Below are 41,240 nucleotides of genomic sequence, written 5' to 3'. Positions count from 1 at the left end.
ACGCCCCCCGTCAGCGGAGGGCGTCGCCGACGGACCGGTGCACGGCCCGCGCCAGGCGGGCGCCCCAGAGCGAGCGGGGCCCCGCGAAGGGTTCGGCGGGTCCTCCGGGCCGGGGCGCGCGGGCGAGGACGCAGACCGCGTCCGTCGGGGTCCCGGAGCAGTCGAGTCCGGCGTCGAGCAGCGCCTGCACCTTCGCCTCGGTGGCGGTCGCCACCGCGTTGACGAGGGCGGCGTCGGTGAGCGGCGCGGGCACGGTGACGACGATGTTGATCGTGCCGGGGGCCTGGGGGCCGGGGAGGCCCGCTCCCGGGGCCGCCGCCCATCCGCGCACCTCCGTCCCGGCGGTGGCCACCGCGTCGACGCCGCCGTCGGAGGCGGTCCCGCGCCCGGCGACCTCGGCGGCGGTCATCAGGCCGACGCCGGGGCCGTGGAGCCCGGCGCGGCGGGCGAGCGCGGCGAGGTGCGCCTCGGGGTCGGTGCGGGTGTAGCCGTGCGCGACCTGGACGTTCATCACCCAGGCCCGCTCCCCGATGCCGCCGCCGAGGACGGCGCTGCTGACGGCCCGCCAGCCGGGCCCGGGCCGCCACAGGAGCGCGCCGAGCCGCTGCCCGTCCTCGTCCCGCTCCAGGAGTTCCGGGGGCGCGGGCAGGGCCGGCAGGGTCGGTTCCACCACGGCGGTCACGGCCATGCGCTCCTCGCTCTCACCCGTACGTCCCGGTGATCCTACGGGCCGGTCAGCGGCGGCTGCGGACCAGGAGGTACAGGAAGTACGGGGTGCCGATGATGGCCGTCATCGTGCCGGCGCCGAGCTGGGCGGGGGCGATGACGGTGCGGCCCACGGTGTCGGCGGCGCAGACGAGGACGGCGCCGAGGAGGACCGCGACCGGGATCACCCGGTGGTGGCGGCGGCCGACGAGGGCGCGGGCGGCGTGCGGGGCGACCAGGCCGACGAAGCCGATGGTGCCGGCGGCGGCGACGGCGGTGGCGCTGAGCACCACGCTCAGGACGAGGAAGCCGAGCCGGCCGGGGCCGAGCGGGAGGCCGAGGAGGCGGGGGGTGTCCTCGTCGAGGGAGACCAGGTCGAGCTCGGTGCGGCGGGCCAGGGCGAGGGCGAGGCCCACGACGACGGCGACGGCCAGGGGCAGGACGTCGGGCAGGGTCCGGCCGTAGGTGGAGCCGGAGAGCCAGGTGAGGGCCTTGGTCGCGTTGAAGGGGTCGGTGAGGATGATGAGCAGGGCGACGACGGCGGCGGTGGCGGTGTGCACGGCGAAGCCGACGAGGACGAGCCGGGTCTGTTTGAACCCGCCGCGGGCGGCGAAGCCGAAGACGACGAGGGCGGCGCCCGCGGCGCCGGTGAACGCGGCGCCGGCCACGCTCCAGGAGCCGGCCATCGGCACGGTGGTGACGAGCAGCACGGCACCGAGGGCGGCGCCGCCGGAGACGCCCATGATGCCGGGTTCGGCGAGCGGGTTGCGGGTGACGGCCTGGACGAGGGTGCCGGCGAGGGCGAGGGCGGCGCCCGCGAGGAGCGCGGCGAGGACCCGGGGCACCCGGGTGTCGAGGACGAAGGAGACGGTCTGGCCGGCCTGTCCGGCCACCCAGTTGGTCACGTCGCCGAGGAGGAGCTTGGCGTCGCCGAGGAGGACGCCGCCGACCGTGACACCGGCCAGCGCGACGACGAGGACGGTGGTGGTGGTGAGGAAGGCGGTGCGGCTGCGGATCCGGAGCCGGTCGACGGCGACGTCGCCGGTGTCGCGGAGCCGGGCGGCCATGACGACGACGAAGACGGCGCCGACGAGGCTGGTGACGACACCGGTCGGGACGGCGACGGCGGTGTCGGCGGGGACGACGGTACGGAGCAGCACGTCGGCGCCGAGGACGAGGGCGGCGCCCGCGAGTCCGGCGGCGGGGACGAAGGTCCGGCTGCGGCCGTAGCCGCGGAAGCGGCGGGCGAGCGGCCGCATGAGGGCCGGGGCGCAGAGGCCGACGAAGCCGACGGGTCCGGCGAGGGTGACGGCGGCGGTGGCGAGCAGCGCGGCGAGCACGACGGCGGTGACGCGGGTGGAGCGGACCGGCACGCCGAGTCCGCGGGCGGCCTCGTCGCCGAGGGCCAGGGCGTCGACGCGGCGGCCGAGGAGGAGCAGTCCGGCGACACCGGCGACGGCGATCGGCAGCATCTGGAGGACGCCGTCGAAGCCGCTCTGGGCGATGCTGCCCTGGTTCCAGTGGTAGACGCCCTCGGTCTGCTGCGGGAAGAGGAGCAGCAGGCCCTCGGTGAGCGCGGTGAGGCCCAGGGTGAGGGCGCTGCCCGCGAGGACGAGCCGGACGGTGCCGGAGCCGAGGCCGGAGAGGCCGAGGACGACGGCGGCGGCGATGAGCCCGCCGACGAACGCGATGCCGGAGGAGGCGAGGAAGGGCAGGGAGACGCCGGTGGCGGCGGCGAGGCCGAGCGCGAAGTAGGAGCCGGCGTTGACGGCGAGGGTGTCGGGCGCGGCGAGGACGTTGCGGCTGACGGCCTGGAGAGCGGCGCCGGCCATGCCGAGCGTGGCGCCGACGAGGAGTCCGGCGACCATGCGGGGCAGCCGGGAGGCGACGACGACGGAGGCGTCGCCGGGGTCGGCGTGGCCGGTGAGCGCCCCGACGATCTCGGCCGCGCCGACGGAGGCGGTGCCCTGGGTGATGTCGACGAGCGCGAGGCAGACGACGAGGAGGACCAGTGCGGCCGTCACCGCGGCCGCGCCCGTGCGGGTGGCTGCGGCCTGGGTGGGGGCGGCGGGGGTGGTCGCGGTGACGGCCATGGTGCGGGGTTTCCTCGTGTCCTACTTCTTGGTGAGCGCGGTGACGACGGAGTCGATGTACTGGTTCATCGACTCGGTGCCGCCGAACATCCAGATGCCGTCGGGGAGGCGGTGGACGTCGCCCTTCTTGACGAAGGGGAGCGAGGTCCAGACCTTGTCCTTGGCGAGGACGCCGGAGAACGGGGTCGCGTTGGGGTCGCCGTCGTTGCCGATGTACGCGAAGTGGACGCCGTCGCCGAGCTTGGTGAGGCCCTCGACGTCGGTGGCACCGAGGCCGTAGGCGGGGTCGCCCTGGACGGTCCAGGCGTTCTCGAGGCCGAGCTTCTCGTTGACGCCGCCGATCAGCGAACCGCTGGTGTACGGGCGGACGGAGACCTGGTTGGAGACGACGTAGCCGTCGGCGAAGGCGTACTTGGCTCCGGCGAGGCCGGCGTCGGCGAGGGCCTTCCCGCCCTCCGCCAGCTTGGTCTCGAAGCCCTTCTTGAGCTCGTCGGCCTTGGCGGTGGTGCCGGTGGCCTTGGCGATGAGGTCGAGGTTCTTCGTCATCCGGCCGATGGGGTCCGCGGCGTCGGCGGCCTTGACCTCCAGGACCGGGGCGACGGCGCGGAGCTGCTTGACGGCGGCCGGCGGCAGGTCGGAGGTGGCGAGGATGAGGTCGGGCTTGAGGGCGGCGATGGTGTCCATGCTGGGCTCGCCGCGGGTGCCGACGTCCTTGGGCTCGTTCTTGAGCGGGACGGCGGTGTTCCAGGTCTTGTAGCCCTTGACGTCGGAGACGCCGACGGGGTCGACGCCGAGCGAGACGAGCTGCTCGACGACGTTCCACTCGGTACCGACGACCTTCGTGGCCGGGCCGTCGAGCTTGACCTCGGTGCCGGTGTCGTCGGTGAGGGTGATCGGCTCGGCCTTCTTGTCCGCCTTGGCGTCGGCGGCGGGCTCGGTGGTGCCGCACGCGGTGAGCGTGGACAGGGCGAGGGCCGCCGTGGTGAGGGCCGCGGCGGTGAGGAGGTTCTTTCTCATGGGGTGGGGCTGAGCCTTTCGGATCGCGCGGGGGTTCGCGTGTGGTGCCGGCCCAGCGCGCGGGTGCGCGGCCGTCCGGTGAGGGGGTCGGTGTCGACCTCGATGCGGATGCCGTACGTCTCGGTGAGGCGGGGTCCGGTGAGGACCTCCTCGGGGGGCCCGTCGGCGACGACGCGTCCGGCGTGGAGCAGGACGATCCGGTCGGCGACGGCGGCGGCCTGGTCGAGGTCGTGGAGGACCGCGCCGACGGCGATGCCGTGGTGGTCCGCCAGGTCGCGCATGAGGTCGAGGAGTTCGACCTGGTAGCGCAGGTCGAGGTAGGTGGTGGGCTCGTCGAGGAGGAGCACGCCGGTCTCCTGGGCGAGGCAGCCGGCGAGCCAGACCCGCTGGAGCTGCCCGCCGGAGAGGTGTTCGGCACCCCGGTCGGCGAGTTCGTCCACGCCGGTGAGGGCGAGCGCCCGCTCCACGGCGGCGGGGCCGTCCGGGTCGGACTTCCCCCAGCGGCCGCGGTAGGGGTAGCGGCCGAACTCGACGAGGTCGCGGACGGTGAGTCCGCCGGGGGTCGGCCGGCCCTGGGTCAGGAGGGCGACCTTGCGGGCGAACTCACGGGTACTCAGGGCGAGCCCGTCGGTGCCGCCGTCGAGGACGAGGCGGGCGCTTCGGGGCCGCTGGAGGCGTGCGACCGTACGGAGCAGCGTGGACTTGCCGCTGCCGTTCGGTCCCACGAGGACGGTCACCTGGCCGGGCCGCAGGGTCAGGGAGGCGTCGTGGACGACGTCGACTCCGTCGTAGGCGACGGTGACGGCGGTGGCCGACAGCTCGTGACCGCGCGGGCGGGGGACCGTGGAGGTCTCTTCACCTGCTTGCACGACGCTTAGGTTAGCCTAACCTCACATCGATGGAACAGGGGGCTCCGTTCGTGCGCTCCGCTCCGGCACGAGCGTGGCGCCGAGGACCAGTCCCACCGCGATCGCGGTGACCACCAGGACGAGCTCCAGCAGGTCGGAGAAGCCGTCCACCACGTACCCGCCGGCCAGCGACGTCAGCCCGCGCATCCCCAGCGAACCGACCGTCAGCGTGAAGAAGCCCGGCAGGACGAGCAGGAGCCGGGGCGGCCGCTCCGGCCCCCGGGACAGCAGCGTCGCCACCGCCGCGAGCACCACCGCCGCCACGAAGGTGCCCCCGGTCTCCCCGATCAGCCCGGTCGCCGCCGACTGCACCGCCACCGTCAGGTAGACCAGGGCCAGCAGTGGCCAGAGGAAGCGGCGCGGGATCGCGAACGCCAGTACGGTCCCCGCGGTGAAGACCGTCCACGAGGCGAAGAGCACCCAGCGGGGCAGGTCGGTCCCGGCGGCCGTGTCGAAGAGCGCCGTGGTGGAGGTGCCGGTGACGTACACCCCCAGCAGGACGCCGACGCAGAGCTGGACCAGCAGGAAGGCCGCGTACACCAGCCGGATCGCGCCCGTCGTGAGGAGCCCCGCGCCGAGTTCGGCGGCGGCCGCGCTGAGGTAGTCGCCGGGCACGAAGAAGAACAGCGCCGGCAGCATCAGCAGCACCGGCCCGCCGTGCGCCGGATCGCCGGCGAACAGCCAGAGCGTCACGACCGACACGGCGAGCGAGGCGACCAGCGGCAGCACCCTGGCGAGCCTCGGAACCCGGTCGGCGGCCACCGCGAGGACCGCGGCGAGCGTCGCCAGGACGGCGGTGGTGCCGAGCTCGTACCAGGTGGGCTGCATCAGCGGGGCGAACCCCAGCGAGAAGAGCACGATCCCGAGCAGTTTCAGCCACCAGGGGTACGGAGCCGGCGCCGCCTCGATCCGCGCCAGCCGGGCGCTCGCCTCCGCGACCCCCGCGCGTCCGGCGACCACGTCGGCCACGAGCGGCTTCAGCGCCGCGATCCGGTCCAGCCGGGCCACCTCCGGGGCGGCGTGCACGATGACGGTCGCGGCCCGCCCGTCCGGGACGGCGACGGTCAGCGTGGCGGTGTCCATCACCAGCAGCACGGACACCTCGGCGCCCAGCGCCCGCCCGGCCGCCGTGACCTCACGCGCGATCAGTTCGGACCCCTCGCCCGAGGTGCGCAGCAGCAGCCCGGTGAGCCGGGTCAGGAACCCGGCCACCTGGTCGGACGCCGCGTCACCCGCCCCCTCACGGCCGAGCCCGCCGGCCCCTCCGAGCCCGCCGGACGCGCCGGACACGCCGGACGTGCCGGCCACCGGCTCCTCCGGCTCCCCCACAGCTCGCGCCACGGCCGCCTCCTCGGGTCCAGGGTGACGAACCATCAGCATCCCCCACCCGGCCGCACCCGGCATCCGGCACCGGCCGCCGCCGCCTCCCCCACACCCGGCATCACCCGAACGGCCCTCCCGCCCTGCGCCCCCTCCCCGTATGCCGCAGCCTGGGGCCGATCACGCCGAAACCCCAGGGAGGGCCCATGGCATCGATGGACGTCCCGGCCGATCTGCCGAAATCCCGTGCCGAGGCACGACCGACCGCGCCGCCCACCATCACCTGGGTGACCCTGGCGCTCATGACCACCGCGTCGGTGGCCAGCCTCCGCGCCGCCCCGACGATGGCCGTGTACGGCCTCGCCTGCGTCTTCCTCTACCTGGTCCCCGCCATCGTCTTCCTGCTGCCGACGGCCCTGGTCTCCGCCGAGCTGGCCTCCGGCTGGTCGGGCGGTGTCTACCGGTGGGTGGCCGAGGGGCTGTCGAAGCCGCTCGGCTTCCTCGCCGTGTGGTGCCAGTTCGCGATGACGATCTTCTACTATCCGAGCCTGCTGGCCTTCGTGGCCTCGACGATCGCCTTCGTGATCGATCCCTCGCTCGCCTCCAACGGCGTCTACACGGCGATCGTCATCATGGTCCTCTACTGGACCGGCGTCTGGGTCTCCTCACGCGGCACCAAGGCCCTCGCCGGCCTCTCCAGCTGGGGCCTGATCATCGGCACCCTGGTGCCCGGCACCATCCTCGTCGTACTCGGCATGATCTTCCTCGGCCAGGGCAACCCCTCGGCCGCGCCGATGGACAGCAGCCACCTCCTCCCCCAGTGGACCGGCCTCGCCAGCCTCGTGCTGATCGTCAACAACTTCCTGTCGTACTCGGGCATGGAGATGAACGCGGTGCACGTCTCCTCGCTGAAGAACCCGGCGAAGGAGTACCCGAAGTCGATGTTCCTGGCGATGGGCCTGGTGCTGCTGATCTTCATCCTCCCGGCCCTCGCGATCAGCTGGGTCGTCCCGGCCGACCAGCTCAGCCTCACCGCCGGCGTCATGCAGGCCTTCGACGCCTTCTTCTCGTACTTCGACATCGGCTGGATGACCCCGATCGCGGCCGTCATGCTCATCTCCGCCTCCCTCGGCGGCATGCTGACCTGGCTGGCCGGCCCCTCCAAGGGCCTCCTGGAGATCTCCCGCAGCGAGGGCTACCTGCCGCCGTTCCTCCAGAAGCTCAACAAGTTCGGCATCCAGCAGAACATCCTCGTCACCCAGGGCATCGTCACCTCGGTCATCGCCCTCGGGTACGCGCTGATCCCGAACGTCTCCAGCGTGTACTGGATCTTCTCGACCATCACCACGCAGGTCTACCTCATCGTCTACCTGCTGATGTTCGTCGCGGCGATGCGGCTGCGGAAGCTCAAGCCGGACCACCCGCGCGGCTACCGGGCGCCCGCCCTCGGCCTGATCTGCTCGGTCGGCCTGCTCGCCTCGCTCGCGGCCATGTTCATCGGCTTCGTCCCGCCCTCGCAGTTCGGCAGCGGCAGCGTCTGGTCGTACGTCCTCATCGTCGGCGGCGGCCTGGTCGTCCTCGGACTGCTCATCCCCTACGCCTTCCTGAAGCTGCGCAAGCCCGGCTGGCGGACGGCCGAGGCCGCCCCCGCGAACGAGGGAGACGCCGCATGAGCCCGACCCGCTTCGCCTCCGAACACAAGTGGATCTACTGGGGCGCGATCGTGATCCTGGTCGGCCTGCTGATCGCCGGGCTCATCCGCTACGGCCACATCAAGCAGACCGCCGCGTCCTCCCGGAAGGCCGAGCAGCTCAGCGAGGAACTGGTGAAGGCGGGCTACCCCGCCCCCGACCAGGACACCACCGAGCGGGTCCTCGGCAGCGACGGCGGCCAGGTCTGCGAAGACCCCGACAACGCCCTGAAGAAGGGGCTGTACCGCCTCCAGCAGCTGTCGAACGGCGCCACCGGCCCCGGCAGCCGCCCGGTCATCGCCGACTCCAAGGCGGTCGAGGTCGAGCGGATCGTCCTCCAGGTCTACTGCCCCGACCAGGTCGCCGCGTTCGACGAGGCGGTCGACGACCTCAAGACCGACGACACCGTCAAGCGCTGACGGGCCGTGCGGCCCCGGACCTCACGGAGTGTCCGGGGCCGTGCGCACCGGGAAGCTGAAGGTGCGGCCCTGCTCCTTCAGCCACGGCAGCACCTGCCGCAGCGCCGTCACGGTCTGCGAGCGGTCGCCCCCTCCGTCGTGGAAGAGGATCGTCGGCCCGTTGGACAGCTCGCCCTTGACGGTCGCCACGATGGCGGCGGCGCCCGGCCGCTCGAAGTCCTTGGTGTCCACGTTCCACCCGAGCGGCCGCATCCCGGCGGCCGCGGCTATCTTCCGGCTGTCCGGCGTGAACGCCCCGCCCGGAGCGCGGTAGTACTGCACCTCCACGCCGCCGGCCGCCTCCTCGATCAGCTTCCGCGCGTCGAGGATCTGCCGCTTCTGGTACGCGACCGGCTTGCGGTCCATGGCCGTGTCGTGGGTCATGGTGTGGTCGCACAGCCGGTGCCCCTCGGCCACCACCCGCCTCACCAGCTCCGGGTGCCGCTTCGCCTGCGGCCCGATCATGCAGAAGACGGCCTTGACGTCGTTCTGCTTGAGGATGTCCAGCATCTGCGGGGTCCAGCGCGGGTCGGGACCGTCGTCGATGGTGATGTTGACGGCCCGTCCGCCCGCCTCGGCCGCGTGCGCGATCCCCTCCGGCACCCCCGCCGTCGGCTTCGCGGGCCGGTTCGCCCCGTCCGTCCGCTGGGCCGGGAGCTTCGGCGCCGCGGCGCCCCCCGCCCCCGGCGTCCCGGCACCCCCGGCGTCCCCGCCCACCAGCGCCGTCGCCCCCCACGCGGCCAGGCTGATGCCGACCGCCGACGCCAACACGGCCACGTGCGCGGTGTACTTGCCCATCCGGCGCATGCGCCCTCCGATCCTCGCGTTCCCGATGCGACCCCGCGCCTTCCGGCGCGCTCCCGGGGGAGAGGACGAACGAGGGCCCGAACAGGTTTCACCCTTTCGGCGGATGTGACAGAGCTACCGTTCGGCTTCGATTCCGCTGCTGTTCGGATGGTGCGCCGGGCGGGGTTCCGGTGCAGACTGTCCACCACACCTGGTCAAGTTCCCGTTGGAGGCCGGAAGAGTGAGCGGCGGCAGCGGCGGACGGCGCCTGACCGGCAGGGTCTCGGCCGTGCGCACCTCGGCGGTGTACCGGGCGGCGGCCCTCCGCGCCCGGCGCGACCGCCCCGTACGCGGGCTTCCGCTCGACCGGGCCGGCACCGAGGAGAGGCTCGCCTGGCTCAACGCCGCGAGCACCCGCATCGGCACCACCCTGGACCTGGAGAGCACCGCCAGGGAGCTGGCCGACTTCACCGTGCCCGGCTTCGCCGACGGCGCCGCCGTCGACATCATGGAGAGCGTCCTGCACGGCGAGGAGGGCTCGCGCTGGACCGGCCGCGGCGTCCCCCCGATGCGGGCGGTCGCGCTGTCCGCCGTCGACACCATGCAGACGCTGGAGGCGACCCCGGTCGGCGAGACCTTCGTCCGCGACCAGAAGCACCACGAGACCCTGCTGCACCAGTACTGCCTGCGGCAGGGCAAGCCGGTGCTCGTGGGCCGGATGCGCGACGAGGACTTCTCCCGCGTCTCCCCGACCGCGAGCGGCGCGGCGAAGATGCGCGCCCTGGGCGTGCACAGCTATCTCGCGGTACCGCTGATCGCCCGGGGGCTGCTCCTCGGCAGCGCCGACTTCGTCCGCGGCCCCGGCAGCCCGCCCTTCTGCCCCACCGACCTGGCGCTCGCCGAGCAGCTGGCCTCCCGCGCCGCCGTCTTCATCGACAACGCCCGGCTGTACGGCCGGGAACGCGAGCGCGTCGTCTCGCTCCAGCGCAGCCTGCTGCCCCGCGCCACGCCCGTCACCCCCGGGCTGCGGGTGCACGGCGAGTACGCGCCCTCCGCGGCCCGTCACCCGGTGGGCGGCGACTGGTACGACGTCATGTCCCTGCCCGGCGGACGTACGGCCCTGATGGCGGGCGACGTCATGGGCCAGGGACTGCCGGCCGCCGCCACCATGGGCCGGCTCCGGGCCGTCGCCCGCACCCTGATGACCCTCGACATGGCACCCGAGCGGGTGCTCGCCCGGCTCGACCTCGCCACCCGCGACCTGGAGGACGACCAGGTCGCCACCTTCCTCTGCGCGGTCTACGATCCGGCGGACTCCCGCTGCACCCTGGCCGGGGCCGGGCTGCTGCCGCCGCTGCTCCTCGACGGACGCGGCGGGGCCGGGTTCGTCCCGCTGCCGGCCGGGGCGCCGCTGGGCGCGGGGGTGATCCCGTACGACCCGGTGACGGTGACCGTGCCCGAGGGCGGCGGGCTCGTGCTGTACACCGACGGCCTGGTGAAGGCCCGGGGCGCCGACCTGGAGGAGCAGCTGGACCGGCTGCGGTCGGCGGCGCTCGCCCTGTCGCCCGGCGCGCTGGAGAACGGCGGGCTGATCGCGGCGGCCCCCGCCGGGCCGGGCCGCTTCGACGAGGCGGTGCTGCTGACGGCGCGGGCCGTCCCGCTCGACCGGGAGACCGGGCTGCGGGTGTGGCCGCTGTCGGGCGACGGCAGGGCCGCCTCCGAGGCGCGGCGCCTGGTCACCCGCCAGCTCGCCGAGTGGGGCCTCGACGACCTCGCCGACGTCTGCGAGCTGGTCGTCTCCGAGCTCGTCGGCAACGCCCTGCGGTACGGCAACGGGCCGGGCGAGCTGCGGCTGCTGCGCGGCGATCGGCTGGTCGTCGAGGTCTCCGACACGGGCCCCGACCTCCCGCAGATCCAGCACGCCGACCTCAGCGACGAAGGCGGTCGCGGCCTCCAGCTCGTCAACATGCTCTGCCGCCGCTGGGGCTCCTGCCGCACCTCCACCGGCAAGGTCGTCTGGGCCGAGCAGGACCTCCCCTCCTGACGTACGTCCCCCGGGCCGTACGTCCCGGGGCCCTGTGACGTCCGGCCCTGCCCCGGGAGCGGAGCGGCGGGCATGCTGGCCCTCGAAGGGCGTCACGGTCCGCCGCGGCGCGGGAGTCCGACGTCGAGGAGAGCCATGCCCGCGGATCCGGCCGCGACCACCCGGCGGGCCCCCGCCACGGGGGCCTCGCGAGGCCCCCGCCCCACCCCCGCCCGGCCCTGGGGCCGCGCGGAGCTGCGCTACGCGGTCGGGCGGACGCTGCCGTTCCTGGTGATCGCGCTCGCCACCCTGGCGGACGTGCTGACCTCACCGGAGGAACGCTTCGACCGCTTCCTGATCGCCGCGCCCGCGCTCGCCGCCGCCACCTGGACGGCTCGTGGCACGGCCGCGATCGGCGCGCTCACCATGGCGGTGAGCGGCGTCCTCGCCGCCGCCCGCGGCGAGGCCCTCTTCCCCGCGCTCCTCGCCAACCAGGTGGTGCTCGCGGTGGTCGCCCTCGCGGCGGCGGTCTCCAGCCACGCCCGGCAGCGCCGCGAGGCCGAGCTGCGCCAGGTCAGCGCCGTCGCGGAGGCCGCGCAGTGGGCCGTCCTGCGCCCGCTGCCGCCCCGCATCGGCCCGGTCGACCTGCGGCTGCTGTACGAGGCCTCCGCCGCCGGCGCGCACGTCGGAGGCGACTTCTACAAGGCGCTCAGGGTCCGTGACGGCGTGCGGATCATGCTGGGCGACGTGCAGGGCAAGGGGCTACCGGCGGTGGAGGCCGCGTCGCTGCTGCTCGGCTCCTTCCGCGAGGCCGCCTACACCGCCCCCGACCTGCCGGCGATCGCCCAGCGGCTGGAGGCCAGCATGGCCCGGTACGCGGAGCGGGCGCCGGAGTCGGAGGCGGCCGACCGCTTCTCGACGGTGCTGCTCGCCGAGATCCCCGACGACCGGCCGGTGATCCGGCTGCTGAGCTGCGGTCACCCGGCGCCGGTGGTGCAGCGGGGCGGGACGGTGGAGACGGTCGAGCTCTCCTCGCCGTCGGTACCGATCCACCTGCCGGTTCCGGTCGACGCGCCGTTCACCGTGGAGGAGGTCCCCTTCGGCCCCGGCGACCGGCTGCTGATGTTCACCGACGGCGTCTCCGAGACCCGCGACGCCACCGGCGCCTTCTACCCGCTGGAGCGGCGGCTGCGGGCGTGGGCCGGCGAGCCCGCGGACCGGATCCCCGAGCTGCTGCGGGAGGACCTGGACCGGTTCGGCGCCCACGGCCTGGAGGACGACACCACGGCCCTCCTGGTGGTCCGGGACGGGAACGGCGGTCCGGCCGTCCCCGTCCCGTCCCGGCCGCTGGCCGTCCCGGCCTGACCGGCGCCCGCCGCGCTCAGCCCGTGGCGGGCGTCCAGCCGCGCAGGACACCGCCGTCGGCGAGCCGTCCGTCCAGAACGGTGGTCCCCGTCCCGGCGGCCCTGGCGGCGAGGACCCGGCCCTGCGCGCGGGCCCGCACGGCGCCGCCCGCGGTGATCCCGACCACGTGCCGGCTGCCCGCCGCGAGCAGATAGCGGGTGCCGGCCGGCGACGTCCAGGGGCTTCCGGCGAGGACGTCCTGCCCGAAGCGTCCGCACGCGGCGGTGTCGGGCACCGAGACCACGGGCCGCCGGGGCTCCGGGGCGCGGGCCGGGGTCTCCAGGACGACGTCGGCCCGGCCGGTGCCCTCCCAGGTCTCGGCACGGGCGCACACCCACAGCGCCCGGCCGGCCCGTTCGGGCAGCTCCTGCGCGGCGAACTCCCAGCGGTTGACGGAGCGGACCCCGGAGTCCCGCAGCCCGCCGAGGAGACAGCCGGACCGGGCCCACGCCGCGAGGCCCAGCGGCCCGGTGGCCTCGCGGGGCTGCCGGGAGGGGATGCCGGGAGCGGGGAGCGGGGTCCAGGTGAGGTGGGCGGGGCCGAGTCCGCCGAGGTCGGCGACGAGGAAGGCGTGGTCCTCGACGATGCGGGCGGAGGAGCGCAGCTGGAGCACGGTGGTCCCGCCGCACCCGGCCATGCCGCCGGGCCCGGCTGCCGGTACGGGCCCGGTGACCCCGTCCGGTGCCACGGGCAGGTCCCGGGCGGCGGTGGCCGGGGCGGCCAGGTCCCGTACGCCCGCCTCGGCGATCCACGGGGCGAGGAGGTAGCGGGTGCCGGCGCCGGTGCGGGCCAGGACGACCGAGGCGGCGGTGGTGACGTCGGCGTCGTCCGCGCGGGCCAGGACGAGGGCGGGCGCCCCGGCCCCGGCGGGCGGTTCGGTGTAGCGGGCGAGCCGGAGCCCGTCGTGGAGGAGCACCACGGCCGCGCCGTCGGTCTCGCCCGCGTAGAGCAGGGCGGGCGGTGCGGCCGGGGGCGTGGCGGCGGTGCGGGGCGTGGTCTCCCTGCGGACCTCTCCCCCGGCCCACGCGGTCAGCGCGCGGCCGAGGAGCGCCGTGTCCCCGGTGCGGGCGCCCCGGGCGGGCCAGGCGGTGAAGTCGACGCGGGAGGTGTCGGCCCAGCGCTCGGGGTCGGCCCTGAGCAGGGCCGCCGGGTCGGCGGCCGGGCCCGCGGCGGGCGCGGCCGGGGCCGGCGGGGGCGCGTCCGGGCGCAGCGCCCCGGCGGCGACGGGGACGCCGGCCAGGAGGAGGGCCGCCACGAGGACCGCGACCCCGCCGCGGCGCCGTCGGCGCAGCAGGTCGGTGGGGCGGAGATGGACGGTGCAGGGGTCGAACTCCGGGCCGCGCAGCAGGGCGGCGGGGTCGCCGGAGACGGTCGCGCGCAGCCGGTCGGCGGCGGCGAGGGCCCGGTCGGGAGCGGTCACCCCGGCCCCGGCCAGCAGCGAGGCGGCCTCTTCGGGGGCGAGTCCTTCCAGGAGGGTGAGCGCGAGGGCCGCGCGGACCTCGGGGGCGACGGCCGCGAGGGCCCGGTCGAGGACGAGTTCGTCGCCGCCGCCGGCGCGGGGGAAGAGCCGCAGTCCGGTGACGCGGGGCAGGGCGAGCGCGGCGGGCCGGAGCTCGCGCGCGGTGAGGGCGCCGGTGACGACCCGGGCCCGGAGCCAGGCGTGGGCCTCCTCGCGGGGGGTGCGGGGGCGGGGCGGGGTTCCGGCGGTGGTCCGGGCGGGCCTGCCGCGGGGCAGGGCCCGCTGGACCACGGCGTGGGCGGTGAGGACGCGGCGCTGCCGGCCGAGCGAGGGCGGCAGGACGAGGTGGGCGAGGCGGACCAGGGCGGGATAGTGCTCGACGAGCGCGGCCTCCGCGGCGTCCCGGGAGGGACGCGGGGCGGATATGGCGGCCGACGGGCCGTTGCGGGGGATGCGGAGCTGCTGCACGCACCGAGAACGAGCGGAGCGGGCGGGGCGTCACTCCCGGGGGCTTGGGGCGGGCCCTCCGGGCCGGGCCTCCGGATCCGGATGATCTTCGCCGTGCTAAGAAGGCCGGATGACGCTCACACAGGGCCTGCGGGTACGCCTCGCGGTCGATCTGAGGGTGGCCGGCGCGGTCACGGTGGCCGGCGACCCGGCCGAGGAACCGGCGGAGGTGGCCGGTGCGCTGCTGCTCGGGGCGGGGACGGAGGGCGTCGTCGAGCGCGTCGACGAGCCGGAGGAGCCCCGGCCCGACCCGGAGGCGGCGGAGTACGAGCGCCTGTCCTCGCTCCTGGACTCCTTCGGGGCCCAGATGCCGGCCGCGAGCCGGGAGCGTCTGGAGGAGCAGGTGCGCGCACTGGAACCGGCGTGGGACGCGTACCGGAACCGGCGGCCCGTCCTCACCGCCCGGGTCCGGCTCGACGGCGGTCTCGTCCTGGAGCGGGTGCGCGGGGACGTGCTGACCGCCGTGTGAGGCGCGCGGCCGGGCACCCTACCAGGAAGGACCCGCCGCGTCGGCGAAGTTCGAACACCCTCCACAGCCGGACGACTCCGTACGGTAGTCATGAGGCCAGGGAGGAAACACCTTGGTCTTCAGTCTGATCCGTCGCCGCGCCTCCGCGCCCGCCGGTGTCGCATGCCCTCATTCGGCCGCCGCCGCGGCCCCCGCCCTCGCCTCGGTGCCGGGCGGGCCGGAGCGGGTGGACCGGCGGCAGGCGGAGGAGTTCGTCCGGCAGTTCCACGACGAGTACCCCGGCGCGGGGGCCGTCGACGCCCGGGTCCGTGAGGTGCGGGCCGAGATCGCCCGCACCGGCACCTACGAGCACACGCCCGAGGAGCTGTCCTTCGGCGCCCGGGTCGCCTGGCGCAACGCGGCCCGCTGCATCGGCCGGCTCTACTGGAACAGCCTCGTCGTGCGGGACCTGCGCGGGGTGTCGTCCGCCGACGGGATCGCCGCCGCCTGCGCCGAGCACCTGGCGCTGGCGGGCAACGGAGGGCGGATCCGCCCGGTCCTCACCGTCTTCGCCCCGGACCGGCCGGGCCGCCCCGCGCCCCGGATCGTCAACGACCAGCTGGTCCGGTACGCCGGTCACCGCACCCCGGCCGGCCGCTGGGTCGGCGATCCGCGCGCGGCGGCGACCACGGCCGTCGCCCGCGAGCTGGGCTGGAAGCGGGAGGAGGAGCCGTTCCAGGTGCTGCCGCTGATGGTGCGGGAGCGGCCCGACGCCCGCCCCGAGTGGTACGAACTGCCGGACGGCGCCGTCCACGAGGTGGCGCTGCGCCATCCCGAGCACGCGTGGTTCGCCGGGCTGGGGCTGCGCTGGTACGCGGTGCCGGCGATCAGCGACATGGTCCTGGAGATCGGCGGGGTGCGGTATCCGGCGGCGCCGTTCAACGGCTGGTACATGGGCACCGAGATAGGCGCCCGGAATCTCGCGGACGCGGACCGGTACGACCTGCTGCCGCTGGTCGCGGAGAAGCTGGGGCTGGACCGCTCGTCGGAGCGGACGCTCTGGCGGGACCGTGCCCTGGTGGAGCTGAACGTGGCGGTCCTGCACTCCTTCCAGGAGGACGGGGTGACGATGGCGGACCACCACACCGAGTCCGAGCGTTTCCTGCGCCACATCGCGCGGGAGCGGCGGCACGGCCGGCCGACCCCGGCCGACTGGAGCTGGATCGTCCCGCCCCTGTCGGGCTCGGCCACGCCGGTCTTCCACCGCTACTACGACCCGGTCGACCCGGCCCTGCGCCCGGCGTTCGTCCCCCGGCAGGGGTAGGCGGACCGGGCGGCAGGAGACCGCGTCGCCCGGTCCGCACCCACCGCCGGGACCCGTGGCGCCGGGACCCGTGGCGCCGGGACCCGTGGCGCCGGGACCCGTGGCGCCGGGGCCCGTGGCGCCGGGGTCAGTACCGTCGGCCGCCCGTGCGGTTCCCGCGCCCGCCCCGGCGGGGCCGCCGGCCCTGGCGGGGGTCGGCGGGGTCCATGGCGCCACCGGCCGCCTCCGGGGAGGAGAACAGCACGGGGACGGCCGGGCCCGAGGCGGCGGGGACGGCGGGGGTCGCCGTGCGCGGCTCCGGCACCCGCTCCGGGCCGCGGGTCTCCGCCGGGCTCGTGGCGCGCGCCACGATCCGGGCGTGGGTGATCAGCGGGGCGCATGCCTCGCAGATCTCGGCGAGGGTCCACACCTCGCCGACGGCGGGGTTGTGGATGAGGACGAGGAGGGTCCGGCCGGAGCAGAGCGCCCGGGCCTGGTGGTGGCGGCAGCCGGCTCCCCCGCAGGCGCACGCGGCGTTCGGGCGCGGGGTCGCCAGGCGGGCGTGCGCCCGCACGTGCTCGGCGGCGAAGGCGCGCAGCGCGCGCACGTCCTTGGAGCGGTCCGGCATACGGCAGCCCGCGGTGGTGCAGCTGACCCGCGCCGAGTGGTCGTGGTGGCCGGTGAGACGAATCGTCCAGGTCCTGCCTGGCACACGGGATCCGAGTGGCATGCTCAACGCGCACAAGTCCGTTCGGGAGAGGAGGCGTTCGGTCTCTGTTTACCCCGAAGTCCGGGCTTCGACGCGTCGCCGGGGGCGTGTCAGCCGGTGTCGTCGTCCTTCTTGTCGCCCGGACGGAGCGCCGCGGCGACGAGGACCGCCGCCCAGATGCCGAGCGGGGTCACCGGCCAGTAGAAGTCGAGTTCGCCGTCGCGCAGGCAGTTCACGCCCCAGATGGCGGACATGACGACGAGACCGCCGAGCCAGTAGCGCCATTCGGCGTACCACTCGGCGAGCTCCTTGCGCTCGCGCTCCTCGGGAGTGGGCCGGGGCGCGGGCAGGTCGGCGGTGAGGACGGCGAGTTCGTCCGCGGTGCGGGCGGCGAGGGCGGCCCCGACGCGCTCGGCGTGCTCGTTCGCGTCGAGCCGTCCCTCGGTCAGGGCGACGGCGAGGAGGGCGACGACGGCGTCGCGCTCCCGGTCGGAGACGCGCACGCCGGGGACGGCGTCCTTCTTCCGGATCGGGTCGGCGGGCTTCCGCATCGGGTCGACGTGGTGGTCGGGCCGTTCTTCCATGTGCTCCCCCATTCGTTAGAATACGAACGTATCCTAAAACCTGGAGCGTGACGATGCCGAGGACGGTCGACCGGTCGGAACAGCGCCGGCGGATCGGCGAGGCCCTGCTGCGCCTCGCGGGCGAGGAGGGTCTCGGCCAGGTGAGCGTGCGGACCGTGGCGGCCGCGAGCGGCCGCTCCCCCGGCGCGGTCCAGAAGTACTTCCGCTCCAAGGAGGACCTGCTGCTCTTCGCCTCGAAACTCTCCGGAGAGCGGATCGAGGCCCGGCTGCGGACGGTCGACCCGGCCCTGCCGCTGCGGCGGGCGCTGCGCGCGCTGGTGTGCGCCACCCTGCCGCTCGACGAGGAACGGCGCGCCGAGGCGACCGCGCAGCTGGCCTTCGCGGTGCACGCGGCCCACCACCCGCGCCTGGCCGAGGTCCGCCACCACGTCGACCGGGAGGTGCGCGACGCGCTCGCCCGGCGCCTCGACGCCGCCGGCACCCCCGCGCCGACGGCCACCGCCGACGCCCTCATCGCCGTCTCCGACGGCCTCGCCCTGCGGATGCTCTACGCCCCCGGGGAGGCGGACGCCCTGCTGACCGCCCTCGACCGGGCCATCGAGGCCCTCACACCCCCGGGCTGACGCCCCGGCACCCCGACGCTCTGTCACGATGGGGCGGTGAGCGAGACGGTGGGCGAAGACGCCGGCGGCACGGCGCGGCGCCGGCGGCGGGACCCGGAGTGGACGTACGCGACGCTGGTGGACGCGCTGCTCCAGCTGGTCGCCGAGAGCGGGCGCGAGCCGACGCGCAAGGCGATCGCGGCGCGGGCCGGGGTGTCCGAGCGGACCGTCTTCGTGCACTTCGCCGATCGCGAGGCGCTCTACGTCGCCGCCGCGCGGCGCCAGGCGGAGCGGTGGCGCGCGCACGCCGAACCGGTGCCGCCGGGGTGGCCGACGGCCCGCAAGGCGGCGGCGCTGCTGGCCCAGCGGGAGCGGATGTACGAGGTGATGACCCCGATCCGCCGGATCGGCCTCGGCCTGGAACCCGACTCCCCCGGGCTGCGCGAGGTGATGACGGCGGGCGACGCGTGGTTCCGCGCGGACCTCGCGGAGGTGTTCGCCCCCGAACTGGCCCCGGTGCCGGACGCCGACGCCCCCGGCGGACTCCTGGACGCCCTCGACGCCGCCGCCTCCTGGGCGGCCTGGGACCACCTGCGCTCCCGCCGCGGCCTCGACGCGACCGCCACCCGCACCGCGCTCACCCGCACGCTGCGCGCGCTGCTCGACGCGCCGGTGCCCGACGGCACGGACTGATCCACCGGACGGAGACCACCCCCGGACGCCCCGCCCGAGGCGCCCGGGCCCTTCGCGTGCCGCCGACCCCTTGACGCGTATTGCAGTCGGACTGCAATAGTGGGCGCCCGACCAGGAAGGGTGCGTACGGCATGACTCCGATCGACCGGCGCGGCTTCGTCGCGGCCACCATGGGCGCCGCGGCAGCCGCCGTCTCCCTCAACCCGCAGACCGCCCAGGCCGTACCGGCCGCCCCCGCCCCCGCCGGAGGGGGCGGGCACCGCCCCGGGACGACGCCGACGCCCACCCGGACCGACGGGTTGCCGTACGACGACGAGGCCGACTTCGCGGACGCCGACCGCGGCTTCGTCGCCGCCTTCACCGGCGGCCCCGTCACCACCGCCGCCGGACGGACCGCCTGGGACCCGGCCGCGTACGACTTCGTGCGCGAGGCCGAGGCGGAGGGCCGGACGCCCGCCACCGTGGACCCCAGCCTGTGGCGCCAGGCCCGGCTCCTGTCCCGGCAGGGGCTGTACCGGGTCACCGAGCGGATCTACCAGGTCAGGGGCCTGGACCTGTCGAACATGACCCTCGTCGAGGGCGACACCGGCGTCATCGTCATCGACCCGCTGATCTCCGCCGAGACCGCCGCCGCCGCGCTCGCGCTCTACCGCGAGCACCGCGGCGACCGCCCGGTCCGGGCCATGATCTACACCCACCCGCACGTCGACCACTTCGGCGGCTGCCGGGGCGTCCTGCCGGACGGCGCCGGCGACGTGCCCGTCCTCGCCCCCCAGGGGTTCATGGAGCACGCCGTCAGCGAGAACGTCCACGTCGGCACCGCGATGGCCCGCCGCGCCTCCTACATGTACGGCTCCACCCTCCCCAGGAACGCCGCCGCCCAGGTCGGCTGCGGGCTCGGCCTGACCGTCTCCCTCGGCACCGTCGGACTGATCCCCCCGACCCGGTCCATCGCGGCGACCGGCGAGGAGGTGACCCTCGACGGCGTGCGGATCCGGTTCCAGATGACGCCGGGCACCGAGGCCCAGGAGGAGATGAACTTCCTCTTCCCCGACCTGCGCGCGGTCTGCATGGCCGAGAACGCCACCCACACCATGCACAACGTCCTCACCCTGCGCGGCGCCCAGGTCCGCGACGCGCACGCCTGGGCCGGCTACCTCACCGAGTCCATCGGGCTCTACACCGGCACCGCCGACGTCGCCTTCGCCTCCCACCACTGGCCCACCTGGGGCAACGACGCCATCGTCGGACTCCTCACCCACCAGCGGGACCTCTACGGCTACCTGCACGACCAGACCGTCCGTCTCATCAACCAGGGCCTCACCGGCACCGAGATCGCCGAGACCTTCCGGCTCCCGCCCGCGCTGGAAGGCGTCTGGGCGAACCGCGGCTACTACGGCTCGCTCAGCCACAACGTCAAGGCCGTGTACCAGCGCTACATGGGCTGGTTCGACGGGAACCCCGCCCACCTGTGGCAGCACCCGCCGGCCGAGGAGGCGCGCCGGTGGGTCGAGACCCTCGGCGGGCAGGCCGCCGTCCGGGCCCGCGCCCGGCACTACGCCGACCGCGGCGACCTCCGCTTCGCCGTCACCCTGCTCAACCACGCGGTCTTCGACGACCCGCGGAACGAACGCTCCCGGCGGCAGCTGGCCGGGCTCTACACCCGCCTGGGCCGGGCCGTCGAGAACGCCGTCTGGCGCAACTTCTACCTGACCGCCGCCCAGGAGCTGCTGCACGGCGTCACCCCGCACGCCACCGCCTCCCTCGGCCCCGACATGTACCTGGCACTCACCGTCGGGCAGATCGTCGACAGCATGGCCGTCCGGGTCGACGGCCCCCGGGCGTGGTCGCTGCGGATCCTCGTCGACTGGCACGTCGACGGCACCTACTGGCACCTGCGGCTCGTCAACGGCCTGCTGACCTGGACGAGCGGCGAGCGGCCCGCGCCGGACGCGGAGCTGACCATGACGATGACCCGGCCCCAGCTCCTGCGGCTCCTCGCCGGCCAGGGCACCACCGGGATCGCCATGACCGGCGACCGCGCCCTGCTGCCCGCGCTCCTCGGGGTGCTGGACACCCCCCGGGGGGACTTCCCGGTCGTCACCCCGTGACCCGGCGCCGTACCGGCCCGGCTCAGAGGGAGGCGAGCAGCCCGTCGAGCGGGGCCGGTACGCGGGCGAGGTCCAGGCCCTCGACGAGGATCCGGCCGTAGCGGATCTTCCGCCCCGAGGTCGTGCCGAGGAAGCGGCGCATCCGCAGCAGGGGGCTCCGGTCGCGCTGGGCGGGCTGGTTCAGGAAGGTGCGCAGGGCCCGCCCCTCGCCCTGGGCGTGGACCAGCTCGCCGACCCGGTCCACGCCGAGGGCGCGGATCAGCTCGTCCTCCAGGTCGGCGACGCAGACGAAGAAGGCGTCCGGGTCGGCGCCCGCGGCGGCCAGACCGCGGGTGTAGTGGGCGCGCTCGGCGTCGTCGCAGAGGCCGGTGAGACGCAGGCCGAGCCCGGGCGGTCCGAGGAGCCGGGCGTGTCGGGCGGCGTTGGTGACGCCGTTCATGGAGAGCGCGCAGACGCCCTCGGCGGCCAGGTCGCGGCCGCGCCGGGCGGCCAGCGCCTCCACGGCCGCGACGTCGCTGCGCCCTTCGAGGAGCACCACGGTGCGGACGGGCAGGCGCGCGGCGAGCTCGCGCGCGGTGTCGCCGGATCCGCCGGCCGCCCACGCGGCGACGGCGGTCCGGAAGGCGTCCATGTCGGTCATGGGAGGAGTCTGGGCGCCGGCCGGCCGGGACGGTACCGGTTTTCCGCCGCCGCGCGCGACCGGGTCAGTAGCGCAGGGCGGAGGCGACCGAGGGGGTCACGGTGCCGGAGAGCTTGTGGGTGCTGCGGGCGGTGCCCTCGCCGGGCTTGCCGGCGGGCACGTCCGAGAGGGTGACGACGACCGCGTCGACCAGCTTGCCGTCACCGTCCTTGAACTGCACCTGGACCGCGAAGGACCGCGTGGAGTCGTCCGTGTTCCGCACGGTGAGCGGGACGGTGGTGCGGCCGTCGGCGTCGGTGGCCGGGTCGCCGAGCGTCACCTCGTCCTTGGCGTCGATCCCGTCCTTGATCTCCGCCATCTGCTGCTCGGCCTTGTCGGCCGCCCGGGAGGCGGCCTCGGAGACGCCCTCGGCGGCGGAGGCGACGGCGGAGGCGGCCTCGCTGACCGCTCCCGACACGGGGTTGTCGCCGTCGTCGGAGCAGCCCGCCGTGCCCATCAGGACGGCTCCCGCCAGCAGGCCGCCGGCGGCGCCCCGTACCCAGCGTGCGGTCATCTCGTGGTCTCCCTCGGCTCACACGTGCGCGTCGGCCCCAGTCAACGGCAGCGCCGGACGCTCCGCATCCCGGGACCGGCGTTCGGCGGGCGCGTCCGGCGGGCGGCTTCGCCGGGGCGTTCAGCGGGGGCCGACGGCGATGACGGCGATGTCGTCGGCGAGGTGGTGGGTCCAGTCGCGGACGTCGTCGTCGAGGTGGCGGACCAGCGCGTCGGGGGTGCGCGGGCCGGCGGCGGAGAGCCGCTCGGCCACGGGGTAGAACTCGCCGGTGGAGTTCCGGGCCTCGCTGAGGCCGTCGGTGTGGGTGAGCAGGGTGGCGCCGGGGTCGAGGGCGACCCGGTGGGACCGTACGGCTCCGGCGGCGTCGAGCAGCCCGAAGCCGAGCGGGAGCACGGCGGGGACGTGCAGCTCGCGGGCGCCCCCGGGGCCGACCTCCAGCGGAGCGAGGTGACCGCAGTTCACGGCGTGCAGGTCCCGGGAGGGGCCGGCGTGCTGGAGGAGGAGGGCGGTGGCGAAGAGCTCCTCGTCGCCGCGGGCCAGGGCGGCCCGCCTGACCTGCCGGTCCAGGCAGGCGGCGACCTCGCCGAGGTCCTCCGTCTCGTGGGCCTGGCTGCGGAAGCAGCCCAGGAGGTCGGTGACGGTCTGGACGGCCTGGAGGCCCTTGCCGCGCACGTCGCCGATGAGGATGCGGGTGCCGTAGGGGGTGTCGAGGGCTTCCAGGAAGTCGCCGCCGATGGCGGTGCCGGCGGTGGCGGGCCGGTACAGCCCGGCGAGCCGGAGGGCTCCCAGCCGGGACGGTATGGGGTGGAGGACGGCGCACTGGAGGGCGGTGGCGGTCTCCCGGGTCCGGGTCAGCCGCTCGGTCTGTTCGCGGCGCGACCAGGCGACGGCTCCGGCGGCGGCGCCGACCGCGAGCGCGACGACCACGCTCATGGGCTGGCTGGTGTCGGCGTCCACCATCACGTACTGGAGGACCGAGGCGGCGGTCACGGCGAGGGCGACGACGGGCCGGCCGAGGGCGAACGCGGCGACCGCGACCACGACCGTGCCGACCCACAGCAGTTCGCGGGCCTCGGTCGGCAGCGGCATGGGGTCGAGGGCCGAGGTGTAGGGCAGGGCCTGGGCGGCGGCCGTGCCGACGAGGATGGCCGAGGGCAGCAGCGCCGCGTTCACGCCCAGGTGCGGGCGGGGGACGGCGGCGAGGAACCGGGCCATCTGCGGGGCGGTGGCCAGCATGGTGCCGAAGCCGATGAGGGTGACGACCGCGAAGCCGCCGGCGAGGGCGTGCGAGCCGTGGTCGAGCAGGGCGTGCAGCAGGGCCATCCCGAGGGCGGCGAGCGGCAGCCCGAGGGAGGCTCCGGCCAGCGGGGAGACGGCCCGGTACCGGATCAGCAGACAGGCGGCCGCGCCGCCGACGCCGAAGGCGGAGAGCACGAGGGCCGCGATCCCGGTGGAAAGGCCGACGGAGGAGACGAGCGACGGTACGGCGATGGTGAGGACGACCTGGGTGAAGCCGAGGGCGAGGCCCGCGACGAGCGCCCCGGTCCACACCGCGCCGGGCACCTGCTCGGAGCGGCCGCGCTCGGGGGCGCGCCGCAGGGCCCGGAGCCGGGCGGCGGCACAGGCGAGCACGGCGGCGGTCAGCAGGGCGCCGACGCGGAGGTCCTGCCAGCCCCAGAGCGGGGCGAGCTGGAGGGCGGCCGCCAGGGCGACGGCGCAGAGGACCCGGCAGGCCGTGCGGACGGCGTCGGGCAGCGCCTCCCGGGTGAGCGCCCCGGTCTCGGGGAGCAGCCGGCGGACGATCACCAGGGCGGCGCCGGCCGCGAGGGCCATGAGGGCGGCGGTGACGCGCCAGCCGGTGAGGACGGCGGCGTGCGGGGCGAGGTTGACCGCGAGCACGAAGCCGGCGGACATGGCGGCGAGCCAGCCGCCCATGATCCGGCGGATCCGGCCGGGCATGGAGACGGTGGTCATGAAGGCCAGGCAGGAGACGAAGACGGCGGCGAGGGACACGGCCACCAGGATCCGGCCGAGGACGTACGTGGCGGGGTCGAAGGAGACGGCGAGCGCGAGCGAGCCGAGGCAGAGCGCCGTCAGGGAGGCGGAGAGGGTGGCCCGACGCCCTCTGACGTCACCGGCCCGCCCGGTGGCCGCGAGGACCCCGATGGCCAGGCAGGCGCCGGCGACCTGGGCGACGGCGTTGTCCTCGGCGCTGACACCGAGATCGGTGTGGACGAGGGGGGCGACGGCCGCGTTCATGGCGGGTGCGACCACGTACAGGGCGGCGACCAGGGCCAGGACCAGCCCGATCACTCGTGGGGAGACGGCGTGACCGCCTCCCGGCGCCGGTGCGGCACCCGCCCCGAGCGGCGTGGTGGTGCCGGTCATCGACAGGACCTCCTCGTGTTCCCCCGTGGACTTCCCCCCACGATGGTCCCAACGAAGAGGTAGGAACATATAGGGACAAAAGACCTTAAAGTCCTATCAATGACCTGCTTCCCTCAGGGCGGGCAGCAGGGTCGTACGGGCCCAGTCGAGGAACGGGCCCTGGTGGGCGCCGCCGATCTGGACGAGCGCGAGCTCGGTGAAGCCGGCCCGCCGGAAGGCGCCGGCGGCCTCGACCACTGCTTCGGGGTCGTCGCCGCAGGGGATCGCCTTCGCCACGTCCTCGGGGCCGACGTGCGCGGTGGCCTGGGCGAAGCCCGCCGGGAGCGGCAGCTCGGGGTTGACCCGCCAGCCGCCCAGGGCCCAGCGGAACTGTTCGTGGGCGCGGGCCACGGCGGCGTCCCGGTCGGTGTCGTAGCAGAGCGCGAGCTGGCCGATCCTCGGCTTCCCGGTGCCGCCGTGCCGGTCGAAGTCCTCGACGAGTTCCCGCCGGGGTTCGACGGCGACGAGGAGGTCGCCGAGGCGGCCGGCGAGCGCGCAGGAGCGCGGCCCCGAGGCGGCGATCCCGATCGGGGGCGGCCGGTCGGGCAGGTCCCAGAGGCGGGCGGCGGTCACGTCGAAGTGGCGCCCGTGGTGGGTCACGTACTCGCCGGTGAAGAGCGCGCGGATGATCCCGACGGCCTCGTCCAGGCGCTCCAGCCGGTCCCGGGCGGTGGGCCAGCCGGCCCCGGTGATGTGTTCGTTGAGGTTCTCGCCGGAGCCGAGGCCCAGCCGGAAGCGGCCCTCGGAGAGGAGCTGGAGGGTCGCCGCCTTCTGCGCGACGACGGCCGGGTGGTAGCGGAAGGTCGGGCAGGTCACGAAGGTCATCAGCGGGATGCGCGCGGTGGCCTGGGCGGCCGCCCCCAGCACGCTCCAGACGTACGGGGAGTGCCCCTGGGCGTCGAGCCAGGGGAAGGAGTGGTCGGAGGCCACGGAGAAGTCGAAGCCGACCCGTTCCGCCTCGACGACGTGGTCGACCAGCTCACGCGGACCGGCCTGCTCGGTCATCATCGTGTAGCCGAAATGTGTCATGCGCGGCGCCTTGCCGGGCTCGTCCCGCGTAAACGGAACGGGAGCGACCGCCCGTGTGCGGGGACGTGCGCACCGGGTGACCGCCGGGCCGTCCCTCCGGTCTCCACCGGAGGGCGCGCGGACGGCCGCCGTCGACCCGTTCGGGTGGCGGCCCGCTACTCCTGGAGGGGCACCGCCGCGGCCGTGACCGGGCCGACGACGGTGAGGGGTATGCGGACGTTCTCGCAGAAGCGGCGGACGCGGGAGAGGACGCTCAGCGAGGCGGGTGAGGGGTCGGCGGTCGACAGCTGGACCCGGACGAGCCGGGGCCGGTGGGCGAGGGCCAGTGCCTCGGCCTCCAGGTCGGCCGCGGACCGGCTGGCGAGGGCGAGGTCGCCCGGGAGCGACAGGTGCAGGACGCCCTCTTCGAAGGCGTGGCCGATGAGCATGGCCGCCTCCTTCCGTCGTACGCCGTCCCACCGCCCGGAGGCGGTGGGACGGACGGTTTCCGTCAAGGCGTTGTGCCGGGCACGCTGGCACCAGGCTGGCAGACGCGGACCGTGTCCGCACCCGCACCGCCCGCAGCCACCGGATCGACGGAGGGGACGAACCCGCTGGTGGGAGCGGTGGAAAGCCCCGCGGTTCAGTGGGACAAGGTGGCCTCCGGCCCGGTCCTGCCGGGGCGGGGGGCGGCGCCGGAACCACTGCCGGTCGCGCCGCCGGAACCGTCACCGGAGCCGTCACCGGACTCGTCGCCGGACTCGTCGAGGAAGCCGCCCGACTGGTGCCGCCACAGCTTCGCGTAGGCCCCCTCCGCGGCGAGCAGTTCGCGGTGACTGCCCTGCTCGACGATCCGCCCCCGGTCGAGGACGACGAGCCGGTCCATCCCGGCGACGGTGGAGAGCCGGTGGGCGACGACGAGCGCCGTCCGGCCCTCCATCAGCCGCCAGAGCGCGTCCTGGACGAGGAGTTCGCTCTCGGAGTCGAGGGCGCTGGTCGCCTCGTCGAGGAGGAGGATCGGCGCGTCGCGCAGGATCGCCCGGGCGAGCGCGACCCGCTGCCGCTGCCCGCCGGACAGCTTCACCCCGCGCTCGCCGACCAGGGTGTCGAAGCCCTCGGGCAGCGCGTCGGCGAACTCCGTGACGTGGGCCGCCTCGGCGGCCCTGCGGACCTCGGCCTCGGTCGCCCCGGGCCGGGCGAAGGCGATGTTCTCCCTGAGCGTGCGGTGGAACATCGCGGGATCCTGCGGCACGGAGGCGATGAGGCCGCGCAGGTCCGACTGGCGCATCCGGCTGATGTCCTGACCGCCGATCAGGATCCGCCCCGCGTCGACGTCGGTCATCCGCAGCAGCAGCCGGGTGAGGGTCGTCTTGCCGCCGCCGGAGCGGCCGACGAAGCCGACCTTGGTGCCGCCGGGCACGTCCAGGTCGAGCCCTTCGAAGAGGGGCTTCGCGCCCTTGTGGGCGAAGTTCACCCGCTCGAAGCGGACCTCGCCCGACCGGCCCCGCAGGGGTTCGGGGGCGGGCGGGTCGACGACGGTCGGCGGGTCCAGGAGGAGCTCGGTGAACTGGGCGGCCTCCGTCATGGAGCTCTCCAGACGCCGGTAGATCTGGTTGAACTCGAACATGATCCGGGTGGCGTTGGCGTAGTACGTGAAGGCCACGATGATCCCCTCCACGCCCCGCTCCCCCGCGCCGAGCGTCAGCGCGAGCACCAGCCCGATCACGTTGGTGACGACCGAGAGGGGCGCGACGAGGGTGTCGATCCGCAGGTTGCCGTAGTCCCAGGAGCGCAGGGTGATCCGGCGCGACTCGGCGACCCGGGCGCGGTGTTCGGCGGCCTCCCGCTCCTCGGCGGCGAAGGAGCGGACGCTGTCCATGTTGGTGAGCACGTCGGCGACGTGCCCCGACACCCGGGCGATGGCCTGCTCGCGGTCGGCGACGATGGCCTGGCGGCGGCGGACGAGCGGGAAGACGCAGCCGCCGGTGAGCGCGATCATCACCAGGAGACCGACGACGAGCAGCGGGTCGTACTGCCAGAGGACCACCGAGGCGAAGAGCAGCGGCACGAGGCTGCCCATGACCTGGAAGGTCAGGGTGTCGACGAAGTCCTCGAAGCGGCCGGCGAAGCTGATGACCCGCTTGGTGAGGGAGCCGGCGAAGTTGTCGTGGAAGAACGCCGCGTCCTTGGCGAGGAGTTCGTCCATGCCGACCACGTAGAGGTGCTCGATGCCCCGGGCGTCGAGCCGGTTGAGGCAGTGGTATCCGACCCGCCAGAGCGCCTCGCCGAGCAGCAGGACGGCGGCGAACCCGAGGGCGTAGGGCAGGACCGAGTCGAGGGTGACGGGGCCGCCGTCGGCGACCCGGCCGACGAGTTTGGCGACCACCAGGGGGGCGAGGTACTGGATTCCGATGTTGCCGAGAGCCGGCAGCAGCAGCGCGGGCACGGCCACCCGCCGGAGCCGCGCCATCTCTCCTCCGTAATGGCGGAGCGCGAGGCGGACCGAGCCCTTGCCCGGTCCGCCGCCGCGTTGTTCTGACGTTCCCATCACGACCTTCCGTCGTCATTCCGACACGTACGGTGACGGAGTGTGGCGGAGGGCGGCCGCGCCGGTCCACGGGTTTTCCCGGCGGCCCGCGCGGCGGCCCGGTCCGGGGGGCGTACGGCTCAGCGGCGCAGCGCGGCGGTGAAGGCGGCGAGTTCGCGCACGACCCGCTCCGGGTCCTCCCAGTACACGACGTGCCCGGCGCCCTCGTGGACGAGGAGGCGGGAGTCGGGGATCGCGTCGAGGATCAGCTGCTGGTCCGAACGGGTGAGCAGCGGGTCCCGGTCGCCCCAGACGACGAGGGTGGGGACGAGGATGCCGGTGAGCGTGGCCGCGAGGTCCGTCTCCAGGAGGCCGCTCAGGACCTCGCGCCAGACGCGGGCCGGCGCCTTCAGGCTCTCGTCGACGACGGTCTCCAGGAAGCCGGGCGCCACCCGGCCCACCACCAGCCCGCGGACGAACTCGGCGGCGAACGCCCGGTCCACGGGGTCCTCCAGCGCCCGCACGGTCTCCCGGACCGCGGCGACCCCGGGCTTGTCGGCGAGCAGGGCCGGGACGCCGAGCAGCACGAGTCCGGCGACCCGGTCGGGCCGCCGGCCGGCGACGATCCGGGCCTGGACGCCGCCGCTCGAACCGCCGACGAGGACGGCCCGCTCGACGCCGAGGTGGTCGAGGAAGGCGACGAGGTCGTCGGCGAAGTCCTCCGGGAGGTAGCCCTCCTCCGGTTTGCCGGCGTCGCCGTGGCCGCGCTGGGTGGGCGCGTAGGCGTGCATCACGTTCGGCATGGCCCGCAGCATCGGCTCGAAGGTCCACCAGGAGTCGGCGTACCCGTGGACGAGGACGAGCGGCGGTCCGCCCCCGGGCCGCCCGGTCTCCGCGTACGGGAGCGTGGGGCGCCCGCCACCGAGGACAGCGTGGTGCACGGCGACGCCGGCCATCGCCACCTCCTGCTCGCTCGCCCTTTCCCGAACCGCGGACTTTCCCAGCGTAGGGAGGCCGATCCGGCGGCTCAACAGGAACGCCCCGGCAGGGAGGCGGCGGCCGTTCCGGTGAATTCCGCGCGACCCGACCCTGCGTGTTCGCGTGGCCACGAGCACCCCGGTGCGCGACCATACGGACGCGCCGTCGTGAGAATCCCGGCCGGCGGCTGGAAAGAACACGCACACAGGAAGAAGGCCGTACGTGACCGGCAGCGAGAGCGAGAACCCGGCAATTCCCGCCCCCAGCCCCAAGGACACCCACCCCCGGACCAATCGGGACTGGTGGCCGAACCAGCTGGACCTCTCCGTGCTCCATCGGAACGATCCGCAGGCCGACCCCCTTGACCAGGGCTTCGACTACGCGAAGGAGTTCGCGTCCCTCGACGTCGAGGAGCTGAGGCGGGACGTCATCGCGCTGATGACGGATTCGCAGGAATGGTGGCCGGCGGACTACGGCCATTACGGTCCGCTCTTCATCCGGATGAGCTGGCACGCGGCCGGCACCTACCGCATCGCCGACGGCCGAGGCGGCGGTGGGAGTGGCGCGCAGCGATTCGCGCCGCTGAACAGCTGGCCGGACAACGCGAGCCTGGACAAGGCACGCCGCCTTCTCTGGCCGGTCAAGCAGAAGTACGGACAGAAGATCTCCTGGGCCGATCTTCTGGTTTTCGCCGGAAACTGCGCGATGGAATCCATGGGATTCGAGACCTTCGGTTTCGGATTCGGCCGCGAGGACATCTGGGAGCCCGAGGAGATCTTCTGGGGACCGGAGGACACCTGGCTCGGCGACGAGCGCTACAGCGGCGACCGGGAGCTGAAGGGCCCGCTCGGCGCCGTCCAGATGGGCCTGATCTACGTCAACCCCGAGGGCCCGAACGGCAACCCCGACCCGCTGGCAGCCGCCCGCGACATCCGCGAGACCTTCGCCCGGATGGCGATGGACGACGAGGAGACCGTCGCGCTCATCGTCGGCGGCCACACCTTCGGCAAGTGCCACGGCGCCGTGGACCCCGAGTACATCGGGCCGGAGCCGGAGGCCGCCCCGGTCGAACAGCAGGGCATCGGCTGGAAGAACACCTACGGCAGCGGCTCCGGCGCCGACTCCCTCACCAGCGGTCTGGAGGGAGCCTGGACCAACCACCCGACCACGTGGGACAACGGCTTCCTCGACAACCTCTTCCGGTACGAGTGGGAGCTGACCACCAGCCCCGCCGGCGCCCGGCAGTGGAAGCCCACCGACCCGGCCGCGCGGGACACCGTCCCGGACGCGCACGACCCGTCGAAGCGGCACGCGCCGATCATGCTGACGACCGACCTGTCGCTGCGCACGGACCCGGTGTACGGCCCGATCGCCCGCCGCTACCACGAGAACCCCGAACTGCTGGCGGAGGCGTACGCCAAGGCCTGGTACAAGCTCCTCCACCGCGACATGGGCCCGCTGTCCCGGTACCTCGGCCCGTGGATCCCGGCGCCGCAGCTCTGGCAGGACCCGGTGCCGCCGGTCGACCACGACCTCGTCTCCGACGAGGACATCGCCGCCCTCAAGGAGCGGATCCTCTCCTCCGGCCTGAGCGTGCCCCAGCTGGCCACCACCGCGTGGGCCTCTGCGGCGAGCTTCCGCGGCACGGACAAGCGCGGCGGCGCCAACGGCGCGCGGCTCCGGCTCGCGCCCCAGAAGGACTGGGAGGTCAACGACCTGCCCGAGATCGCCGAGGCGCTGCGGACCCTGGACACGATCCGGGAGGAGTTCGCCGCCGGGCGGAGCGACGGCACCCGGATCTCCCTGGCCGACCTGATCGTGCTGGGCGGCTGCGCGGCCGTCGAGAAGGCCGCGCGGGACGCCGGACACGCGGTGACCGTGCCGTTCGCCCCCGGCCGCACGGACGCCACCCAGGAGCAGACGGACGTGGAGTCCTTCGCGGTCCTCGAACCGCGCGCCGACGGCTTCCGCAACTACCTGCGCCCGGGCGAGAAGCTCTCCCCCGAGACGCTGCTGCTCGACCGGGCCAGCATGCTCACGCTCACCGCGCCGGAGATGACGGTGCTGGTCGGCGGCATGCGGGCGCTCGGCACCGGACACGGCGGGGTCCGCCACGGCGTCCTCACCGACCGCCCCGGCACCCTGACCAACGACTTCTTCGTCAACCTGCTGGACATGGGGACGGAGTGGAAGGCCTCGGAGCGGGACGAGAACGTCTACGAGGGCCGGGACCGGGCCACCGGTGAGGTCAAGTGGACGGGCACGGCCGTGGACCTGGTCTTCGGCTCCCACGCCCAGCTGCGGGCGCTGTCGGAGGTGTACGCCGCGAAGGACGCGGGCGAGAAGTTCGTCCGCGACTTCACCGCCGCCTGGTCGAAGGTGATGAAGCTGGACCGCTTCGACCTGCGCTGACGGTCCGCACGCGCGAACACGCCGACGCCCGGACGGTCGTGCTGCGGCCGTCCGGGCGCCGGGGTCGTACGGTGCGGGAACGCGCCCGCGGGGTGGCGGGGCGTCAGGTGGAGATCTCGGGGAGCAGGCCGGTGGCGGGCGCGGCCAGGTCGGTGAGCTGGTGGAGCTGGCGGATTTCGCCGACCCGGCTCAGTCCGCCGAGCTGCTCGCCGACGCCGGGGTAGGCGGCACTGGCCTCCTCCGGCATTCCGGTGGTGGCGAGGGCGTCCAGTTCGGCGATCGGGCTGATCGGCGGTCCGAGCGGGCCGGCGGGCGCGGCGACGGCCTGGGAGGCGGCGCCGCCGAGGCAGGTGAACGCGGCGGCGACGGCGAGGACCGAGGAGATGCGTCGGGATGAGGTCACACCCTCACAACGGAACGTCCCGCCGGGGGACACGCGACCGGCCCCCCTCGTCCTCCGAACGGGCCACGTCCGCCCCGGGCGGGCGCTGTAGGCTGTGCGCTCGCGCGTTCGTGGATCACGCGCCCGAACCGGGGCCGACCCGCACCGCAGAGCGGAGGGCAAGTGACCGAGCTCGTCCGCGGGACACCCGGACTCGTGCGGGCGGTGAACGACCGCGCCGCCCTGCACCTCCTGCTCCGTCAGGGACCGCTCACCCGCCCCGAGATCAGCCGCCTCACCGGCCTCTCCAAGCCCACCGCCTCCCAGGTCCTCGCCCGGCTCGAAGGCGCCGGACTCGTGGTCGGCAACGGACTGCGGACCGGCCTGCCGGGCCGGGTCCCGGAGACGTACCGGGTCAACCCGGCGGCGGCCTACGCGACGGCCGTCGACGTGACGCCGGAGCGGATCGCGGTGCGGACCGCGGACGTCACCGGCACGGTGCTCGGCGAGAGCGAGGCACCCGTGCCCGCGGGAGCGGACCGGGAGGCGCTGGTGGCGGCGCTGCGCACGGCGCTCGGCCGGGTCCCGGCGCCGGAGCGGCCGAAGCGGGTCGTGGTCGGCGTGCAGGGCGCGCTGGACCCGACGACCGGCCGGCTCGCCTACGCCAGCGAGGAGGACATGGCGGCCTGGCTCTTCCCCGACGTGGAGCGGACGCTGGGCGAGGCCCTCGGCCTTCCCGTCCGGATCGAGAACGACGTGAACCTCGCCGCCGTCGCCGAGCGCGCCCACGCGGCGGCCGACTGCCCGGACTTCGTCCTGCTCTGGGCGGACGAGGGCCTCGGGGCGGCCCTGGTCATCGGCGGCCGCCTCCACCGGGGCCACTTCGGCGGCGCCGGCGAGGTCGGCTACCTCCCCCTGCCCGGCGCGCCCACCGCCCGGGAGGCCGGCGACCACTACGGCCGCCACGGCTACCAGGAACTGGCGGGCGGCGACGCGGTCAGGGACCTGCTGCACGCCCACGGGGTGCCGGGCGCCGACTTCGCGGAGACGGTGGCCGAGGCGGCACGGCGGGCCGGGGCGACGCCCGGGAACGAGGCGGAGGCGGTACGCCGGGCGGGAGCGACGTCCGGGAACGAGGCGGAGGCGGCGCGGGCGGGGCTCGCGGCGGTGGCGGCGAGGCTCGCCGCCGGACTGGCCTCGATCGTGACCGTCGTCGACCCGGGCCTCGTCGTCCTCGCGGGCCGGCTCTGCGCGGCGGGGGGCGAGCCGCTGCGCGCGCTGGTCGAGCGCGAACTGCGGGTGCTCGCCCACTCCCGGGCCCGGATCCGGCTCTCGGCCGTGACGGGCAACCCGGTGCTCGCCGGGGCGCTGGACCTGGCGCTGGCGGCGGCCCGTGAGGAGGTCTTCGGCGGACCCCCGCCGCTGGGTCCGCCGTCGACACCGGGCTTCTGAAGCGCCCTTGACCTTCCGTCAATTGCCGCGGGAGAACCACCCCTTGCGCTCGGGCGGGGCGGGAACCTGCCAGGGATTCGCCGGGGAGCCGTCCCCGAACAGCGGGCGCGTGCGCGGCTGGACGCGCTTGAGACGGGCGCGCCACGGCCCGTCCGCCATCTCGAACTGGACGACGAGGGGCCCTTCGGTGAGCGGCACGGTCTCGCGCCGCTTGCCGATCTCGTTGACGACGTTCTCGTCCTCCGGAAGGGCGGCGTGGTCGTCGTGGCCGGCCAGCTCGAAGACGTTGACGATGAGGTTGCTGTCGCCCCGGTAGTGGATCGCCAGATCGGCGACCCCACCGGTGTGCAGCAGCACGTCGGGCCCCTGGAACTGCGCCTCCTCCTCGGAGAGGCGCCGGGCGGCCGCCAGCGGCGAGACCTCCACCCTCCAGTGCCCCTCGGCCTCCAGGCGGAGCCGCAGGGTGCCGTGGGAGGGGACGGTGGCGAGGACGCGGCCGAAGTAGTGGTCCTCGGTGCTGTTGACGAGGTTCTCCTTCTCCTTGTTGCGCCGGTCGAGGACCCCGAGCCCGGTGTACCCCGCCTCCGGCACCTCCAGCTGCACGACGACGGGCCCCGGCGGCAGCCCCTCCACCGTGATCACCTCGTTGTCCCGCCCGGTCTGCGTGTACGGCGCGAAGACGGGCCCGTACGCCCACACCTCGTCACCGGCCGGACCGGCGGCCACGGGGACGGGAGCGGCCGGATGCGGCGGGGGTACGGGAGCGGGAACCGCGATCGGTACCGGTGCGGGCGCGGGCGGCGGCGCGAAAGCGGGCGCGGGGGCGAGGGCCGGGGCGGGGGCCGGGGCGGGAACCGGGAAGGCGGGCGGTAGCGGCGCCACCGGCGCCTGCGGCACCGCACCGGCTCCGGTTCCGGCCGCGGCTCCGGATCCGGCTCCGGCGACGTCGACGCCGTGGTCGGTGGCCAGGCCCGCCAGGCCCTCGGCCCAGCCCTGGCCGACGGCCCGGAACTTCCAGCCGCCGGCCCGCCGGTAGAGCTCGGCGAGGACCATCGCGGTCTCCCCCGCCGCGTCCGTGACGTCGTAGTGGGCGACCGGCGTGCCGTCGGGCGCGAAGGCCGCCACGCCGAGTCCGGGCACGTCCCGCAGGGTGCCCCGGTCCGTGGAGCCGACGACGAGGACGCGGGCGACGTCCGGCTCCAGCGTCGGCAGCGCGAGCTCCAGCCAGTCGGTGCCGTCCTCGGCCCGGGCGAGGCGCACGGCGCCGTTCGGGTGCGCGGGCTGCCCGTGGAAGACCACGTCGGCGTCGCCCCGGACGAGCCCCCGCTCGGTGAGGAGGAGCGCCATCGCGTCCATCGCCCGTCCGCGTACGGCGATCCGCAACGGCACCGAGGGCACGAAGCCGTTGCCCCCCTTGGTCAGCACAGTCATCCCGCTCGAACCCTTCCTCGTATCCCCACCCGCTCGAACAGGAAGATCCTCCGCGACGCGGGGCCCGCCGACAAGTGCCGCCCCCGCACCCGCCCGGCGCGTACGCGGAAGGAGCCCGCTCCCATGAGTGCCGCGGCCGGGGCAGGGCACTCGCGGGGGTACGGCGACGGTTCCGTCCGGTCGCCCGAGGAGGTGACGACGTGGTGCACGACACGATCGAGGTCGACGCGCCGCTGCGGCGGGTGTACGACCAGTGGACGCAGTTCGAGGAGTTCCCGCGCTTCATGCACGGCGTGGTGGCGGTGGAGCAGACCGACGAACGGCATGTGCGCTGGCGGACGGGGATCGCAGGGGTCCGGCGGGAGTTCGAGACCGAGATCGTCGACCAGCTGCCGGACGAGCGGATCGCCTGGCGGACCGTGGACGGCGGGATCCGGCATCGGGGTGTCGTCACCTTCGAGCCGGTCGACGACCGCCACACGCGCGTGCGGCTGACGATGGAGATCGAGCCGGAGGGGATGGCGGAGCGCGCGGCCGCCGCGCTGGGCATCGTGTCGAGCCGGGTCTCCGGCGACCTCCGCCGGTTCAAGGACTTCGTGGAGGACCGCCACGCGGCGACCGGAGCCTGGCGCGGACGTCTCCGCCCGGAGGGAGCGCGCCGTTCGCCGGAGCGGCCACCGGGCACCGTACGTCCTTCTCCCCCTTCCCCACTTCCCTCGCCGGACGCGCCGCAGCCGCTGCCGCCCGACACCCGAAAGGACTCGTCATGATCCCCCTCCTGCTCATCCTCCTGCTGATCCTGGTGCTCTTCGGCGCCGGCTTCGCCGTCGAGGTCCTCTGGTACATCGCCCTGGCGGTGCTGATCCTGTGGGTGCTCGGCTTCTTCTTCCGCGGCTCGGGTTCGCGGTGGTACCGCTGGTGACCCGCCCGCCGTCGCCCTCCCCCGAGTGGGTAGTTTGATTTTCAACTACCCTTCGGGGGAAGATGGGTCCCACGCCCGCCGCACGCGCGGGTCCATCGTGAAGGAGCGGACAGTGAGCGACGGCGCCGTGGCGGCATCGGCCGGGCAGCGGATCTTCCTCGACAAGCAGACCCCCGACGCCTACAAGGCGTTCACACGGGCCGCGCAGACGGTCCGGACCGCCGCCGACGACGCCGGGCTCGACCGGATCCTGGTCGAGCTGGTCAACCTCCGCGTCTCGCAGCTCAACGGCTGCGCCTACTGCCTCGACACCCACACCCGCGCCGCCCTCCGCGCCGGCGAGACCCCCCGCAGGCTCGGCGTGCTCGCCGCCTGGCGGGACACCGAGGTCTTCACCCCCCGCGAGCGGGCCGCGCTCGCCCTCGCCGAGGCCACCACCCACCCGGCGGAGGCCGACGCGCAGGACCGGGCCTACGCCGAGGCCCGCGAGGTCCTGGACGACGCCGAACTCTCCGCCGTCGTCTGGGTGGCCATCACCATCAACGCCTTCAACCGCGTGTCCATCCTCAGCAAGCACCCGGTACGACCGGCCTGATCGCCGCACGGACCTCGCGGCACGGGCCGGGAACCCGTCGCCCGCCCCCTGCCGCAGGAGGGCGAGGGCGCGCCCGTCACGCGGCGCGGGCGCCGGAGGAGGGACGCGGCTCCGGCCGGACCGCCGGGACCTCGCGACAGAGGATCCCGGCACCGACGGGCCCGACGCGGGGCGCCTCCCGGCGGCGGTGACGGCGGTGGTGCCGACCCGGATCGGTCGAACGGACGACCGGACGCGGGCGGGTAAAGTCGTGCGGTCACCCCACCCGCCAGGCCGTCGCGGCCGCCCCACGGGTTCCCGCCCGACGTCCTTCCGCGACCTCCCGCCCCCTCGTACGACAGGTCCGCCTTCCTTGCCTACCGCCGTCGCTCCCGACTCCGACTCCGACTCCGCCCCCTCCCCCGCCTCTCCGGCCGCGGCCCGGCTCCGCGCGCTGAGGCCCGACTGGACGCGTGACCCGCGGGTGTGGCGTACCGAGGTGCTGGCGGGGCTCGTCGTCGCGCTGGCGCTGATCCCGGAGGCCATCGCCTTCTCCGTGATCGCCGGCGTCGACCCGGCGCTCGGGCTCTTCGCGTCGTTCACGATGGCCGTCACCACCGCGATCGTCGGCGGCCGGCGGGCGATGATCTCGGCCGCCACCGGGGCCGTGGCGCTCGTCATCGCGCCGGTGAACCGGGAGCACGGCGTCCCGTTCCTGATCGCCACGGTCGTCCTCGCCGGCGTCTTCCAGATCGTGCTGGGGATCGTGGGCGTGGCGAAGCTGATGCGGTACGTCCCGCGTCCGGTGCTGATCGGCTCGGTGAACTCGCTCGCCGCCCTGGTCTTCCTCGCCCAGCTGCCCGAGACCCGGAACGTCCCGGTGAGCGTGTACGGGCTGATCGCGGCCGGGATCCTCCTGCTCGTGCTCTTCCCGAAGGTGACGACACTGGTGCCTGCGCCACTGGTCACGATCGCCGTCCTGACCCTGGTCACGGTGGCCGCCGGGATCGCCGTGCCGACGGTCGGCGACCGGGGCGCGCTGCCGTCGGCGCTGCCCGTGCCGGGCCTGCCCGACGTGCCGTTCACCCTCGGCACGCTGACGACCATCGCCCCGTACGCCTTCGCCGTCGCCCTCGTCGGGCTGGTGGAGTCGCTCCTCACGGCGAAGCTGGTCGACGACCTCACCGACACGCCGTCGAGCAAGCGGCGCGAGTCGATCGGGCAGGGCGTCGCGAACGTCGTCACGGGCCTGTTCGGCGGGATGGGCGGCTGCGCCGTGATCGGCCAGACGATGATGAACGTGAAGGTGGCGGGCGCCAGGACCCGCCTCTCCACCTTCCTCGCCGGCGTGTTCCTGATGGTCCTGTGCGTGGTCCTCGGGCCGGTCGTCTCGCAGATCCCCATGGCCGCGCTGGTGGCGGTCATGGTCATCGTGTCGGTCGCGGCCTTCGACTGGGAGTCGGTCGCCCCGCGCACCCTGCGGCGGACCCCCGTCGGGGAGACCGTCGTCATGCTGGTCACGCTGGCGTGCGTCCTGGTCTCCCACAACCTCGCCCTCGGCGTGGTCATCGGCTCGATCACCGCCGCCCTGGTCTTCGCCCGGCGGGTGGCCCGGCGCACGGACGTCACCTCGGTGACCGACCCCGACGGGACGACCGTCGTCCACCGGGTCTCCGGCGAACTGTTCTTCGCCTCGGCCGAGGCCTTCGCCGAACGCTTCGACCCCGCCGGCGACCCGGACCGGGTGGTGATCGACCTGTCCGCCGCGCGGGTCTCCGACGCGTCGGCCGTCGCGGCACTGGACGCGGTGGAGGCGGCGTACGCCCGCCACGGCAAGGCGGTCGAACTCACCGGCCTGGCCCCGGCCGACGCGGCACTGCGCAGCCGTCTGGGCGCCGCGACCGGCTGAGCCGCTTCTTCCGAACCAGGCCGCGAGGCCGGAGCGGTCCGGAAGGGACGGCGCCGGGCCTCCCCGGTGGACCGGGGCGGCCCGGCGCCCGGCGCGGCGCCGTGCTCCACGGGGCACGTCACGGCGGCGCGCCGGGGGAGTCGCCCCCCCCCGGCCACCGCCGTGACGTGCGCCGGTACGCCATACGTCGACAGTCGGCGGTCGGCAGGCGGCAGGCGGCAGGCGGCAGGCGGCAGGCGGGTCCTAGGAGACCGGAGCCCCCTCCTCCGGCAGGGACCGCTCCGCCACCCGGCGCAGATGGCGGGCGAAGACCTCGGCCGCGTCCGGGGTGAGGGTGCGCAGCGCGACCATCGCGGTGATCACCACGTCGCAGAGCTCCGCCTCGACGTCTCCCCAGGTGTGGCTGGTCCCCTTCCGGGGGTTCTGCCCGGTGGCCCCGATGACCGCCTGCGCCGCCTCCCCGACCTCCTCGGAGAGCTTGAGGACACGGAGCAGGATCTCCTGGCCCGGCGGCATCGGCTGATGAGCCGCGAGCCAGTCGTGGAGGCGGGTGACGGTGGTCCAGGCGTCTTCGTCGCTCATGCCCCGCAGCCTGCCAGGTTTCCGGGCCGCGGGGCCGCGTCCACGAGCGCCCGCGGCGTACGGGGGCCGTCAGGAGGCGGGCAGGTCCGCCTCCGCCGGGAGGTCCTGGGGGTACCAGCGGAGCTCGACCGTGTTGCCGTCCGGGTCCTTCACGTAGACGGACTGGGCCGAACCGCGGGCACCCCAGCGCGGGACGGGGCCCTCGATGACGTCGAAGGTGCCGGAGGCTATGACCTCCTGCCAGTCGAGCGGGTCGACGACGAGACAGATGTGGTCCACGTTGGACTCGCCGCGGGGCCGGGAGAACAGGTCGATGACGGAGCCCTCGTCGATCCGCACGGACGGGAACGACACCTTCCCCGCCCGCCACTCCTCGACCCGCTCCGGCGCGAGGCCGAGCGGCCCGGTGTAGAAGGCGAGGGCGCGCTCGACGTCGGTGACGTTGAGGACGAGGTGGTCGAAGGCTTTCACGCGCATGCGGTGTCTCCCGTGGTTCCGTTCGGTGGTGCGGGCCGTACGGGAGCGGTGCCTGGTGGCGCGACGCGTCCCCGCGCCCGCCTGGTTGCCGTACGCGCGACCGTGATCGGCGGCCGGTCCGCACCTCCCCCGTGCAGCTAGTGCCTATCACGGCGAACCACCCGTCACCCACCCGTTTGCCGATGGTCGTCAGGTCGCCCGGCGGAGCCTCCGGTCACGATCCGCCGACGGCCCCCACCGCCCCCGACCTGCTCGTTCCCCTCCGTCGGAAGCCGTGCCCCCGCGACGGCCCCCGCGGTCGCGGCGGGTGCCGGTCACGGCCTTCCGTACGCGCCCCCGGAGGGGGAGCGCTCCCACCCGATCGCGGGACTGCCGGATTCCGACCGTGTCCGAAGTCTTGTCAGGTACTCGGCGACACCCCTATCGTCACCCGCCAGAAAGCGCTTTCTAGCGCTTCGGCCCAGGGACGGGACTCACGACGACACGTCCGCGCCGCCATGGAGCGGCGCGGACGCCAACGAAAGGGCAGGCGAGCATGGGACGACGTTCCCCCTCCACGCGACTCCAGGCGGCCATGGCCGCCATGGCGGTCGCGGCCGCCACCGGCGTGATCCTGACCATGCCGGAGGCCTCCGCCGCGGTCGCCGCCGGGGCGACCGGCTACGCGAGCCAGAACGGCGGGACCACCGGCGGCGCCGGCGGGCAGACCGTGCGGGCGACCACCGGCACCGAGATCCACGCGGCCCTCTGCGGGCGCGCCTCCAGCAGCACCCCGATCGTCATCCAGGTCGAGGGCACCATCAACCACGCCAACACCGCCAAGGTGTCCGGGGACAGCTGCAACACCGCCGCCGGGGTCATCGAACTCAAGCAGATCAGCAACGTCACGATCGTCGGCGTCGGCGCGGGCGCCGTCTTCGACCAGGTCGGCATCCACATCCGCGAGTCGAGCAACATCATCATCCAGAACGTCACCGTCAAGAACGTCAAGAAGTCCGGCTCGCCCACCTCCAACGGCGGCGACGCCATCGGCATGGAGAGCGACGTCCGCAACGTCTGGGTGGACCACACCACCCTGGAGGCGTCCGGCGGCGAGTCCGAGGGCTTCGACGGCCTGTTCGACATGAAGGACAACACACAGTACGTGACGCTCTCCTACAGCGTGCTGCGCAACTCCGGCCGCGGCGGCCTGATCGGCTCCAGCGAGACCGAGCTGAGCAACGGCTTCATCACCTACCACCACAACCTCTACGAGAACATCGACTCGCGCGCCCCGCTGCTGCGCGGCGGCACCGCCCACATGTACAACAACCACTACCACCAGCTGAACGAGTCGGGCATCAACTCCCGCGCCGGCGCCCGCGCCAAGGTGGAGAACAACTACTTCGAGGACTCCAAGGACGTCCTCGGCACCTTCTACACGGACGCGGCCGGCTACTGGCAGGTCGCCGGGAACGTCTTCGACAACGTGACCTGGTCCCCCGCCGGCACCGACTACAAGCCGGCGGGACCGAACCCGACCTCCAACACGACCGTGTCGATCCCGTACGGCTACACCCCCGACAGCGCCTCCTGCGTCCCGGACGTGGTGGCGCGCACGGCCGGCGCCGGCAAGGGCCTCCTGGTCTCGGACGGCTCCTGCACCCCGCAGACGCCCGAGCCGACGCCGACCGCGACCTCGACGCCCACCCCCACGCCCACTCCGACCCCGACCCCGACGGCCACCGCCACCACCGCCCCGCCGTCCGGCACCAACCTCAGCATCGGCGCCGGTGCGGACGGTTCCAGCAAGGCGGACGGGACCAGCTACGGCAACGTCCGCGACGGCAGCCTCACCACCTACTGGTCGCCGGCCGGCACCACCGGTTCGGTCTCGGTCAAGTGGGGCTCCCCGACGACGATCTCGTCGGTCCGCGTCCGCGAGGCCTCCGGGGCCGGCACCGTCACCGGCTGGCGCCTGCTGAACGCCGACACCGGAGCCGTCCTCTCCACCGGGAGCGCGGCCGGCACGGTCTCCTTCCCGGCGACCTCGCTGAGCAAGGTCACCTTCGAGATCACCAGCGCCACCGGCACCCCGCGCGTCGCCGAGTTCGAGACGTACGCGTAGGACGACGGGAAGGGCCCGGTCCCCCTCGCGCGAGGGGG

36 protein-coding genes are annotated in these 41,240 nt (G+C 74.7%); 16 read left to right on the top strand and 20 right to left on the bottom strand.

What is annotated here, in order from left to right:
• Positions 1-10: 10 nt before the first annotated feature.
• The 5 genes from ACFQ8C_RS20715 to ACFQ8C_RS20695 are packed head-to-tail and all read right to left on the bottom strand — an operon-like array spanning position 11 to position 6,064.
• Positions 11-688 carry an adenosylcobinamide amidohydrolase gene (locus tag ACFQ8C_RS20715; protein ID WP_383459460.1) on the bottom strand — a complete coding sequence of 226 codons (678 nt, stop codon included), beginning with the start codon at positions 686-688 and terminating at the stop codon, positions 11-13.
• Positions 689-734: 46 nt separating this feature from the next.
• Positions 735-2,798, bottom strand: coding sequence for an iron ABC transporter permease (locus tag ACFQ8C_RS20710; protein WP_383459457.1), 2,064 nt, complete (start codon positions 2,796-2,798; stop codon positions 735-737).
• 21 nt (positions 2,799-2,819) lie between these two features.
• Positions 2,820-3,815: an iron-siderophore ABC transporter substrate-binding protein gene (locus tag ACFQ8C_RS20705; RefSeq protein ID WP_383459455.1), complete on the bottom strand. Its 996-nt coding sequence runs from the start codon at positions 3,813-3,815 to the stop codon at positions 2,820-2,822.
• The gene (locus ACFQ8C_RS20700) at positions 3,812-4,684 is read right to left on the bottom strand and encodes an ABC transporter ATP-binding protein (RefSeq protein WP_383459452.1); all 873 of its coding nucleotides are present in this window, start codon (positions 4,682-4,684) and stop codon (positions 3,812-3,814) included. The genes ACFQ8C_RS20705 and ACFQ8C_RS20700 overlap by 4 nt, the downstream gene beginning before the upstream one ends.
• A gap of 21 nt (positions 4,685-4,705) precedes the next feature.
• Positions 4,706-6,064 carry a threonine/serine exporter family protein gene (locus ACFQ8C_RS20695; RefSeq protein ID WP_383459450.1) on the bottom strand — a complete coding sequence of 453 codons (1,359 nt, stop codon included), beginning with the start codon at positions 6,062-6,064 and terminating at the stop codon, positions 4,706-4,708.
• A 185-nt stretch (positions 6,065-6,249) separates the two neighbouring features.
• On the opposite strand from ACFQ8C_RS20695, the gene ACFQ8C_RS20690 reads away from it, so the two are divergent.
• Complete coding sequence (locus tag ACFQ8C_RS20690; RefSeq protein ID WP_383459448.1) at positions 6,250-7,716, top strand: APC family permease; 1,467 nt, start codon at positions 6,250-6,252, stop codon at positions 7,714-7,716.
• A complete protein-coding gene (locus ACFQ8C_RS20685) occupies positions 7,713-8,153 on the top strand; it encodes a hypothetical protein (protein WP_383459445.1) in 441 nt (146 codons plus the stop codon). The genes ACFQ8C_RS20690 and ACFQ8C_RS20685 overlap by 4 nt, the downstream gene beginning before the upstream one ends.
• 21 nt (positions 8,154-8,174) lie before the next feature.
• Here the strand turns inward: ACFQ8C_RS20685 and ACFQ8C_RS20680 are convergent, their stop codons facing one another.
• A complete protein-coding gene (locus ACFQ8C_RS20680; RefSeq protein ID WP_383459442.1) occupies positions 8,175-8,999 on the bottom strand; it encodes a polysaccharide deacetylase family protein in 825 nt (274 codons plus the stop codon).
• A 220-nt stretch (positions 9,000-9,219) separates the two neighbouring features.
• On the opposite strand from ACFQ8C_RS20680, the gene ACFQ8C_RS20675 reads away from it, so the two are divergent.
• Both ACFQ8C_RS20675 and ACFQ8C_RS20670 read left to right on the top strand, forming a co-directional pair.
• Positions 9,220-11,022: a SpoIIE family protein phosphatase gene (locus ACFQ8C_RS20675; RefSeq protein WP_383459440.1), complete on the top strand. Its 1,803-nt coding sequence runs from the start codon at positions 9,220-9,222 to the stop codon at positions 11,020-11,022.
• Positions 11,023-11,157: 135 nt separating this feature from the next.
• Positions 11,158-12,366 (top strand): PP2C family protein-serine/threonine phosphatase, encoded by a 1,209-nt coding sequence (locus ACFQ8C_RS20670; protein WP_383459437.1) that lies wholly within the window; start codon positions 11,158-11,160, stop codon positions 12,364-12,366.
• Between the two features lie 16 nt (positions 12,367-12,382).
• Here the strand turns inward: ACFQ8C_RS20670 and ACFQ8C_RS20665 are convergent, their stop codons facing one another.
• Positions 12,383-14,332 (bottom strand): hypothetical protein, encoded by a 1,950-nt coding sequence (locus tag ACFQ8C_RS20665; RefSeq protein ID WP_383459434.1) that lies wholly within the window; start codon positions 14,330-14,332, stop codon positions 12,383-12,385.
• A gap of 109 nt (positions 14,333-14,441) precedes the next feature.
• On the opposite strand from ACFQ8C_RS20665, the gene ACFQ8C_RS20660 reads away from it, so the two are divergent.
• Positions 14,442-14,840 carry a hypothetical protein gene (locus ACFQ8C_RS20660; protein ID WP_383459431.1) on the top strand — a complete coding sequence of 133 codons (399 nt, stop codon included), beginning with the start codon at positions 14,442-14,444 and terminating at the stop codon, positions 14,838-14,840.
• A 112-nt stretch (positions 14,841-14,952) separates the two neighbouring features.
• Positions 14,953-16,143: a nitric oxide synthase oxygenase gene (locus ACFQ8C_RS20655; protein WP_383459429.1), complete on the top strand. Its 1,191-nt coding sequence runs from the start codon at positions 14,953-14,955 to the stop codon at positions 16,141-16,143.
• Positions 16,144-16,270: 127 nt separating this feature from the next.
• Here the strand turns inward: ACFQ8C_RS20655 and ACFQ8C_RS20650 are convergent, their stop codons facing one another.
• A complete protein-coding gene (locus ACFQ8C_RS20650) occupies positions 16,271-16,834 on the bottom strand; it encodes a hypothetical protein (protein WP_383459426.1) in 564 nt (187 codons plus the stop codon).
• A gap of 107 nt (positions 16,835-16,941) precedes the next feature.
• Positions 16,942-17,415 (bottom strand): DUF1707 domain-containing protein, encoded by a 474-nt coding sequence (locus tag ACFQ8C_RS20645; protein WP_383459425.1) that lies wholly within the window; start codon positions 17,413-17,415, stop codon positions 16,942-16,944.
• A 53-nt stretch (positions 17,416-17,468) separates the two neighbouring features.
• On the opposite strand from ACFQ8C_RS20645, the gene ACFQ8C_RS20640 reads away from it, so the two are divergent.
• From ACFQ8C_RS20640 to ACFQ8C_RS20630, 3 genes are all read left to right on the top strand, one after another.
• Positions 17,469-18,038, top strand: a complete 570-nt coding sequence (locus ACFQ8C_RS20640) for a TetR/AcrR family transcriptional regulator (RefSeq protein ID WP_383459465.1) — start codon at positions 17,469-17,471, stop codon at positions 18,036-18,038.
• Positions 18,039-18,074: 36 nt separating this feature from the next.
• On the top strand, positions 18,075-18,710 hold the full coding sequence (locus tag ACFQ8C_RS20635) for a TetR/AcrR family transcriptional regulator (protein ID WP_383459422.1): 636 nt from the start codon (positions 18,075-18,077) through the stop codon (positions 18,708-18,710).
• Between the two features lie 131 nt (positions 18,711-18,841).
• Entirely contained in the window at positions 18,842-20,821 is a 1,980-nt protein-coding gene (locus ACFQ8C_RS20630; RefSeq protein WP_383459420.1) for an alkyl/aryl-sulfatase, read from the top strand.
• A 22-nt stretch (positions 20,822-20,843) separates the two neighbouring features.
• Here ACFQ8C_RS20630 and ACFQ8C_RS20625 read toward each other — a convergent pair whose 3' ends face one another.
• The 7 genes from ACFQ8C_RS20625 to ACFQ8C_RS20595 all read right to left on the bottom strand — a co-directional run bounded on the left by ACFQ8C_RS20625 (position 20,844) and on the right by ACFQ8C_RS20595 (position 28,932).
• The gene (locus ACFQ8C_RS20625) at positions 20,844-21,461 is read right to left on the bottom strand and encodes a TOPRIM nucleotidyl transferase/hydrolase domain-containing protein (RefSeq protein ID WP_383459417.1); all 618 of its coding nucleotides are present in this window, start codon (positions 21,459-21,461) and stop codon (positions 20,844-20,846) included.
• Positions 21,462-21,525: 64 nt separating this feature from the next.
• Positions 21,526-22,014 (bottom strand): hypothetical protein, encoded by a 489-nt coding sequence (locus ACFQ8C_RS20620; RefSeq protein ID WP_383459414.1) that lies wholly within the window; start codon positions 22,012-22,014, stop codon positions 21,526-21,528.
• Between the two features lie 120 nt (positions 22,015-22,134).
• The gene (locus tag ACFQ8C_RS20615; protein WP_383459412.1) at positions 22,135-24,402 is read right to left on the bottom strand and encodes an MFS transporter; all 2,268 of its coding nucleotides are present in this window, start codon (positions 24,400-24,402) and stop codon (positions 22,135-22,137) included.
• 96 nt (positions 24,403-24,498) lie between these two features.
• Positions 24,499-25,470, bottom strand: coding sequence for a TIGR03557 family F420-dependent LLM class oxidoreductase (locus tag ACFQ8C_RS20610; protein WP_383459409.1), 972 nt, complete (start codon positions 25,468-25,470; stop codon positions 24,499-24,501).
• Positions 25,471-25,625: 155 nt separating this feature from the next.
• Positions 25,626-25,898, bottom strand: a complete 273-nt coding sequence (locus tag ACFQ8C_RS20605) for a hypothetical protein (RefSeq protein ID WP_383459406.1) — start codon at positions 25,896-25,898, stop codon at positions 25,626-25,628.
• Between the two features lie 194 nt (positions 25,899-26,092).
• Positions 26,093-27,997: an ABC transporter ATP-binding protein gene (locus tag ACFQ8C_RS20600; protein ID WP_383459404.1), complete on the bottom strand. Its 1,905-nt coding sequence runs from the start codon at positions 27,995-27,997 to the stop codon at positions 26,093-26,095.
• 119 nt (positions 27,998-28,116) lie between these two features.
• Positions 28,117-28,932, bottom strand: coding sequence for an alpha/beta fold hydrolase (locus tag ACFQ8C_RS20595; RefSeq protein ID WP_383459401.1), 816 nt, complete (start codon positions 28,930-28,932; stop codon positions 28,117-28,119).
• Between the two features lie 244 nt (positions 28,933-29,176).
• Here ACFQ8C_RS20595 and katG point away from each other — a divergent pair, with 244 nt between their 5' ends.
• Positions 29,177-31,366 (top strand): catalase/peroxidase HPI, encoded by a 2,190-nt coding sequence (katG, locus tag ACFQ8C_RS20590; protein ID WP_383459398.1) that lies wholly within the window; start codon positions 29,177-29,179, stop codon positions 31,364-31,366.
• A 103-nt stretch (positions 31,367-31,469) separates the two neighbouring features.
• On the opposite strand, the gene ACFQ8C_RS20585 is transcribed toward katG, so the two are convergent.
• On the bottom strand, positions 31,470-31,769 hold the full coding sequence (locus ACFQ8C_RS20585) for a hypothetical protein (RefSeq protein WP_383459397.1): 300 nt from the start codon (positions 31,767-31,769) through the stop codon (positions 31,470-31,472).
• A gap of 162 nt (positions 31,770-31,931) precedes the next feature.
• On the opposite strand from ACFQ8C_RS20585, the gene ACFQ8C_RS20580 reads away from it, so the two are divergent.
• Positions 31,932-33,200, top strand: a complete 1,269-nt coding sequence (locus ACFQ8C_RS20580; protein WP_383459394.1) for an ROK family transcriptional regulator — start codon at positions 31,932-31,934, stop codon at positions 33,198-33,200.
• An 18-nt stretch (positions 33,201-33,218) separates the two neighbouring features.
• Here the strand turns inward: ACFQ8C_RS20580 and ACFQ8C_RS20575 are convergent, their stop codons facing one another.
• Complete coding sequence (locus tag ACFQ8C_RS20575; RefSeq protein WP_383459393.1) at positions 33,219-34,631, bottom strand: TerD family protein; 1,413 nt, start codon at positions 34,629-34,631, stop codon at positions 33,219-33,221.
• Positions 34,632-34,831: 200 nt separating this feature from the next.
• Between ACFQ8C_RS20575 and ACFQ8C_RS20570 the strand changes: the two genes are divergently transcribed.
• The 4 genes from ACFQ8C_RS20570 to ACFQ8C_RS20555 all read left to right on the top strand — a co-directional run bounded on the left by ACFQ8C_RS20570 (position 34,832) and on the right by ACFQ8C_RS20555 (position 38,036).
• On the top strand, positions 34,832-35,401 hold the full coding sequence (locus tag ACFQ8C_RS20570; protein WP_383459391.1) for an SRPBCC family protein: 570 nt from the start codon (positions 34,832-34,834) through the stop codon (positions 35,399-35,401).
• Entirely contained in the window at positions 35,398-35,553 is a 156-nt protein-coding gene (locus tag ACFQ8C_RS20565; protein WP_383459388.1) for a hydrophobic protein, read from the top strand. Before ACFQ8C_RS20570 ends, ACFQ8C_RS20565 begins: the two co-directional genes overlap by 4 nt.
• A gap of 112 nt (positions 35,554-35,665) precedes the next feature.
• Positions 35,666-36,148: a carboxymuconolactone decarboxylase family protein gene (locus tag ACFQ8C_RS20560; protein ID WP_383459385.1), complete on the top strand. Its 483-nt coding sequence runs from the start codon at positions 35,666-35,668 to the stop codon at positions 36,146-36,148.
• 433 nt (positions 36,149-36,581) lie between these two features.
• On the top strand, positions 36,582-38,036 hold the full coding sequence (locus tag ACFQ8C_RS20555; protein ID WP_383459463.1) for a SulP family inorganic anion transporter: 1,455 nt from the start codon (positions 36,582-36,584) through the stop codon (positions 38,034-38,036).
• Positions 38,037-38,279: 243 nt separating this feature from the next.
• On the opposite strand, the gene ACFQ8C_RS20550 is transcribed toward ACFQ8C_RS20555, so the two are convergent.
• Both ACFQ8C_RS20550 and ACFQ8C_RS20545 read right to left on the bottom strand, forming a co-directional pair.
• Entirely contained in the window at positions 38,280-38,618 is a 339-nt protein-coding gene (locus ACFQ8C_RS20550; RefSeq protein ID WP_383459382.1) for a MazG-like family protein, read from the bottom strand.
• A 69-nt stretch (positions 38,619-38,687) separates the two neighbouring features.
• A complete protein-coding gene (locus ACFQ8C_RS20545) occupies positions 38,688-39,095 on the bottom strand; it encodes a VOC family protein (protein ID WP_383459379.1) in 408 nt (135 codons plus the stop codon).
• A 535-nt stretch (positions 39,096-39,630) separates the two neighbouring features.
• Between ACFQ8C_RS20545 and ACFQ8C_RS20540 the strand changes: the two genes are divergently transcribed.
• Positions 39,631-41,202, top strand: a complete 1,572-nt coding sequence (locus tag ACFQ8C_RS20540) for a polysaccharide lyase family 1 protein (protein WP_383459376.1) — start codon at positions 39,631-39,633, stop codon at positions 41,200-41,202.
• Positions 41,203-41,240: the final 38 nt, after the last annotated feature.

Origin of the sequence: Streptomyces sp. NPDC056503 (genome assembly GCF_042794995.1) — a bacterium.
Classification (GTDB): Bacteria; Actinomycetota; Actinomycetes; order Streptomycetales; family Streptomycetaceae; genus Streptomyces.
This window is presented reverse-complemented; position numbering and strand designations above follow the sequence as displayed.

Coding starts and splice junctions, on each gene's coding strand:
- ACFQ8C_RS20715 (WP_383459460.1), bottom strand. CDS start 688: ATGGCCGTGACCGCCGTGGTGGAACCGACCCTGCCGGCCCTGCCCGCG.
- ACFQ8C_RS20710 (WP_383459457.1), bottom strand. CDS start 2,798: ATGGCCGTCACCGCGACCACCCCCGCCGCCCCCACCCAGGCCGCAGCC.
- ACFQ8C_RS20705 (WP_383459455.1), bottom strand. CDS start 3,815: ATGAGAAAGAACCTCCTCACCGCCGCGGCCCTCACCACGGCGGCCCTC.
- ACFQ8C_RS20690 (WP_383459448.1), top strand. CDS start 6,250: ATGGCATCGATGGACGTCCCGGCCGATCTGCCGAAATCCCGTGCCGAG.
- ACFQ8C_RS20685 (WP_383459445.1), top strand. CDS start 7,713: ATGAGCCCGACCCGCTTCGCCTCCGAACACAAGTGGATCTACTGGGGC.
- ACFQ8C_RS20680 (WP_383459442.1), bottom strand. CDS start 8,999: ATGCGCCGGATGGGCAAGTACACCGCGCACGTGGCCGTGTTGGCGTCG.
- ACFQ8C_RS20670 (WP_383459437.1), top strand. CDS start 11,158: ATGCCCGCGGATCCGGCCGCGACCACCCGGCGGGCCCCCGCCACGGGG.
- ACFQ8C_RS20660 (WP_383459431.1), top strand. CDS start 14,442: ATGACGCTCACACAGGGCCTGCGGGTACGCCTCGCGGTCGATCTGAGG.
- ACFQ8C_RS20645 (WP_383459425.1), bottom strand. CDS start 17,415: ATGGAAGAACGGCCCGACCACCACGTCGACCCGATGCGGAAGCCCGCC.
- ACFQ8C_RS20640 (WP_383459465.1), top strand. CDS start 17,469: ATGCCGAGGACGGTCGACCGGTCGGAACAGCGCCGGCGGATCGGCGAG.
- ACFQ8C_RS20630 (WP_383459420.1), top strand. CDS start 18,842: ATGACTCCGATCGACCGGCGCGGCTTCGTCGCGGCCACCATGGGCGCC.
- ACFQ8C_RS20625 (WP_383459417.1), bottom strand. CDS start 21,461: ATGACCGACATGGACGCCTTCCGGACCGCCGTCGCCGCGTGGGCGGCC.
- ACFQ8C_RS20620 (WP_383459414.1), bottom strand. CDS start 22,014: ATGACCGCACGCTGGGTACGGGGCGCCGCCGGCGGCCTGCTGGCGGGA.
- ACFQ8C_RS20615 (WP_383459412.1), bottom strand. CDS start 24,402: ATGACCGGCACCACCACGCCGCTCGGGGCGGGTGCCGCACCGGCGCCG.
- ACFQ8C_RS20610 (WP_383459409.1), bottom strand. CDS start 25,470: ATGACACATTTCGGCTACACGATGATGACCGAGCAGGCCGGTCCGCGT.
- ACFQ8C_RS20605 (WP_383459406.1), bottom strand. CDS start 25,898: ATGCTCATCGGCCACGCCTTCGAAGAGGGCGTCCTGCACCTGTCGCTC.
- ACFQ8C_RS20600 (WP_383459404.1), bottom strand. CDS start 27,997: ATGGGAACGTCAGAACAACGCGGCGGCGGACCGGGCAAGGGCTCGGTC.
- ACFQ8C_RS20595 (WP_383459401.1), bottom strand. CDS start 28,932: ATGGCCGGCGTCGCCGTGCACCACGCTGTCCTCGGTGGCGGGCGCCCC.
- ACFQ8C_RS20575 (WP_383459393.1), bottom strand. CDS start 34,631: ATGACTGTGCTGACCAAGGGGGGCAACGGCTTCGTGCCCTCGGTGCCG.
- ACFQ8C_RS20565 (WP_383459388.1), top strand. CDS start 35,398: ATGATCCCCCTCCTGCTCATCCTCCTGCTGATCCTGGTGCTCTTCGGC.
- ACFQ8C_RS20550 (WP_383459382.1), bottom strand. CDS start 38,618: ATGAGCGACGAAGACGCCTGGACCACCGTCACCCGCCTCCACGACTGG.
- ACFQ8C_RS20545 (WP_383459379.1), bottom strand. CDS start 39,095: ATGCGCGTGAAAGCCTTCGACCACCTCGTCCTCAACGTCACCGACGTC.
- ACFQ8C_RS20540 (WP_383459376.1), top strand. CDS start 39,631: ATGGGACGACGTTCCCCCTCCACGCGACTCCAGGCGGCCATGGCCGCC.